The 57,671-nt window shown below is 66.9% G+C and carries 37 protein-coding genes (1 of these 37 cut by a window edge); 24 read left to right on the top strand and 13 right to left on the bottom strand.

From position 1 onward, the window contains the following. The first annotated feature begins 162 nt into the window (after window positions 1–162). The gene (locus tag QHF83_RS13300; RefSeq protein WP_282418180.1) at window positions 163–711 is read left to right on the top strand and encodes a hypothetical protein; all 549 of its coding nucleotides are present in this window, start codon (window positions 163–165) and stop codon (window positions 709–711) included. A gap of 19 nt (window positions 712–730) precedes the next feature. Here the strand turns inward: QHF83_RS13300 and QHF83_RS13295 are convergent, their stop codons facing one another. From QHF83_RS13295 to QHF83_RS13275, 5 genes are all read right to left on the bottom strand, one after another. Then, a complete protein-coding gene (locus QHF83_RS13295; protein WP_282418179.1) occupies window positions 731–3,487 on the bottom strand; it encodes a M16 family metallopeptidase in 2,757 nt (918 codons plus the stop codon). 94 nt (window positions 3,488–3,581) lie between these two features. Then, window positions 3,582–4,421 (bottom strand): CBS domain-containing protein, encoded by an 840-nt coding sequence (locus QHF83_RS13290; protein WP_282418178.1) that lies wholly within the window; start codon window positions 4,419–4,421, stop codon window positions 3,582–3,584. Window positions 4,422–4,423: 2 nt separating this feature from the next. Beyond that, complete coding sequence (locus QHF83_RS13285) at window positions 4,424–6,793, bottom strand: nitric-oxide reductase large subunit (RefSeq protein WP_348980442.1); 2,370 nt, start codon at window positions 6,791–6,793, stop codon at window positions 4,424–4,426. Window positions 6,794–7,072: 279 nt separating this feature from the next. Then, window positions 7,073–7,453 (bottom strand): response regulator, encoded by a 381-nt coding sequence (locus tag QHF83_RS13280; protein ID WP_282418176.1) that lies wholly within the window; start codon window positions 7,451–7,453, stop codon window positions 7,073–7,075. After that, a complete protein-coding gene (locus QHF83_RS13275) occupies window positions 7,450–12,963 on the bottom strand; it encodes an AAA family ATPase (protein WP_282418175.1) in 5,514 nt (1,837 codons plus the stop codon). The genes QHF83_RS13280 and QHF83_RS13275 overlap by 4 nt, the downstream gene beginning before the upstream one ends. A gap of 452 nt (window positions 12,964–13,415) precedes the next feature. Here QHF83_RS13275 and QHF83_RS13270 point away from each other — a divergent pair, with 452 nt between their 5' ends. Both QHF83_RS13270 and QHF83_RS13265 read left to right on the top strand, forming a co-directional pair. Further along, window positions 13,416–13,997, top strand: coding sequence for a hypothetical protein (locus QHF83_RS13270; RefSeq protein WP_282418174.1), 582 nt, complete (start codon window positions 13,416–13,418; stop codon window positions 13,995–13,997). A gap of 409 nt (window positions 13,998–14,406) precedes the next feature. After that, on the top strand, window positions 14,407–14,736 hold the full coding sequence (locus QHF83_RS13265; protein WP_282418173.1) for a hypothetical protein: 330 nt from the start codon (window positions 14,407–14,409) through the stop codon (window positions 14,734–14,736). Here the strand turns inward: QHF83_RS13265 and QHF83_RS13260 are convergent. Then, a complete protein-coding gene (locus QHF83_RS13260; protein ID WP_282418172.1) occupies window positions 14,733–16,241 on the bottom strand; it encodes a PLP-dependent aminotransferase family protein in 1,509 nt (502 codons plus the stop codon). The genes QHF83_RS13265 and QHF83_RS13260 overlap by 4 nt on opposite strands. Before the next feature lie 89 nt (window positions 16,242–16,330). Here QHF83_RS13260 and QHF83_RS13255 point away from each other — a divergent pair, with 89 nt between their 5' ends. Continuing rightward, window positions 16,331–16,780 carry a carboxymuconolactone decarboxylase family protein gene (locus QHF83_RS13255; protein WP_282418171.1) on the top strand — a complete coding sequence of 150 codons (450 nt, stop codon included), beginning with the start codon at window positions 16,331–16,333 and terminating at the stop codon, window positions 16,778–16,780. Beyond that, window positions 16,777–17,580: an isocitrate lyase/phosphoenolpyruvate mutase family protein gene (locus QHF83_RS13250; RefSeq protein ID WP_282418170.1), complete on the top strand. Its 804-nt coding sequence runs from the start codon at window positions 16,777–16,779 to the stop codon at window positions 17,578–17,580. The genes QHF83_RS13255 and QHF83_RS13250 overlap by 4 nt, the downstream gene beginning before the upstream one ends. Window positions 17,581–18,005: 425 nt before the next feature. On the opposite strand, the gene htpX is transcribed toward QHF83_RS13250, so the two are convergent. Then, a complete protein-coding gene (gene htpX, locus QHF83_RS13245) occupies window positions 18,006–18,950 on the bottom strand; it encodes a protease HtpX (RefSeq protein ID WP_348980443.1) in 945 nt (314 codons plus the stop codon). Window positions 18,951–19,080: 130 nt separating this feature from the next. After that, on the bottom strand, window positions 19,081–19,686 hold the full coding sequence (locus QHF83_RS13240) for a serine hydrolase (protein WP_282418168.1): 606 nt from the start codon (window positions 19,684–19,686) through the stop codon (window positions 19,081–19,083). A gap of 424 nt (window positions 19,687–20,110) precedes the next feature. Here QHF83_RS13240 and QHF83_RS13235 point away from each other — a divergent pair, with 424 nt between their 5' ends. After that, entirely contained in the window at window positions 20,111–20,485 is a 375-nt protein-coding gene (locus QHF83_RS13235; RefSeq protein WP_282418167.1) for a hypothetical protein, read from the top strand. Window positions 20,486–20,548: 63 nt separating this feature from the next. Here QHF83_RS13235 and QHF83_RS13230 read toward each other — a convergent pair whose 3' ends face one another. Continuing rightward, complete coding sequence (locus tag QHF83_RS13230) at window positions 20,549–21,094, bottom strand: hypothetical protein (protein WP_282418166.1); 546 nt, start codon at window positions 21,092–21,094, stop codon at window positions 20,549–20,551. Window positions 21,095–21,222: 128 nt separating this feature from the next. Here QHF83_RS13230 and tssI (QHF83_RS13225) point away from each other — a divergent pair, with 128 nt between their 5' ends. From tssI (QHF83_RS13225) to QHF83_RS13190, 8 genes are read left to right on the top strand one after another with little or no spacing between them, the layout of a single operon-like run. Then, on the top strand, window positions 21,223–23,430 hold the full coding sequence (gene tssI / locus QHF83_RS13225; protein WP_282418165.1) for a type VI secretion system tip protein TssI/VgrG: 2,208 nt from the start codon (window positions 21,223–21,225) through the stop codon (window positions 23,428–23,430). A gap of 6 nt (window positions 23,431–23,436) precedes the next feature. Next, window positions 23,437–25,671 carry a type VI secretion system tip protein TssI/VgrG gene (gene tssI / locus QHF83_RS13220; protein WP_282418164.1) on the top strand — a complete coding sequence of 745 codons (2,235 nt, stop codon included), beginning with the start codon at window positions 23,437–23,439 and terminating at the stop codon, window positions 25,669–25,671. 3 nt (window positions 25,672–25,674) lie between these two features. Beyond that, window positions 25,675–28,374 carry a type VI secretion system tip protein TssI/VgrG gene (gene tssI / locus QHF83_RS13215; RefSeq protein WP_282418163.1) on the top strand — a complete coding sequence of 900 codons (2,700 nt, stop codon included), beginning with the start codon at window positions 25,675–25,677 and terminating at the stop codon, window positions 28,372–28,374. A gap of 6 nt (window positions 28,375–28,380) precedes the next feature. Further along, window positions 28,381–29,409 (top strand): DUF2169 domain-containing protein, encoded by a 1,029-nt coding sequence (locus QHF83_RS13210; protein ID WP_282418162.1) that lies wholly within the window; start codon window positions 28,381–28,383, stop codon window positions 29,407–29,409. Continuing rightward, window positions 29,406–30,449 (top strand): hypothetical protein, encoded by a 1,044-nt coding sequence (locus QHF83_RS13205; RefSeq protein ID WP_282418161.1) that lies wholly within the window; start codon window positions 29,406–29,408, stop codon window positions 30,447–30,449. Before QHF83_RS13210 ends, QHF83_RS13205 begins: the two co-directional genes overlap by 4 nt. Then, window positions 30,446–30,820, top strand: coding sequence for a PAAR-like domain-containing protein (locus QHF83_RS13200; RefSeq protein WP_282418160.1), 375 nt, complete (start codon window positions 30,446–30,448; stop codon window positions 30,818–30,820). Before QHF83_RS13205 ends, QHF83_RS13200 begins: the two co-directional genes overlap by 4 nt. Before the next feature lie 3 nt (window positions 30,821–30,823). After that, window positions 30,824–34,840, top strand: a complete 4,017-nt coding sequence (locus tag QHF83_RS13195) for an RHS repeat-associated core domain-containing protein (protein ID WP_282418159.1) — start codon at window positions 30,824–30,826, stop codon at window positions 34,838–34,840. Between the two features lie 4 nt (window positions 34,841–34,844). Further along, window positions 34,845–37,031, top strand: coding sequence for a hypothetical protein (locus tag QHF83_RS13190; RefSeq protein ID WP_282418158.1), 2,187 nt, complete (start codon window positions 34,845–34,847; stop codon window positions 37,029–37,031). Between the two features lie 39 nt (window positions 37,032–37,070). On the opposite strand, the gene QHF83_RS13185 is transcribed toward QHF83_RS13190, so the two are convergent. Next, a complete protein-coding gene (locus QHF83_RS13185) occupies window positions 37,071–39,071 on the bottom strand; it encodes a hypothetical protein (RefSeq protein WP_282418157.1) in 2,001 nt (666 codons plus the stop codon). 50 nt (window positions 39,072–39,121) lie between these two features. Here QHF83_RS13185 and QHF83_RS13180 point away from each other — a divergent pair, with 50 nt between their 5' ends. The 10 genes from QHF83_RS13180 (at window position 39,122) to QHF83_RS13135 (ending at window position 52,634) form a co-directional block, all read left to right on the top strand. After that, the gene (locus QHF83_RS13180; protein WP_282418156.1) at window positions 39,122–39,547 is read left to right on the top strand and encodes a hypothetical protein; all 426 of its coding nucleotides are present in this window, start codon (window positions 39,122–39,124) and stop codon (window positions 39,545–39,547) included. A 51-nt stretch (window positions 39,548–39,598) separates the two neighbouring features. Then, window positions 39,599–40,678 (top strand): hypothetical protein, encoded by a 1,080-nt coding sequence (locus tag QHF83_RS13175; RefSeq protein ID WP_282418155.1) that lies wholly within the window; start codon window positions 39,599–39,601, stop codon window positions 40,676–40,678. A gap of 279 nt (window positions 40,679–40,957) precedes the next feature. Beyond that, window positions 40,958–41,416 (top strand): hypothetical protein, encoded by a 459-nt coding sequence (locus tag QHF83_RS13170; RefSeq protein WP_282418154.1) that lies wholly within the window; start codon window positions 40,958–40,960, stop codon window positions 41,414–41,416. Beyond that, window positions 41,410–44,235, top strand: a complete 2,826-nt coding sequence (locus QHF83_RS13165; RefSeq protein WP_282418153.1) for an AAA domain-containing protein — start codon at window positions 41,410–41,412, stop codon at window positions 44,233–44,235. Before QHF83_RS13170 ends, QHF83_RS13165 begins: the two co-directional genes overlap by 7 nt. Beyond that, entirely contained in the window at window positions 44,232–45,641 is a 1,410-nt protein-coding gene (locus tag QHF83_RS13160) for a hypothetical protein (protein WP_282418152.1), read from the top strand. Before QHF83_RS13165 ends, QHF83_RS13160 begins: the two co-directional genes overlap by 4 nt. Beyond that, window positions 45,638–47,212 carry a phospholipase D-like domain-containing protein gene (locus tag QHF83_RS13155; protein ID WP_282418151.1) on the top strand — a complete coding sequence of 525 codons (1,575 nt, stop codon included), beginning with the start codon at window positions 45,638–45,640 and terminating at the stop codon, window positions 47,210–47,212. Before QHF83_RS13160 ends, QHF83_RS13155 begins: the two co-directional genes overlap by 4 nt. 11 nt (window positions 47,213–47,223) lie before the next feature. Further along, window positions 47,224–48,930 carry a sigma 54-interacting transcriptional regulator gene (locus tag QHF83_RS13150; RefSeq protein ID WP_282418150.1) on the top strand — a complete coding sequence of 569 codons (1,707 nt, stop codon included), beginning with the start codon at window positions 47,224–47,226 and terminating at the stop codon, window positions 48,928–48,930. Window positions 48,931–48,938: 8 nt separating this feature from the next. Continuing rightward, window positions 48,939–49,136 (top strand): hypothetical protein, encoded by a 198-nt coding sequence (locus tag QHF83_RS13145; RefSeq protein ID WP_282418149.1) that lies wholly within the window; start codon window positions 48,939–48,941, stop codon window positions 49,134–49,136. Between the two features lie 31 nt (window positions 49,137–49,167). Further along, window positions 49,168–50,847: a serine/threonine-protein kinase gene (locus tag QHF83_RS13140; protein WP_282418148.1), complete on the top strand. Its 1,680-nt coding sequence runs from the start codon at window positions 49,168–49,170 to the stop codon at window positions 50,845–50,847. Beyond that, on the top strand, window positions 50,844–52,634 hold the full coding sequence (locus QHF83_RS13135) for a PEGA domain-containing protein (protein WP_282418147.1): 1,791 nt from the start codon (window positions 50,844–50,846) through the stop codon (window positions 52,632–52,634). The genes QHF83_RS13140 and QHF83_RS13135 overlap by 4 nt, the downstream gene beginning before the upstream one ends. 1 nt (window position 52,635) lies before the next feature. On the opposite strand, the gene QHF83_RS13130 is transcribed toward QHF83_RS13135, so the two are convergent. The 3 genes in view from QHF83_RS13130 to QHF83_RS13120 are tightly spaced (at most 15 nt apart) and all read right to left on the bottom strand, a layout consistent with a single transcriptional unit that may run on beyond the window. Next, the gene (locus QHF83_RS13130; RefSeq protein ID WP_282418146.1) at window positions 52,636–54,468 is read right to left on the bottom strand and encodes an OmpA family protein; all 1,833 of its coding nucleotides are present in this window, start codon (window positions 54,466–54,468) and stop codon (window positions 52,636–52,638) included. Then, window positions 54,465–56,264, bottom strand: coding sequence for an OmpA family protein (locus tag QHF83_RS13125; RefSeq protein ID WP_282418145.1), 1,800 nt, complete (start codon window positions 56,262–56,264; stop codon window positions 54,465–54,467). The genes QHF83_RS13130 and QHF83_RS13125 overlap by 4 nt, the downstream gene beginning before the upstream one ends. 15 nt (window positions 56,265–56,279) lie before the next feature. Next, on the bottom strand, window positions 56,280–57,671 hold the end of the coding sequence (locus tag QHF83_RS13120) for a thrombospondin type 3 repeat-containing protein (RefSeq protein WP_282418144.1). The gene runs 1,434 nt beyond the window's last position; the window shows 1,392 of its 2,826 coding nt (coding positions 1,435–2,826); its start codon lies off the right edge, out of view — the gene reads right to left on this strand; it ends in the stop codon at window positions 56,280–56,282.

Here is a 57,671-nt window from a genome sequence, read left to right as displayed (position 1 = left end):
GGCTTCTTGACGGTCCTCCGGCACGTCTCCGCTATCATTCCTCCAGAGCGTGATCAACTGCCTTGCCGATGGCAGCCCGCAAGCCGGCAGTGGTGCTGGACGATTACAGATGGCGCTTGCCGGAGCGTCGGGGTAGGAAGGCCGCCCAGAGGAGCACGGGATATGAGTCGTGATAGGACGGACGAAGTCGTCGCGCATCTCCGCCGCAATGGCGGGCGCGCCGAGCTTTGGTTTGGCGAATTTCGGGATCCGAAGCCGCTCGACGCCTCGGCTCTGGCGTCGCTCACATTGCCCGACGGACGTCCGCTGCCCCCGAGCCTCTCGACCTGGCTCGCCTTCGACGCGACCTGGTTCCGCGTGTCGCCAGATTCGCCGCCGCGGCTCGACGCGAAGCCCTTGCGCGACATCCTCATGGACTGGGCGATCGCGAGCGCGCGCGCGATGCCCGAGGGCTACGAAGACCCCTATCCCATGACCAACGAGCAGGCGGTCGAGGCGTGGATCGAGCTCCTACCGAACCCGGCGATGGCGGACGCGCTCGCCATCGAGCTCCCCGCGGGGGACCAGGATCACATCCTGCTCTTCCACCGCGCCGACCGCGACGGCGAGTATCCGATCCTCGGCTGCCACAAGCGTTTCGAATTCTGGTTCAAATACGACAGCTTCGGCGACTTTCTGGCGCACTACTTCGGCCTCACGGACCCTGCGTGACGGGCGCGAAGGCGCACGCTTACGGAAAAGCCCCCGCAGCGGCGGCGCGTGTCGGGGCTTCGTCGCCCACGAGCGAGAGGGTCGGGCTCCCTGCGGCACAGCGCCGGAAGCCTTCCTTGACGTCGTCAGGCGTGACCGACGCGAGCGCGCTTCCATATTGGTCGACCACGCCGAGCGAAATCCCCGTGTGCCGCGCGTCGAGCACGGCCTCCACAATCTCGCTGTTCGTCACATGTGAAAGCACGCGCTGCCGGGCCAGCTTGAGGCGCGCCGCGTCGAGCTCTCCCGGGGCGAGCTTGCCCTCTTCGAGCTCGCGCAGGACGTCGCGTAGCACCACGAGCGCCTCGCCGAGCCGCCCTTGATCCGCATCCGCGCGAATCGACAGGTGCGCGACGCCGCCCCAGAGCGTGGCCGCGAAGCCATTCGCCACGTATGTCATGCCCAGGCGGCGCCGCAAGACCGCGTGCAGCCGCGCCTCGACGAGCTGGGCCATGAGCTCGTAACGCGCCGGCGAGCGGCCTTGCAACGGCGGCAAGAGGCAACCGAAATGGAGCGTGGCACGGGTGGCGCCGGGCCGGTTCGTCACGAAGATCTGTGGCTGTTTTGCGCGCGCCTCGCCAATCTTTGGCAATGCGGGCAGCTTTTGCGCCGGGGCCTCGTCCTCCCAGTCCCCGAAGACCTCCTCGATGGCCTTCTCCACCTCCGAGGGAACGACGTCGCCCACCACGGCCAGCACCGCGTTGCGCGGCGCGTGGTGCTGCTTCAGCCACGCCTCGGCCCCTTCGCTCTCCACGCGCCGGAGATCGGCCGGGAGGATGCTACGCCCGAACGGATGAGGCCCGTACAGGCCCTGCCAGAAGAGGAGATCGCCGCGCTTGGCGGGATTGGCGCGGTCATGCTCGAGGTCCGTGGCTATCGCGCGTGCCTTCAAAAGGAAATCCGAGGGCGGCATCTGCATGGAGCGCACGGACTGCGCGAGGGCCTCCAGCATGCTGGCCGTGTTGCCCGTGGCCGCGTCGAGCACGTATTCGACTCTCTCCACGTTGAGGCGGCGGCCCAACGACCCGCCGAACGCGGTCCACGGCTCCGAGGTGGCTTGGCCGATTTGCATGGCGACGTGCCCCTCCGCGGGCGACGCGGACGTCCGCGCGCTGCCGCGCAGGAGCAGCCCCGCGGTGACCACGGGTTTGGAAGAACGAACCCCGATGATCACCTCCAAACCGTTTGGCAAGACATACTGTCGGTAGCCTGCGAACCCCGGCGGACGCGCGATACGGCGGATTTGCTCCGCGTCCACTCGCACGGGCAGCCGCTCGTCGTCGCGCCCCACCGCGTCGTTGTGCGAGGCGGGCGCGGGCCCCGGCGCGCCGCCTTTGGCGGGCACCACGTAGACGGCGCGCGCGCGTTTGCGCCCCAGGTATTTCGCGCCGAGCCCGGCGATCTGCCACGGCTCGGCGCCCGCGAGATCGTTGATGGAGCGCAGGTACCACGAGGTGGTGCCCGTGAAATGCGTGCTCCGCGCCATCTCGAGGGCGTGCTCGGAAGGGTGCTCCATGTCGAGCAGCGCGCCGAGGATCGCCTTTTTTTGCTCATTGACGAAGGCGTGCTCCCAGTACGCTGCCTGCACCGTTTGGGGTAGGGGGGCCATCATCTGATCCACCTCGCCGAGAATGCGCCCGAGGCTCGCGGCCGGGTCCGACGCGTCGCGAAGCGGGACCGAGACCAGCAACATCGACGCGTCGCGGCCCTCGAGGAGGAGCGTGCCGATGTTCCCGAATTCGTGCGCTTCCCTGAAGGTGCGGTGCAGGTACTCGTCGAGCGCGCGTTTGAGCAGCTGGAGCTGTTGCCGCCCGGCGAAGAGGGCACTCGGTAGCGACCAGCCGACCCAGAGCTCGGGCATGGAGACCGGGGCGTCGATCCGCGAGAGCGCGGCGGGGCGCGGCGGCGGCGCGGGCGGCACGGCGGGCTTCGTGGCCTTCGCGCGCGAGGGTGCCCCCGAAGCCGGCGCGGCCGTGAGCTCGCGGGGCAATATCGTATTCACGGCCTGCTCGACCTCCTTCAAAGCGACGTCGCCGACGATGACCATCGTGGTGTCATGGGGGCGGTAATGCTCGCGCACGAAGCCTTTGACGTCGTCGAGGGTCAGGGAGGCGAGGCTCTCCAGGGTGCCGATCGGGGGGCGTGCATAGGGGTGATCCGCCGGGAAGAGGGCGACCTGCATGGCGCCGAGGATGCGGCCGGCGGGGCCTAGCTCGCTGCGGTCACGCAGCTCGGCGCGCACGATATCGAGCTCGACCTCGATATCGTCGGGCAAGAGCCCCTCTGTCGGCGCGAGCATTCTCGCCCCGGCGAGCCGGAGGAGATCGGGCAACGCATCCGCAGGCCCCATCTCGTAATAGGCGGTGGCATCCAAATTGGTCATCCCGTTCCGGTGCGCCGCGCCGGCCTGCTCGAGCAGCCCTTCGAGCGTCGTTTTGCCGTGGGGTCTGGCGCGGTAGACGAGGTGCTCGACGAAATGTGCGAGACCCTCCTTGCCCTTCGGATCGCTGCTCGCGCCTGCGCCGATGAAGGTGAATACCCCAACGAACGGCGCGCGTGTGTCCCGCTCGACGAGGACCCGCAGACCCGAGGGCAGCATGATCTCCACGCCGTCCATCGGAACGGGCGGGATGTAGAGGTTCACGTGTTCCGGGACGACGGAGGGCCGCTGCTCCACGCAAGCCGGAAGAAGTGCCAGCGCTGCCGAGACGAACCCGGTGCGGAGGAGGTTGTTCATCGGAGGGACAGACGATACGATGCCGCCGCTCCTCGAAGCAGGGCGATCGAAAGATCGCCTGGAACATCGAACGGTTGTCAAACCGATCGATGTTCTACGTCTTCCGGCCGACGAGCACCGCGAGGACGTCGACGTAGGTGACGATTCCGACGATTCGTTCGGACGCATCAAGGACGCAAATCGCCGTCTGTCGCTCGTCGAGGATCTTGTCGGCGATCTCGAGCACCGAAGCGTCGAGAGCGACGGTCACGACGCCGGTCCGCATGACGGCGTCGACGGTTTTTTCTTCCAGATCGCTCGCGCCGTCTCGGCTCAGCATCGTCGCCGCATCGCCCACCGAGGCGCGTAACTCTCGACTGCTGAACATTCCGACGGCGCGCCCGGCCGCATTGACGACGGGCAGATACCGCAGCTCCGATCGAACGAGGATCTGGATTGCTTCGCGGAGCGCCAGGTCCGTGCGTATCGTCATCACGCGGCGATGCATGATGTCGCGCGCGAGCGGAATGCCGCTCGGGCCCGCCGTGCCCTTGTGCGCCAGGCGCCCGCGCTCGGCGAGGATGTCCATGCTCGTCAGAATGCCGACGAGATGTTCGCCCTCGTCGAGGACGGGCAGACAATCGATCCGGCGCGCCACCATGCGGGCGCTCGCCTCTTCCACGCTCGCCTCGGGGCGCGTCGTCTCGACCGGGGAGGTCATCACGTCGCGCACGACGATGTCGAGCAGGGGCCCGTCCTTCAATCCGAGAATGTCGCGATCGCTCAGGATGCCGACGAGCGTCGCGCCGCGCATCACGGGCAGGTGCCGAACGCTCCCCTGGTACATGAGCTGCGCCGCCACGGCCATGCTTTCGGTATCCTGGACCGTCAGCAGCGCGCGCGTCATCAGCTCTTGCACGGGTTTGCCTTCGAATCGCCTTGCTCGTGATTGCATCGTCAATTCCCTCCCGCGAGCGGCGGCAGGGTAGCGGGCGCGCCGGACGGCTGTTCGGGGTTTTCCGGGGGGGGCGGCAAGCTCGGGGTGGCCGTGGTCTCTTGCGGTGACAGCGACCAGCCCGTCCGGAGGCCGAGCAAGAAGTACCCGAGGGCGAGGATCCCCGCGGCGAAGATCGTGTCCCCGAGGACGCGCGACCAGCGGAAGGCGTCCATCAGGGGCGTCTGGAGAAACTCGGCCGATCGCGCGTACCACATGCCCTTCTCCACGCTGGCGATCGATTGCATGATGCCGACGGGCAAGAGGCTCACGAAGGCCATCGCGGCGAGCCCGATGTTGATGGCCCAGAAAGCGAAGGAGAGGGCGCCCGTCCTCCATGCGAATCGCGCCGAGACGCCCCGCAGGCAGAAGAGCATGAGCCCGAATCCCAGCATGCCGTACACCCCGAACATCGCGGTATGTCCGTGCACGGGCGTCGTGTTCAGGCCCTGCATGTAATACAGCGCGATCGGCGGGTTGATCAGGAAGCCGAAGAGGCCCGCGCCGACGAGGTTCCAGAACGCCACGGCCACGAAGAAGTAGATGGGCCATTTGTAGCTCGTGACCCAGGGACGGAGCCCGATCAGGCGGAGATTGCCGTACGCCTCGAATCCAATGAGCGAGAGCGGCACGACCTCGAGCGCGCTGAACACGGCGCCGAGCGCGAGGACGGGCATGGGCGTGCCCGTGAAATAGAGGTGGTGGAAGGTCCCGATCACGCCGCCGCTCAGGAAGATGATGGTCGAGAACAGCACCGCGCGGCTCGCGGAGCCCGGCCGGAGCAGGCCGAGGCGGACGAGGAGGAAGGCGATGATGACGGTCGCGAAGACCTCGAAGAAGCCCTCGACCCAGAGGTGCACCACCCACCAGCGCCAGTATTCGACCATCGAGAGGTGGCTGTGGCGCCCCCACATGAGCCCCGCGGCATAAAACATCGCGATGCCGAGGGACGAGAGCAAGAACAACCCGACCAAAGTCCGCTGTTCGTCACGCCGCGCGAGCGCCGGACGCAGGGCGCGGACCATGAGCACGAGCCAGAGGACGAGCCCCACGAAGAGGAAGATCTGCCAGAACCGGCCGATGTCCGTGTATTCGAGGCCCTGGTGCCCGAACCAGAAGCTCGCGTCGAGCCCCATGCGCTGCCGGGTCGAATACCAGGTCCCGAAGAGCGAGCCGACGACGATGATGATGAGGCAGGTGAAGAGGAAATTCACGCCTGCGCGCTGGAAACGCGGCTCCACACCGCCCACGGCCGGGGCCACGAAGAGCCCGGTCGCGAGCCAGGTCGTGGCGATCCAGAAGATGGCGAGCTGGACGTGCCACGTCCGCGTGACGGAGTAAGGCAGAATCTCGGCGAGCGGGATGCCATAAAAGCCGGAGCCCTCCACGCCGTAATGCGCGCTCACCGCGCCGAGCCCGACCTGCGCCATGCACAACGCGGCGGCGACCCAGAAGAACTTGACCGTGGCCCGCATGGAAGGCGTCGGCTCGAGCTGGAGGAGGGGATCTTTGCGGGGGAGAAGCGACGGCGGCGCCTCCTCCTCGTGCCCCTTCGCGGCAAAGTACCAGGACAAACCGCCGATACCCGCGAGGAGCAGGACGAAGCTCACGATCGACCAGACCACGATTGGCGCGGTCACGCGGTTGCCCACGAGCTCGTCCGGCGGCCAGTTGTTCGTGTACGAGACGGGCTCGCCGACGCGCTCGGTCACGCAGGACCAGGAGGCCCAGAAAAAGAAGGCGTTCATCATGCGCCGGCGCTCGGGATCGGGCACGCTGCGGGGCGGGATCGCGTAGGCCTCGCGCAGAGAGCCGAGCGTCGGGTCGTCGCCGAACAGGCCATCGTAATGGCTTGCCGTGGACCGAATGGCGGCGGCGCGGCGGGACGAGACGCGTAGATCGCCGGTCGCGGCGTCATACGTGTTCTTTCGTATCTCGGCCTGCACGAGCGCCTCGGTGGCGGCCCGCTTCGGGACGTCGAGCGCTTCGAAGCTTTGGCCATACTCCGCGAGGGCGATGGCCTCGGCCAGGGAGGTGCCCTCGCGATGAAGCCAATCCGCGGACCAATCGGGCGCCACGTAACCCCCGTGCCCCCAGATCGAGCCCACTTCCTGGCCCCCCATCGACTGCCAGACGCTCTTGCCGTCCTGGATGTCGTCCAGCGTGAAGAGCACGACGCCATCCTCGGTGATGACGCGTTGTGGCAATGGGGGCGCCTTTTGATGAATCTGCCAGCCGAAGAATCCCAGGACCGCGAACGACGCCAAGATGACGACCGTGAGCGAGATCCACAACCCTCGGAGAGTGCCTTTCGTGCTTCTTCCTGTTCCCATGCTCGCTTGCTGCCCTCTCCCCTCCCGACCCGGATGGAATCGCGCAGCCTGCCGAGCAAGGACCGTGCTCACGCGCCAGGATCTCGGTGCCGCTCCCGCAAGCCATGCGTCAGCACGCCGGTGCGTCGGGGTCCCACCCCATCGAGGCGGCGCAGCGCCCGAGCGCGCGGCGCACCGTTTGCGCGTGCGCGGCAGGGTTTGCGCCATGCGGCGCCTCGCCGGATCGCGCTGGGCAGGGCGCTGCCTACGGCCGTGGAACGTGGGGCTCGTGCCCCGCGGCTATCGCCACTGCGTCATGATTTCCACCAGTCGATCGAGACTGTACGGCTTCTGCAGCACGGGCCGGCCGCGATCGGACTCGCGCAGCCCTGCTTTCCCGTATCCGGTCATGAAGACGAACGGGAGACCCCGCTCGGCGAGGATATCGGCCACGGCATAGACCTTCTCGCCGGCGATGTTGACGTCCAGGCCCGCCCCATCGATCCTCGCCTCGCGGGCCAACCGAACCGCGTCCTTCATGTTCAAGGCCGGGCCGATCACCTCGCAGCCGAGGTCGGTCAGGGCGTCTTCGAGGAACGAGGCGATCATGGCTTCATCCTCGACGATGAGGATACGTAGTCCCTGCAGCACACCCGCGTTCTTGGGATCCGGGTTCGTCATACGGCCACGCGCTCCAGGGGCAGGTCCATCACGCAACGCACGCCCTCGGGCAGGAATTCGAGGTGCACTTCGCTGGCAAGCTGGCGCCCGAGATCACGTTCGATCAGGCGCGAACCGAATCCCTTGCGGCGTGGCTCCTGCACCGGCGGCCCGTGCATCTCCTGCCATTCCAGGTGGATCCGCCCTTCGGCCGCGCAGGTGTTCACGTTCCACGTGACCTGCACGTGGCCGGACGGCAGTGACAACGCTCCGTACTTGGCCGCGTTGGTCGACAGCTCGTGGAAGACCATGCCGAGCGTCACCGCCGCCTCCGGGCGGAGGCGCACGTCCTCACCGGCCAGGCTGAAGCGGCCGGCGTCGCCATGGGCGTGCGGCGCAAGCTCGGCGCATACGATGTCGTGGAGGCTGGCGCCCTGCCAGGAGGTCTCGTTCAAGAGGTTGTGCGTCTGGGAAAGGGCCAGGAGCCGGGCCACGAAGGCTTCCGTGAAGGCCTTGGGCGAGTCTGCCATGCGCAGCGTCTGCCCGGCGATCGCTTGCACGATCACCAGCGTGTTCTTCACCCGATGGTTCAGCTCGTTCAGCAAGATCTTCTGGCGCTCTTCCGCCTGCTTGCGCTCGGTCAAGTCGAGGAAAAACGCGACACCCTCGCTGTCCGACCCCTCGAATCGTGCACCGCCGAGCAGCACCGGGACGCGGCTGCCGTCCTTCCGGAAAAACTCTTTTTCGAAAGGCTTGAACTGGCCCGTCAAGCGTATCTCCTCCAGCGCCCGCTCGGTGGCCGCTTGAGATTCCGGCGGCGTCATCGTCGTCCAGTGGAGTTTTCCGGAGACCAGATCCTCCCGGCTATAGCCGACGAAGCGCAGAAATGCATCGTTCGCGTCCGTGATCCCGCCACCCAGATCCCAGAACGCGATCCCGATGATATTGGCGTCCACCAGGCGCCGGATCCGCGCTTCCCTTTCCCGCAGCGCCTGCTCCGCCCGCTTGCGTTCGCTGTTTTCTTGCTGAAGCTGGGTATAGAGGCGGGCATTTTCCAGGGAAATGGCCGACTGGGAGGCCAAGAGCTCCAGCATGGCGATCCGATCGGCGGTGAAGACACGCGGGGTCAGGTTGTTCTCCAGATAAAGCACGCCCACCAGCGTGCCTTGCTTCACGAGGGCGAGGCAGAGCACGGAGCGGGGGCGCCGCTCGCGCACATAGGCGTCCTCCGAGAACAGGTTGGGCGCGGCCGCGTCGTCGAGGATCACGGTCTCCCGCGTGCGAATCACGTAATGCAGAATGGCCGTGGGGAGGTCGTCCTGGGTGACGGGCGCCTGGCGCAGGGTGACCTCGACCCGGTCGCGCACGGTGACGACCTCGGCTTCGATGTCGCATTCGGCGCCACGAGGGCGGATCAAGAGGCCCCGCTCGGCCCCCGCGTGCTCGACCGCGATCGATAGCAGCGTTTCGAGGAGCCGGTCGAGGACGAGCTCGCCGGAGACGGCCTGCGAGGCCTTGAGCACGGTGGCGAAGTCGAGCTCCGAGCACGAGGCGTCGAACCAGGCGGGAGGCCCCGACGCGCTCCGGTCCTGCTGGCACGGGTTGCGTGTCTCGCCCTGGTTCGGCTGCTCGGCCTGCAGAGCCGCGCCCCAGCGCTCGGAGGATTGGCGAGCGGTCGGTCGGCGCGTCGCCTCGCGCTGGACGAGGTGCGGGAAGTCTCTCTCCAGGCGCTCCGTGACCCGAAAGGCGCCCCAGCGAGCGTACAAGCGATGCGCCTCGGTCATGTAGGCGCACGCCAGGAATTCCCGGCCGATGTCGAGGTAATGGCGGGCGCAGAGCTCGCTGGCCAGCGCCGCATCGTGGTGGAATCGCCCCTCCCGCGCGGCGGCGATCCCGTTATCGTACAGGGCGCCCGCGCCTTCGCGCCTCTCGACCCGGGCGAGCTCTGCTTGCAGAATCAGGTTGCGGTGGCGGAAGCTCGCCGGGCCGAACCGCGCATAGGACTCCACCTTGCGCGCGCATTCCACGAGCCTCGCGAGGTAAGCCTCCCTGAGCGCTGGGGCGGCGGTCTCGGCGGCACGCGAGAAGGAAAGCCCGCCATAAAAATAATAGCAGGGAAACACCTGCCATGCCGTCAGCATTCCCAGGCTCCTCGGGTCGGTCGAGCTCCAGATCTCCGCCACCTCCTCGTACGCGCCCTGGAAGATGCCGGCGAGGACGTTGAAGACCTTCAAGAAGTAGAGGGACGCCTGGTTGTTGATCCTGCGTGCCTCCTCCGCGACGGCGTCGATGTCCACCCAGCCCCCCGCGTGCGTCCGCTCGCCCTCGGCCGGCGTGGCGAGCTCCTCGGCGACCTGCGCGACCATCCCGACCAACCACGTGATCGTATTGAATTTGTCGAGCTTGCAGAGCGGCAGGTACAGCTTCGCCTCCTCGATGACCTCGCGCAGGTGCGCCCCGCGGAGCAGACTGTTCTGGGTCACGTTGCACGTGTTGTAGAAAGCCCAGATGTATTGCCCCGTCTCGATGCCGGCGTGGATGCCCTTGCGCAGGGAAGCCTTCGAGTCCTCGTAGGTGTCCTTCCAGTGCTGGACCCACGCTCCCCACATGTTGCACAGCATGGACTCGGACTTCTTGTCCGGATGGATCTCGTTGAGGCGGACCGCCGCCCGCCCGAACTCGTACCCCTTGTCGATATCGAGCCTGGCGCACAGGAGCGTCCCGAAATTCACGTACGCGTAGATCGAATTCCTCGAGACGCCATGCTCGATCGTATTCTGCAGGATCCGCATCACCGTGATGCCGAAATTGTTCGTGCCGAGCTGATAGGTGGGCGAGAACATCTCCTGCAGGACATCCTGCAGGACGGCGATCTCGGGATCGTTCAAAGTGGGAAGGTCGACGAGAGATGCAATGGGGCGATCGCCGATCATGGCGATCGTCCGATCGAACTCGGCGGCGAGCATGCCGTCATCGGGGTACGGCGGCAAGTGGATGTCGAATGCCCGCAGGGCCGCGAGCCCCTCTTCCAGGGCAGCGGGCAGATCGTTCTTGAGGATCTGCACGTTCATTTTCATGCGCCGCACCTCTGTCCTGTGGCGGCGTCCCCTCGCATGATCGAAGCAGCCCGCGAGGGTCGCGAGCGCGTCGTCGTGCCGCCCGCAGAGCGACTCCATCCAACCCTTTTTCGTGTGATAGACGAATGCCAGCTCGTAATCGGAAGTCCACGCGTCCTCGGGCAACATCGCCATGCCGTGCTCCAGGTACTTCAACGCCGCGGTGAAGGCCGCCGACTCCTCTGCCCGCCCGGCAGCCTCGAGGTTCAGCCGGGCCGATTGCATGCGCTCTTGCGGGGCGTCGATCAGGTCGCCCGCGCTGTTCAAGTGATTGACGATGTCGAACACATTGCACCCCGCGTCGGAATCCACCTTGCCGAGCAGGAGCTTTGCGATCCGGTAGTGAAACGCCGGTCGATCTCTCACCGGGATCAGCGAGTATGCTGCCTCCTGGATCTTGTCGTGCGCGAAGCGGTACCGCTCGTCGGCGCTCACGATCAAACCTTCACCGAGGGCTCGGTCGAGGCTCCCGTACGTCTCCTCGGGAGGGCGCTCGCTGACGGTGTTCAGGACGTCCAGCTCGAACATGTTGCCGATCGCCGAGGCCAGCCGCAGCACTTCCTGCGTCGCTTGCGACAGGCGCCGAATGGTCTCCGCCATGAGGCTGAGGACGTTGTCGGTGTACTCCAGCCTCGCGATTTGCGGCAGGTCCCAGCCCCAGCCCGCCTTGGGATCGAAGACGAGCACCTTCGTCTCGTAAAGGTGCCTCATGAACTGCTTCACGAAGAACGGGTTGCCTCCGGTCTTCTTCAGAACCGCGTTCGCGAGCGCGCCTCCGTCGGTGGTCTGCAGGCTGTCCTTGATGAGCTCGATCAGGTGGCCCAGCCGGAGGGGTTCGAGGACGATGTTCACCACCTCGAGACCGCTCTCGTGAAGCTCCTCCAGCGCGACGATGAAGGGATGCGTCGGGCTCACTTCGTTGTCGCGATAAGCACCGCAAAAGAAGAGCGATTCCATGCGATCGTTCGCGAGAATGGTCGTGATCAGGCTGAGGCTGGCCGAATCCACCCATTGCAGGTCGTCGATGAACATGGCCAGCGGGTGGGCGTGCCTGGCGAATACCGACACGAAGTTCTGGAAATACAGGTTGAATCGATTCTGGGCCTCGACCGGGCCGAGCGCGGGGACGGGCGGCTGCTCGCCGATGATGTGCTTCAAGAACGGGAGGACGTCGCAGATGACCTGACCGTTGCTCCCGAGGGCGTCCAGGATGGCGTCGCGCCACTTCGTGATTCTCTCCTCGCTCTCGGAGAGGAGCTGCTTGATGAGCGAGTCGAACGCCTGAACGATGGCGCGGTAGGGCGTGTCGCGGTTGTGCTGGTCGTATTTCCCGCTGATGTAATAGCCCTTCTCGCGCGCCAGCGGCTTCAGGATCTCCTGGACGAGAGACGATTTGCCGATGCCCGAATAACCCGAGACGAGGACGATCGCGCGTTTGCCCTGGAGCACGGCGTCGAACGACTCGATGAGCTCTCGGATGTCCCCTTCGCGGCCGTAGAGCTTTTGATGGATCTGGAAGAGATCTCTCCTGTCGTGCTGGCCGGGGCTGAGCGACCCGATGCGGCCGCTCTCTTCCCATTGCCACCGGCACTCTTCCAGATCGGCCTTCAGCCCCTCGGCGCTGTGGTAGCGGTCCTCCGCGTTCTTGCTGAGGAGCTTCATCGTGATGGCAGAGAGCGCGTCGGGCACCTCCGGGTTGATTTCCGAAGGGGGAACCGGCCTCACGGCGATGTGAGCGTGCATCAGCTCGAGCGGGTCCATCGCCTCGAACGGCTTTCGCCCGGCGAGCATCTCGTAGAATACGACCCCGAGCGAATACATGTCGGTGCGGTAGTCCACGCTGCGGTTCATGCGGCCGGTCTGCTCGGGCGATGTGTAGGGGAGCACCTCCGAGAGGACGCGGGAGCTGTAGATCTCCTCTTTCTCACGCGTCACGATCGAATCGACACCGAATCCGGTGAGCTTCACCTGACCGCCCTCGCCGAGCAGGATGTTCGGAGGCCTCACGTCGCCGTGAATGAGACCGCGCCGGTGGATGTCGGCCAGGGCTTCGGCCATCGAGACGGCGGCGGCAAGGAACGCGTGGACGTCGAGCTTGCCGGGGGGCTTCGCGGACAGCGCGGTGCCCGGGAAATACTCGGTGATGAGCATCAGCCCATCCGCGTGCTCCTCGACATCGTGTACCTTGACGACCCTCTCCGAATCGATGCGCTTGATGATGCCGTAGGTGTGCTTGAACCGCGTGATGTCGGCCATCCGCGTGTAATCGGTGTGCAGCACCTTCATCGCCACCTCGACCCCGTCGACCTCGCGGTAGGCTCGATACGTGGCGGAGCCCGCGCTCTCGCCGGTCTTCGCGGTGACGTGATACCCTTTGAGCTGAACCGTTCCTGGTTCCGTCGGAAGGCGTGTCATGGGTATGTCCTCCGCATGCCTGGCGTCGAGCAGGCGCCACCACCCTCGGGGGGCGGATCGGACAGGCGCTGGAAAGCTCCGCCACGGCTCTCGGAGGCAACCATCCGAGCAGAAACTGCGCGTCGACAAGGGAGGGGAACGGCGAGGCTCGCGAACGACCCGAGCCGCGAGGCGCTCGAGGTCGTCGCGGCGAGGGACTGGGGCAGGACCGGACCGGCCATCCGCGGCGCGAGCGCTCTTGGCCGCAGGTGCGACAGTCGGGGCAGATCGGCCGCGACTTCGGATCTCCGAAGTTCCCCCATATAACATGCCTACGAGCGTCCCTCCGCCCTGTCAACGTGATCCAGCGGGTGAGGAAAATCGAGCGATTGCGCCACTCCTGCCGGACGAGTTCGTGAAGGAGGGTCGAAACCCCGACGTCGCAGGCTGCAAACAATGGTATAAGCGAGCGGATGACACGCCTGGCCATGCTTGCTTTCGCGCTCGCCTTCGGGGCGGGTATCTCCTCTGCACGAGCCGCGGAGCCGCCTCCGGCCCCCGGGGCGTCGCCTGCTGCGCACGCCGCGCCGCCCCCGACACAAGTCCGGCGCTGGTATGGGTGGCAAACCCTGATTGGCATCGGCGCGGCCGACGCCGTGGCCTTCCCCTTGTCGTCGGTCAAGCTCGTGCTCTTCGGGCCCATCACCTTGGGCTTGCGGGCCTTCGTGCCGCCCATCGTGCACTGGTCGCACGGTCACATCGGCAAGGGCTTCGGCAGCCTCGCGCTGAACCTCTGCCTCCCCTTCGCCACGGCTGGGATTGGCGCTGGGCTGGGGTTGCAATGGGGCCGTGACGATATTCCGGGCGTCTCGATGATCCTCGGCGGCTTCATTGGCGTCCTCGCCGCTCCTGCGATCGATATGGCCGTGCTCTCCACGGAGGTGGTCGAGGCGCCTTCTGCCAAGGCCTCGCGCCCCTTCTTCCCCCGCGTGATGGCCGTCGTGCCCATGGCCTCCGCGGATCGCGTCGGCCTCACCCTGATCGGCGAGCTTTGAAATCAGCGCCCGGCCCCGGAGACGCCGGCAGCCCGCGTCGGAGACACAAACTCCTGGTCTCTGGACGGGCCTGAAACTACAAGCGCTTCGTGTCCTTCGACCTCGTCGTGTGGCCTGGTTCGCCGGCTGCTCCATCCCGGTTTTTCGAAGCACTCGAGCACCAGGATCCGAGCGGGATGCCGCCCCTCCCGCGGGAGCACCTCGTCACCGCGCTGCGCGACGCGTTCGGGGACGACCTTCGGACCCTGCCCGCGCACAGCGGCGGCGTCGTGGTCCAGGGACGGGGCTGGGAGTGCTGCGTGGACGGCGCGTGGATGGCGATCGCGTGTCATGAGTCGCTCGCCGAGGATGCGGCGGCGATCGGGCCCTTCGTGAGAGCCGCGCACGCGGCGGGCTGTAAGACAAACTCTTGGCGTCCATCTTCGGCGAGCCCGTGGTGTCGCTCGCCGTCGTCGTCCCCACCCGCATCGTCCGCACGGCGCCGGAGTTGCTCCGTGCGGCGCTCCACGCGCTTCACGGCGTCATCCTCGCGCGCGCGAACGGCGCCCCCGTCCACTTCGCCGACCCGGCGAGGTCGCGCAACGCGCCGGTCGGCGAAAACCTCGCGTGGGTCGAGGCGCTCCTCGGGCTCGCGCCCAGCGAGCCGATACGCGAGATCGCGGCGAGCGACGTGCCGGCGGCCCTCATGGAGGACGACGAGGATGATGACGAGGACGACGAGGACGAGCTCGACAGCTAGCTGCAGCCTCGTTCTCGATCGCGCAAGAGCGGCGCGAGAGCCGCGCCCATGGCGACGACAGCCGCTCGAAGCCTCACAGGCTTGAACGCGGCGAAACCGAGCAGGAGCCCGCCGCGCTGGAGCGGGCGTATCGCGACCGCCGAGAGCGGCGTGGCGACCACCGCATGGGCGGCGAGCGCCTGGGCAGCGGCGCGGTCGTCCACGCCGGGAGGCAGCCACACGCAGAGATCGAGGCCGGCGTTCGAGCCAATCACCTCGACGGCGCCCCCGAGCTCGGACGCGATGGCCTCGAGCAGCGCCGAGCGCCGTTCGGCATAGAGCTCGCGCATTCGCCGGAGGTGGGAAACGAAGTGTCCCTCGCCCATGAACTCGGCGAGCGCCACTTGCGCGAGCGGCGGCGTGAAACGATCGAGCACGCTCTTCGCCGTGACGAACCGGTCGAGCAACGCGTCCGGCACGATCACATAGGCGAGCCGCATCGCGGGGGACATCGTTTTGCTGAAGCTCCCCGCGTGAATGACGACGCCCGCGCCATCGAGCCCTTGAAGCGCCGCGAGTGGACGGCCCTCGTAACGGAACTCGCTGTCGTAGTCGTCCTCGAAGATCCACGCGCCGTGCGTCGTGGCCCAATCGAGCAGCGCGAGGCGGCGCTCGATGGAAAGCGTGACGCCGAGCGGCGCCTGGTGCGCCGGCGTGACGTAAGCGAAGCGCGCATCCGGCGCACGCTCGATACCGGCGGCGACGTCGAGCCCGCCCCCGTCGATGGGCAGCGGGACGATCTCCGCACCCAGGCCTTCGAGGAGGGGGCGCACGCCCGCGTAGCCCGGATCTTCCATCCAGGCGCGATCACCTGGATCGAGGACGAGCCGCGCGGTGATGTCGAGCGCCTGCTGCACGCTGGGCAGGACGATCACCTGCTCGGCCGAGCACGAGACGCCCCGCGCGACGCGCAGGTGCTCCGCGATGGCCTCGCGCAGCGCGCGCACGCCACGGATGTCGATGTCGGCGAGGCGCGTGCCCACCGAGCGCCGCGCGGCGCGGGCCACCATCCGGCTCCACGCCTCGTGGGGGAAGGCGTCGAGGGCCGGGAGGTGCGTGCGGAAGGGCCGCAGCGCGCCGGAACCGCTGGCGAACGGGTTTGTCGATCCGTCGAGCCCTGCACCCCAGCGCGACAGGTGCGGCGCGCGCGGCCGAGCGCGTCGCTTCGTGCCCCGGGGTTTGACCTGGAGCCACGCGTCGGGCAGATCGCGCGTGACGAAGGTGCCGGAGCCCCGACGGCCGACGATGTAGCCCTCCGCCGCGAGCTGATCGAACGCCGCGACGACCGTGCCGCGCGCGACCCCGAGCTGCTCTGCGAAATCACGCGTCGAGGGCAAGCGCGCGCCCGGCCGGAGGCGTCCTTCGAGGATCGCGCCGCGAAGCGCGTCGTAGGCTGCGCGGTGCAGGGGGACGCCGTGCTCGTGAAGGGGGATCGGCAGCTCGGGGACACGCGTGCGGCGGCTCATGGCGGGCGAAGTGGTCCAGTGCGTTGCGGGCAAAGTGGAGCTTACACGTGGACCGCTGCGACGCTATCCCCTTGCACAAGGAGGAACTCATGACGCAACGCCTCGACTACAAAACCGTCGCCCCTCAGGCCTTTCGCACGCTCATCGGCCTCGAAGAGCACGTGCGAAAATCGGGCCTCGAGCGCAGCCTCGTCGAGCTCGTCTATCTGCGGGTCTCTCAGATCAACGGCTGCGCATTCTGCATCGATATACACACCAAGGATCTGCGCGCCGCCGGGGAGGCGGAGCAGCGGCTTTATCTCCTCTCCGCGTACCGAGAGGCACCATTTTACTCCGATCGCGAGCGCGCCGCGCTCGCGTGGGCCGAGGCCGTGACCGAGCTCGGCCGCGATGGTGTGCCGGATGCGGTCTTCGAGGAGGCGCGCCGGCACTTCAAGGACGAGGAGCTCGCAGAGCTGACCTTGGCCGTGGCCGCCATCAATGTCTGGAATCGCCTGGCCATCGCCTTCCGGATGACCGTGGGCACGAGGTCCCGATGACGCTCCGCGAGAGTGCCGAGCGATTCCGCGCGCTGCACGCGGAAGGCCATCTCCTCGTTCTGGTGAACGTCTGGGACGCGGCCTCGGCGCGCGTCGTGGAGGCCGCGGGCGCCGAGGCGATCGCGACGAGCAGCGCCTCGCTTGCCTGGGCACACGGCTACCCGGACGGCGAACGCCTGCCGCTCGACGCGCTGGTCGCGGCCGTGCGCGAGATTGTCGCGGTCGTGTCGGTGCCGGTGACGGTCGATCTCGAGCGTGGTTATTCCGATGATCCCGCCGCTGTCGTCGAGGCGGTGGCGCGGATCGCGGATGCGGGTGCCGTCGGCGTGAACCTCGAAGATCGGGTTGGGCCGCCCGACGTCCTCGCGAACAAGATCCGCGCGTGCAAGCGCGAGGCAAAGATCGCGGACGTGTTCATCAACGCGCGCATCGACGTGTTCATGGGCCACGGGCCGCCGCCCGAGAGCGCGCAGGGCGAGGCGCTCGCGCGCGGGCGCACCTACGCGGACGCGGGAGCGGACGGCCTGTTCGTTCCGAAGGTCACGGCGCCTTCGGCGATCGAAGCCCTGGCGCGCTCCACGTCGCTGCCGCTCAACGTCTTGGCCGTGCCGGGACTGCCGAGCGTGCGCGATCTCAGGGCGTACGGAGTCCGGCGTCTCAGCGCCGGACCCTGGCTGGGCCTCGCGGCGCTCGGCGCGGCACGCCGGGCCTGCGTCGACCTCTTCGAGCACGGCTCGTACGAGAAGCTCTTCGACGCCGCCCTCTCCTTCCCGGCGCTGAACGAGCTGTTCGCGAGGTGACCTTGGGAAGGTCGAGGGACCTGCGCGAACGGTTTCAAGCTCGATCCGGAGGTCGAGGGACCTGCGCGAACGGTTTCAAGCTCGATCCGGAGGTCGAGGGACCTGCGCGAACGGTTTCAAGCTCGACCCGGAGGTCCCGGGACCTGCTTGAACCGAGCGCAACATCGATCCGGGAGGTCGAGGGACCTGCTTGAACCGAACGCAACATCGATCCGGGAGGTCCCGGGACCTGCTTGAACCGAGCGCAACGTCGATCCGGGAGGTCCCGGGACCTGCTTGAACCGTTTCAAGCTCGATCCGGGAGGTCCCGGGACCTGCTTGAACCGAGCGCAACGTCGATCCGGAGGTCCCGGGACCTGCTTGAACGGGTCGAAGACCGATGACGGAGGTCGAGGGACCTGCCCGCGCGGAGCCGCTTTGCCCGTTCACACGACGCGGGATCGCCGGGCGTAGGGCTTCTGGTGCTCGCCGCGGGCGCTTCCTTCCGCGGAGAGGAGCCTCTCGATGCGGTCCTCGAGGGGCGGGTGGCTCGAGAAGAGGGCCATCATGCGGCCGCCGCGGATGCCGAAGGCCTGCATGCTGGCGGGCAAGTGGCTCGGCTCGCCTTGCTGCATGCGGAGCCTGTCCAGGGCGCGGGCCATGGGCTGCTTGCCGACGAGCTCGGCGCCGCCGTCATCCGCGCGGAACTCGCGACGCCGGCTGAACCAGGCGACGATCAAGCTCGCGAAGATGCCGAACACGATCTGCAGGACCAGGCTGCTCACGAAGTAGGCGATGCCCGGGCCTCGCTCCTCGCCGTCGTCGGAGCGGCTCAAGAACCGGTCGATGAGGAAGCCCACGACGCGGCTCAGGAAGATGACGAACGTGTTCAGCACACCCTGCAAGAGGGTGAGCGTGACCATGTCTCCGTTGGCGACGTGCGCGATCTCGTGACCGAGCACGGCCTCGACCTCGTCGCGCCGCATGCCTCGCAAGAGGCCCGTGGAGACGGCCACGAGGGCCTTGTCACGCCGCGCGCCCGTCGCGAAGGCGTTCATCTCCGGGCTGTCGTACATGGCGACCTCGGGCATCCCGATGCCTGCGTCGCGCGCGAGCCTCTCCACGGTCTGCACGAGCCAGGCTTCCTCGGCGGTCCGAGGGACGTCGATGACGTGCGCGCCGGTGCTCCACTTGGCCATGGTCTTCGACAGGAGGAGCGAGATCAGCGCGCCGCCGAAGCCGATCACCGCGGCCGTGACGAGGAGCCCTGGCAGGTTGATCCGCACCCCTTGCTGCACGAGGAAGCGCTCGAGGCCGAAGACGTGGGCAAGGATGGCGAGCATGGCCACGACGGCCAGGTTCGTCAATACGAACAGGGCGATCCGGCTGATGAATTTTCCTTTCATTCGCTGTCTCCACACTTCGAAAGTCACGAACACCGTAAACCTGTGACGCCTCCGTCCGGATGCAAGAGGCAAACCGGCGAAGTGCGCTGAAGCTTCCGGGAACCTTCGAGGTTTTTCATCGCCCCCGGCGTTCGGCCCGCGCGCCTGCGAGCAGCGCTCGGTAAAGCTCGTAGAAGCGCGCCTCGTCGAGCGGCTCGGTGTGGTTCCACGTCGCGACGATACAATGGCGGCGCCCGCCTCGTTCCGCCCACGTGGAGAGGTTCAGGATGCCCGGCTCCGAGCCGCCCTTGTAGGCGATCACGTCCCATTCCTTCGGCGAAGCGAGGCCGGGGTTGAGCCGCGCGACGGGCAGGTCCTTCGTCTTTTCGAGCAGCGCGCACAGGTCGCGCGCCGTGAACCTCCATTCGACATCGAGGGCTCGCGGCCCATCGTGCGTGTAGGCCTCGAGCGATGGCAGGGGGGTCTTCCGGAGCTCGTCGAGCATGGCGCGCCGGCCGGCCGGATCGGCCGCGCGGAAGCGCTCGAGCAGCGCGGCGTTTTGCGGTGTCTCGAGCACGAAGAACTCGCGCGTCGTCAGGAGCGGCGTGTTACCCGGCGCGTGTCTCTCGATCGCGGCGCGGCCGAGCAGGTGGATGAGCGCGTCGGTCGCGGTGTTGTCGCTCTGTGCGATCATCAGCGCGGCGAGCGTGTGCACCGTGAGAGTCCTCGGGGGTCTTCGCATCCGTTTCGGCGTTCACAGGCGTCTCGTGGTTCGCAGCCGCGACGCGCGGCGTGGGCGGCGACGCGACCTGCGCGTTCGGCTCGGGGCAGGTGACGGGCGGCGCCGCGCTCGCGCAGCCGGCGAGCGCGACGGAGACGAGCCAGACGCACCTTCGAAGCACCATGATCCAACCCCGTTTCTCATGTATCGCGCGGAGCCTCCAGCATCCCAGGCGCTCTTCGGGTTGCAAGGGAACATCACGCGTGTTCGCCGGTCAGCCATTGAGGCGGCCTTGGCCGTCGGCCCCCGGCTGCGGCTGGACGTCGCGTCGAGCAGGCCAGGGAGCGGAACGCACGCGACGGGCGGCGCGGCATTCCGTTCGCATGCAATTCAGAGCGAGTTGTGCGTGTTTTGACCAGCACGACACGAGCGGAGGGACGAAGACATGACGAAGCAAAAACGCTGGCCCTTGTTCACGTCGTTCGCGCTTGCTCTGATCGCCGCGCCGGCCGCAGCCACCGCGCAGAGCCAGGAGCAGAGGATGGACCCGTCGCCCGTGGAGACGGGGGGCAAGTCGCTCGAGGACTTCCTCGACGAAGGCAAGGAGTGGGAAGTCACGTTCGAGTCGGTCTCCCCTGCGGCGCGTGATACCATCCGGCAATGGGCGCAGGGCGGCAAGCTCGACAAGGTCGAGATGTACACCCTGCCTGGCGGTCGGGTTTTTTTCGAGGCGCACATCAGCAAGAATGGGCAGGACCTCGAGGTCCTCGTAACGCCTGATGGGCAGACCGTCGCAGCGGGTGAGGACGTCGGCGATTGATCCGAGCCCTGCTCGCGCCTTGCTCAATCACGCAAGCAATGCGGTTTGCGCACGCGTCGCACGTCAGTTGAGCCGCAAGATCCGTCCTACGAGCCGAAATAGCCCCCGCGACGCGGCGCTGATGCGGCTTCCCACGAGCTCGACGTCCCCGTCCTCGCGTAGCCGCAGGGCCGCGCGCCCGGCGCGCAGCACGAGCTCCTCGGCCGCGTCGATCGAGACCTTGTTTGCCGCAATGTGCATTTCGCGGGGAATTCGCGTCTGCAGCACGCCGACGATGACGGGCCTGTCCTCGTCGCCAATCTCCACGAGCACGCCGTCGCGGTTTCGCAGCGCGAGGAGGAGCAATTCTTCCTCGACCTCGGGCGCGAGCTCGGCCTCGACCGGATCCGTGTTTCCTCGCCACGTGATGATCGCGCGACGCCCCTCGAGCGAGACGAGGCGGGCCGAGCACAACGACGGCAGCCGGCTGCGCGTGTTCTGCGCAGGCGATGGGGCGCCGACCGGGAGGTCGGGCAAAAGCTCCTCGAGCGAGATCCGCGGGCCTGCCGGCGCCGCCTCTGCTTCCTCCACGAACTGCGCGGCCTCTTCTGTCTCCCTGCGACCGGCCATCGGTGCCTCCGCCGCTGCGTTGCGGTTCGCGTCAGCGTAAGACAGCACGGGGCTCCGTGGAAGAGTTGTTGCTGGCGCGCCTCACTTCTGGTTAGCTGCCCTGCAGCACTTCGAACCGGGAGACCAGCATGCGGGAGGGCGCCCTCGGTCAGATCATCCTCGCAGGAGAACATCTGCCCAGCGATGTGCAGGTCCAGTCCTACGACGCGCACGAGGCCATCTCGTTGCCCTACGTCGTCGACGTGGCGTTTTCGACCCGGGATCCGGCCTTTCGCGTGGACGCGTGTTTGCAGCGCCGGGTCCTCCTCCAGGTCGTCGATGGGCGCGGCGGGATCCGCTACTACGACGGCCTCCCCGATCGCGCCGGGCTCCTCGCCTATCGCAGCGGCGACTTCGTCTTCCATCTCCGGCTGCGTCCGGCCCTGGCCGCTCTCGAGCACCGCGAGGGATCGCGCATCTTCCAGGACAAGAGCCCGGTCGACGTCGTCAAGGCCGTCCTGAGCGAGGCCGGCGTCGACGAGGACGTGGAATGGCGGCTGCGGCAGACCTACGCGCCGCGCGAGTTCCTCTGTCAATACCACGAAAGGGAGATTGACTTCGTCCATCGCCTTCTGGAGGAGGAGGGCATCTTCTACTTCTTCTCGCACGGCGCCGAGGGGCACAAGCTCGTCTTCGCGGACGCTCCGGAGGCGTTCGTGGGGGAGGACGGGGCGGAGCCGGTGCTGCTCTCGCGCCGCAAGGGCCTCGGCGCGGGCGCCCAGCCGCTCGTCGCGCTTCACCGCAAGAAGACGCTGCGACCGACGGAGATCGAGCTGCGCGACTACGACTTCGAGAAGCCGGACGTGTTCCCCACGGCGGCGGTCCCGGCGCCGGGGCCGATTCCGCTCCGGCATTTCGAGTATCCGGGCGGGTTCGTCGCGGGCGCCGAGGGATCACGCAAGGCGAACCGAAGGCTGAGCGCGCTCCGGGGCGACACCGACGTTTGCCAAGGGAAAAGTCGCGCGGCGGGGCTCGTGTGTGGCGCGCCGATGATGGTCGAGGGGGCGCGCGAGCCGTTCCTCAACGGCGCGTTCGTCGTGACCGAGCTCCGCGCGCGCGGGCGGCAGGGCGGGGATGCCTCGGAGAACGAGTTCACCGCGATCCCCAAGGGCGCGCCGTTCGCCGCGCCGAAGCGCACGAAGAAGCCCCGGATCCGCGGCGTGCAGACGGCGGTCGTGACCGGCCCGTCGAACGAGGCGCAAGGCGTGCACGTCGACAAATACGGCCGCGTGAAGGTGCGTTTCCTCTGGGATCGCTCGGGCAAACAGGACGATACGTCGAGCGTGTGGCTGCGTGTATCGCAGCTCGGCCTCGGCGGATCGATGGTCCTGCCCCGCGTGGGCTGGGAGGTCTCGGTCGGGTTCGTCGACGGGGATCCGGATCGTCCGCTCGTGCTCGGACGCGCCTACAATGCGGAGAATACGCCGCCGTATGCGCTGCCCGGCGCCGCGGCCGATAGCTCGCTCAAGAGCATGTCCACGCCGGGAGGCGCCGGTCACAACGAGATCAAGATGGGTGATACGGCGGGCGGCCAGGGGATGTCGATCGCCGCGAAGAAGGATCTCAACGTCACGACGGGCAACGACAAGAACGAGACCGTCGGCGTGGACGAGACGCACAGCGTCGGAAGCAATTACGCGGTCTCGGTGGGCGCGAACGAAGCGACCTCGGTGGGCGCGAATCAGTCGATCGACGTGGGCAACGCGCTCCAGATCAAGGTGAAAGGGGATCAGACCACGTCGGTCGGCGGCAATGACCAGTTCCACGCGAAGGCCGATTTCGTGGAGAAGGTCGACGGGACACGCGATTACACGGTGGGCGGGAACCAGATCACCATCTCGTGCGGCGTGCGCCAGCAGATCACGGGCGCGTTCACGCGCGAGGTCGGTTCCATCCAGGCGAACGTCTCGCTCGCCTCGATCGACGACAACATGCTCTCGACCTACGACGAGAAGGCGAGCCTCGCCATCGTGCATCTCGTCGCCGGCACGAGCGTCGAAAGTGTCGCGACGAGCAAGGACCACACGAACCTGGCCGGCGAGCTGCACATGGTCGGGGCCATCTCCACCGAGGCCAAGGGGGTGAAGAACTTCATCGGCGGGGTCCACCTGCGCAACGTGGCGGGCGATTACATCGTGCAAGCGCCGACGATCGTCCTCGGCGGCGGCGTGGGCAAATTCAACGGCGGCGGGAGCTCGATCAAGCTGAACGGCGGGCCCGTCACGCTGAAGGGCTCCCAGATTTCGATCAAGGCCGTGGGCATCGTGAAGCAGGCGGCGAGCCTGAAGATCGGGTGAGGAGCCATGGCAAACCCTGTCGAGCTCGAGCATTCCCTGACGATCGACGGCGCTCCGTTCGACTTGCTCGCGCTGTCGGCGCGCGAGGCGCTCGACGAGATTGGCATCTTGCGGTGCGAGATCACGGATCACGCGGGCGGGCCGGATCCGGCGACGCTCGTGGGAAAACCGCTCCTGCTCACGTTGTCACGCCGCGGGGGCGACGAGGAGCGAACGTTCGCCGGGTACGTCGTCGAGGCCGAGAGCACGACGACGCGGGGCACCGAGGAAGCGGGGACGCGCCTCGTCGCGCGCCACCGCCTCTTCCGCCTCACCCAGCGCGCCGATTGCCGCACGTTCCAGGACATGTCGGCCCCGGACATCGTGAAAGAGGTGCTCACGGGCGCGGGGCTTTCGGCGAAGGAGCAGCGCTGGAAGCTCGGCGGCAGTTATCCGAAGCGAGTCTACACGGCGCAATACCGCGAGACGGATCACGATTTCATGCGGCGGATCCTCTCCGAGGAGGGCATCGCCTTTTTCGTGGATTCGAGCAGCGGGACCGACGTGGTGGTCTTTTTCGACGGCGATCCCGAGGCCGTCGAGGGCAAACCCGAGATCGTCTTCCGCCCGGCGGAGGGGCTCGCCGCGACCGACGACGCGATCACCACGCTCTCGCATGAAAAATCGACCGCGCCCGGGCGGGTCCACCTGCGCGACTACGATTTCGAGCGGCCGAGGCTGAAGCTCGACGGCAAGGCGGAAGGCGATGACGACACCGAGAAGGCGCTGGAGGTGTATGCCTATCCCGGCCGGTTCACCGAGCCTTCCGTCGGAGACCGTTATGCGAAGGTGCTCCTCGAATCGCTGCGCGCGCGACGGGAGGTGGTCACCGGCACGACGAACGCGCTGCGCGTGCTCCCGGGGCGGACGTTCGAGCTCTCCGAGCATCCCTACGAGCCGCTCAACCAGGAGTACCTCGTCGTCGAGCTCGATATCGAGCTGGAGGCTCGCCGAGGGACGAACCGGCGCGGGGAAGGGCAGGGCGAGCGGTTCACGTTTCGCGCGATCCCCACCAAAAAAACGAGGTACAGACCCCCGCGGGTGTCGCGCGCGGCGTCGGTCGCCGGAGCGCAGGTGGCCGTCACGACGGGGCCGCCCGGCAAGGAAATTCACCCGGACAAACACGGGCGCGTGAAGGTCCTGTTCCCCTGGGATCGGCGGGGCAAGGCGGATGACTCGTCGAGCCTTTGGATCCGCACGACCCAGGTCCCCCTCGGCGGGGGCATGCTGACGCCGCGCGTGGGCTGGGAGGTTTGCGTCGCGTGCGTCGACGGTGATCCGGACCAGCCGTTCATCGGCGGGCGCCTGTACAATACGATCACGCCGCCTCCTTATGCTTTGCCGGCGAACAAGACGCGGATGGCGCTGCAGACCGCGACGACGCCGGGCGGCGGATCCTCCAATGAGATCCGCATGGATGACCGCGCCGGCAACGAAGAGATGTTCATGAATGCGTCCCGCGACGGGTCGGTCTCCGCGGGCAACAACGCGACCGAGAGCGTCGGGAACAACGAGACGCGTTCCATCGGCTCGAACCATTCACTGGCGGTCACCGACAGCATGTCCGCTCATATCGGGGCAAACCAGGACCTGTCCGTGGGCGGCAATCAGACGGTCCACGTTTCGACCTACATGGTCGACGAGGTCGGCAGCCACGCGCTCACCGTCGGCGGAAACCGCGACTTGAAGGCGGGTGGGGATCACAAGCGTACGGTCGCCGGCGCCTCGACGTCATCCATTGGCGGCATGCAGGTCGACCTCGTGGCCGGCTCCGTCGATGAGGAGACCATGGCCACGATGCAGGACAAGGTCGGCGCGGTGCTGGTCGAGATGACGGCCTCGGATCGTACGGTCACCGTGAAGGGGAGCAGGACGGAGACCGCGGGTTTGGCCAAAGTGGTCCTCGCAAGCGGCGGACGCGCGGTGGAGGTGGGAGCGGGGCTGAGCCAGAAGGTGATTGGCGCCATCGTCAACAAGGTGTCCGGGGACCGCGAAGACCAGAGCAAAGGCGATTTCCTGGAGGTCGCCGGGGGCGCGCAGATCATCAAGGCGACGAACGTGACCTTCGAGGCCAAGAACGTGCTCAGCGTGGTCATGGGCGCCTCGACCTTGACCCTCACGCCGGCCTCGGTATCGATTGCGGGAACGAAGATCACGCTCGACGGCGATTGCGACGAGCTTGGCCTCATCAAGGACAATTGAGCCATGGCCACGCGTACGTTGACCACGTTTTTCCAGGCCCAGCCCCTCGAGACATCCGACGTCGTGGGCTTTCGCGTCGAGCACCGCCTCGGCATCGTGACCGAGGCGGAAATCGAGGTCCGCCATGGCGAATACGTGGACCCGGACGAGCTACTCGGGCGCCCGGCGTATCTCGCTTTTGGCCGAGGAGGCCCGGAGCACGAGGTCTCGGGCGTCGTGATGGACGTGGAGATGGAGGGCACGCCGGAGGACGACGACGAGCGGAGCATGCTCTACCGCATCCGCGTCATCTCGTGGATGGGGCTCCTCGCGCGCGAGGTCGATTGCCGCATCTTCCAGGACAAGGACGTGAAGGAGATCGTCGGCGAGGTCCTGCGGGCGGTGGGGGTCGAGGACAAACACCAGGCATGGCGCCTCGCGTCCCAGTATCCAAAACGTACGTATTGCGTGCAATACAACGAGAGTTCGCTCGCGTTCGTCTCGCGGCTCCTCGAGGAGGAGGGCATTTTCTTTCACGCCGAGGCGGGGGAAGACGGCGAGACGCTCGTCTTCTCGGACGACAGCACGGCGAGTGATCCGATCGAGGGCGACGAGGCGGTGCCCTATCGGTTCGGTGCCGGGCTCACGGGGATCGAGGACGCGATCGGCGTGATCACGCGCCGGTATCGGACCGCGACGGGCAAGGTCGTCCTGCGCGATTACGATTTCGAGAAGCCCAAAGCGGACCTCACGGCGACCGCGGCGGCGGACGCGGGCGCGGACCTCGAGGTCTACGATTACCCGGGGCTCTACAAGGACAAAGGCGAGGGCGAGCGCCTGGCCCGGGTGCGGCTCGAGGCGCTGCAATGCGAGCGCGCCGTGGTCGAGCTCGAATCGGGTTGTCCGCGGCTCACGGCCGGGCGATGGCTCTCGCTCGTCGACGCGCCGGACGACCTCGACGGTGCGTATTTCATCACCGGCGTGGTGCACACGTTGCGTGAAGGTGTGTACCTCGCCCGTGCGACGACCATCCCGAAGCACGTGAAGTACCGCAGCCCGAGGCGCACGCCCGCGCCGATCATCGAAGGTCCGCAGACGGCCGTGGTCGTGGCTCCGGAGGGAGCGCCCGCGGAGGAGATCCATACGGACGAGCACGGCCGATGCAAGGTGAAGTTTCACTGGGATCGGTACGGGAAAAATGACGACACGGCGTCGTGCTGGATTCGTGTCACGCAGCCGCAGACCAGCGGCGCGATCATCCTGCCGCGCGTCGGCTGGGAGGTCATCGTCGAGTTTCAGGAGGGAAACCCCGATCGGCCCCTCGTGACGGGCCGCGTTTTCAATGGGAAGTGGATGCCTCCGTATGCCCTTCCCGAGGGGAAATCGCGCACGGCGCTGCGGACGAGCTCGTCGCCGGGGGGCGGCGGTACGAACGAGATTCGCCTGGAGGACAAGGCCGGGAGCGAGGAGATCAGCATCCGGTCGCAGAAGAACACGACGATCGCGACGGCGAACGACAAGAAACGATCCACGGCCGTCAACGAGACGAAAAACGTCAAGGTCGACGCCAAGCTCACGGTCGGCGCCGAGCAGAAGATTCAGGTGACCAACGGATATCTGAACACGGTCGACGGCGCGCAGACGGCGAGCGTCGGGGGGAACCGGACCGTCGAGGTCAATGCCGTGTACGGGCTCACGGTGAAGGGGGACAGCGCGACCTCCGTGGGCGGCAATCAAATGGAAATGGATGGCAATCCCATCCAGGCGCTCCTCGCGCTCGCCGTGAAAGCAGCGACGGAGGCGGCGAAGGCGGAGGCAGAGCGCGCGCTACAACAGTTGGATCAAGCCGTCGCGGCGAAGGTGAATCAGGTCATGGGGCCGGTCCAGGCGCTCCAGGGCAAGGTCGAGAGCCTGGGCGGCGCGATGGAGGCCGTGAGCCGCGGGAACCTCGGCGCCACGGCGAGCGTCCTCGGGGCGGCCGCCGGTTTGCCCTCGCCGTCTACATTTGGAGCTTCGCTCGGCGACGCAATGGCGGCCGTCGCGCCGGCTGCGTCGGGGAACGCGTCGAGTGCGCTCGGGCTCGACACCCTCGTGAATGGCGCGATCGACGCAGGCGCCGAGCGCCTGGGCGAGGCGCTCGGGCTCGATGGCGGCGGCGGAGGCGGCGCTTCGGGGGCGAACATGGCGGGGCCGGATGGAGCTGTGGCGGGCAATTCGGGCTCCGACAGCGCGACCGGGCCGGGGCATTCGATCAACATTTGTTCGTCGACCCATGATGAGACGGTCGGGGGCCTCAAAGCGACGATCGCCGCGGCGGGCATTCATACGACGGTGAATGGCGCGCGTACGCAGGACGTGGGCGCCGCACGCGTCGAGCTCGTCGCGGGCACGCGCGCGGAGACGTGCCTGGCCGACAAGACCGAAAAAGCGCTCGGCCTCGCGGTCATCAGCGGCGCGCCGGAATCGGAGACCGTCGGCGGGAGCCGGACGACGATGGTGGGCGGCGCCGTGGTGGACAAGATCGGCGGCTCGCATACCGTCGTGGCCACGAGCAAGGGGATGTTCGTCGGAGCATTCCACAAGGTGGATGCCTCGGAGTCCATCGTGTTCAAGTGCGGCGCCAGCGAGGTGGTGATCGACGGCGGAGGGATCACCATCAAGTCGCCGCTCGTCACGATCACGGCGCCGAACGTGAAGGAAAAGGGCAACGTGTCGCAGCTATGAGGGGGCATGGACGCGCCGCGATTGAATAACAAGAGCGAGTTTCTGGTCTCGCCCCTCCTTCTGATCGGCAAGGACGGCGAGCGCCTCGTCGTCATCGTGAAAGCCACGTTCGTGCGCGTGCCCGGGGAGGGAGAGCTCGAGCTCGCCGAGCGCTCGCAGCAACGCGCCCTCCGCGGCGCGGACGTGCCCTGGGGCGATCCGGAGAAGAGCAGCATCAAGTATCCATCCGATCTGTGCATTGCAAAGCCTGGCACCGATGTGATCGTGGTGGCCGCAGCGCACGCGCCCGAGGGAAAGGAGGTCCCTTCCTTCGATGCCGGCGTGCGCGTGGGGCCGCTCGAGAAGACCGTCCGTGTCTTCGGCCTCCGGGTCTGGGAGGCGAAGGGGAGCGGGCTCTCGTCGCCGCGCCCCACGACGGGGATCGAGCTTCGATACGATTACGCATGGGGCGGGCTCGATACGAGCGACCCGCTTCGCCCGGTGGAGGAGCTGCGCAACCCGGTGGGCCTCGGCGTCGCGCGTGATCCGGCGACCTTGACGCACAAGACCGCGCCCTTCATCGAGGATCCGCTCCAGCCGATTCGTTCGGCGAGCACGCGCCCGCCCCCGGCGGGGCTTGGCGCCATCGGCCGCCACTGGGAGCCGCGGCGGCGCCATCTCGGGACCTACGACGATGCTTGGCGCAAGCAGCGCGCGCCCCTCTTGCCGCTCGATCATGACGATCGCTCGAATCTCTGTGCGTCGCCAGGGCTCACGGCGGTGCCGCCGCTGCGCGGGGGAGAGGACGTGGCCCTGCTCAATCTGACGCCCGGCGGGGGGACCACGAGCTTTCGATTGCCGAGGATCCGGGTCGAGGTGACCCTGAAAGCAAAGGATCGTGCGCCCGAGACGCTGGTGCCGTACGTCGATACGGTCCTCATCGATACACTCGAATCGACGGGGGTGGCCGTGGAGCTCGTGTGGCGTGCCGCGTTTCGGCCGCCGCGGCGCATGAAAGACGCGGAGATCATCGTGGTCGAGAAGGAGGCCGCGTGAGCGCCGTCGGAGTCGTGAAGGTCGGGGCGCGGACGCCGATCGGGCTCGATTCCCGGCAAACGGGTTTTCTGCTCCGCGCCGGGTTTCCTGCCATGGCAGAGGCGCCCCTCGCGGATTCGGCGGGAGAGGCAATCACGATGGGGTTCGTCCCAACGATCGATCCGCGCATCGTGGGGCCCGAGCGGCTCGTGCTCCTCGCGAGGCCGGCCTTCGAGGAGGCAGCCTTGCCGCTCGGCGATACGAAGACGCTGGTGTATTTCACGTTGGATGAGGGATACGACGAGGCGAGGGCGGCGGCGTGGGAGCTTTCAACCCTGGTGCGACGCGCGCTGCCGGCCGCAACGGTGGAGGTCGTTCCTCGGGGCGAGGCGGCGCTCGGCGCGCTCTTGCCGGCGGCGCTGCGCGCGCTCGAATCGAGGGAGACGGACGCCGTGGTGCTGGGCGGCGTGCACAGCGATTACGATGTCGCAACGATCCGCGCTCTCGAAGAGAGTGGTCGGCTGTTCTCTCCGGACAACCTCGACGCCCGTATTCCAGGGGAGGCGGCGGCGTTTTTCGTGTTGATGCGTGATCCGGACGCGCGCCGCCGGGGGCTCTCGCCCCTCGCTCGGGTGCTCGGCGTGGGGAGCGGGCGGGAGCGCGCGCGGCCCGATAACGACGCGCCGGCCTACGAGGCGTTCGGATTGACAGCCGCCGTGCAGCAAGCGGCTGTGCCACTCGTCAGGACCGGAGCGAAGGCCGGGTGGATGCTGACGGATATGACGGGCGAGATGCGGCGGCTCGACGAGTGGCAAGCCGCGTTCGTCAGGGCGCAGGACGCGCTGGAATCACCCTATTTCATCGATTCGCCGGCGCAGCGCATCGGGTATCTGGGGGCAGCGGCGATCCCGCTGTTCGTCGTGGTGGCGGCGACGGCCTGGGAGCATGGCTATGCGCCCTCGCCGGTGGTCATGGCGATCGCGGGGAGCGACGGCGGAGAGCGGGCGGCAGTGGTGCTGGCGAGCGCGAAGCGCGAGGTGAGGCAGGAGGCACGGGCATGAGCGTCACGGCATGCATGATGGATTGCGTCACGTCGAAATCGGGGCACCAGATGGTGCCGCTCGCCGTGAGCGTGTGCACGACCCCAGCCGCGCCGAGCCCGATCCCGGTGCCTTATCCGGTGACGGCGCAGTCGATGGCCGGCATCAAAGGTGCGCCCGTGCGGACGAAGATCGAGGGGGGAAAGATCCTGACGGTGGGGGCGTGTTTCAAGATGTGCATCGGCAACCAGCCCGGGACATTGAAAGAGGTGGTCAGCGTCAATACGGGCGGGCCGTGCTTCATCGTGATGGGAGCGCCCATCGTGTTCGTGGAGCTCGGAATGCAGGGAATCACGGGGAGCCCGGGGTTCATGAACAAGGGGGGAGGTTGAGCCATGCCGACGTCACCGGTGCCGGACGCGGCGGCCCCGCCGGGGATGTGCCCTGGCGTGGTGGTCAAGGGCGGGGGAATGGGGAGCGGGGGCGGGGATGGAGATGGGAGCGGGGGTGGGAGTGGGAATGGGGGGGATGGGAGTGGGAATGGGGATGGGGCCGGCGGGGATGGGAAGAGCGCCGCGGGGTGCGGCGGGAGCGGCGGAGATGGTGGAGGATGCCCGAATCATCATGGTTCGAGCGGCAGTGGCAAGTTGTCGAAGGGGGATCCCGTCGATGTCGTGACCGGTGAGATGTTCACGGTCCCCGCCGTCGATCTGTCCCTACCTGGGCCGTTGCCGCTCGTCATCGAGCGTACGTATCGGTCCTCCGCGATCGACCGTGATGCTGGATTGGGCTTCGGGTGGAGCCATTCTCTGTCGTGGGAAATCGAGGTAGGTCGTCGCAACATTGCTGTGTGGACCGATCGCGGCAATAAGGTGGAGTTCGACGCTCCCGGTGCCGGCGACGGCGTGCTCGGTCCGTCCGGCTGGGTCCTCGTCAGCGTGGGCGATGGGTTCGTCATCGACCTCCCGGATGGCAGGTCCCTGATCTTCAAGGAGCGCGCAGGGAATCGTCTTCGGCTGTCCTCGATCCTGGATGGCTGGGGTAACGAGATCGCCCTCGAATACGAGCGAGGAAAGCTCGTCCGCGTCATCGATAGCACGGGCCGTGTCGTGCGGGTACGGCCGACGGCCGATGGTCACATCGCTGCCTGGGAAGTGAAGAATGCGGTAGAGCAAGGTGTCTGGGTGCCCTTTGCGACATTCACATACGGCGCTGAGGGCGACCTCGAGCGCGCATCCGATGCGGAGGGGTTCGCCACGACGTATGTCTATGATCCAGACCACCGGATGCAGAGCCACACAGGGCCCACCGGTCTCACGTTCCATTTCCGGTACGACCGCCGAGGGCGCTGCGTCGAGACGTGGGGGAATTACCCTGAGCGTCATGACCCGAGTCTCTCGGACGCGGCGCCGAAGCTGCTCGCAGACGGTGAGACGAAGGCCAAGGGCCTCTACCACTGCGTGTTCGTGTATGGCGCGGGCGGCTACAGCGAGGTCGTCGATTCGCTCACGGTCCACCGCTACTTCGGTAATGAATTCGGGAAGATCGACAAGGCCGTCGTGGGCAGGGGCGTCTTCGAGCGCACGTATGACGAGGCAGGCAACCTCGTCGCGTTCATCGATCCGCTGGGCGCCGTCACGACCTGGAAGCGGGACGGCCGGGGTCGTGTGCTTCGTGTGACCGATCCGCTGGGCAGGGTGACCATCATCGAGCGTGGTCCCAGCGGTCACATCCACAGATGGATCGATCCCGCAGGTGGAGAGACCTTGGTCGTCCGAACGCACGACAAGGTGGCGTGGACCGATCCCATTGGCGCGACCTTCGAGGTGAAGAACGACGCCCGGGGGCTCACGACCGAAACCGTGGGCCCGAACGGTGGCCGCACATCCTATCGATATGACGCCCGGGGGAACATGGTCGAGATGATCGACGCGCTCGGCCATCGCTCGCTATGGTCGTACGACGAGTGGGGGCGGTGCCGCAGCTACCGTGATCCCATCGGCGCGACGACGCACTACGTATACAACACGCGCGGCGACCTGATCGCCGTGCAAGAGCCGGATGGCAGCATCCTGCGCTACGAGTACGACGGGCTTCGGCAGCGTGTCACCGCGGTGGACGGGGCCGGCCGGGTGACACGCTTCGTCTATGGGGGATATCGCAAGCTTTGTGAAATCTACGAGCCTGACGGCGCCGTCACGCGCTTTCGCTACGATCGCGAGGGGCGCCTCGTCGAGGTCATCAATGCGAAGGGCGAGAGACACTCGATCGAGCTCGATGTGATGGGGATGGTCGTGCGGGAGCGGACCTTCGACGGCCGTATCCTCCGTTATGCCTATGACGAGGTGGGGCAGCTCGTTCGGGCCGAGAATGGCCTCGGGCAGGTGACCGAGTACGAGCACGATCTCGCTGGTCAGCTCGTCGAGGTGAAATACCACGACGGCAGCATCGAGACGTTCGAATACGACCTCCTGGGAAAGGTCGTACGAGCGACGGGAGAGGCGGGCGAATTCGAATTGAATCGCAACGCGCTCGGATGGGTGGTGAACGAGAAACAGATCGTGGAAGGAGAGGCCATCGATGTCCTGGTGGAGCGCGATCGGGTCGGCAACGTCGTCCGGCGGGCGACATCGCGCGCACACGAGCAAGAATGGTCTCGGGACCTCCACGGCAATCCGCTACGCGTGGTCCTCGACGGCGCTCACGAGGTCCACGCGCAGTACGACGCACTCGGCCGCGAGGTCGCGCGCCTCCTTCCGGGGGGCGGGAGGATCGACTCGGCGTACGACGTCATGAATCGGATGATCGAACGGCACGTGACCACTGCGTCCAAGCCGGCGCTCGCTGGACCCGGGGAGCCGGAGTGGATGGGACCGGGTCGCGTTCCGACGACGGTGCGTCAGGTGTATCGATACGCGCCCACGTCGGAGCCGCTCGAGCTGAACGATCTCACGCAAGGCACGACACGCTTCCTGTACGATGAGAATGCGCGCCTCGTAGCATTGGCCGGCGCGCGTGGGGTCGAGCGTTTTGCGTACGATAAAAATGGGAACGTCCACGAACGCGACGGCGGCGGTCGTCGTTATGGCGTCGGCGACCGGCTGGAGCAGAAGGACGGGACGACGTACGTATGGGACGATGACGGGCGCCTCGTCGAGAAGCGAGCGCGCGTGGAGGACGGCGAGGAGCGGCGTACCAAGCTCACCTGGAACGCGCGCGGGATGCTCGCGGAGGTTCGCCAACCGGACGGAAAGGTGATTCGTTTCGCGTACGATCCCTTTGCGCGACGGGTGGGGAAGCGCGTCTTTCAGCGGAGGTCCGACGGGGAACTTCAGCTGCGAGCGGCGACGCGGTTCGTATGGAGCGATCACGACATGGTCCAGGAGATCACCGAGCACGCGGCGCAGGGCAACGACCCGGTCGTCGAGGTGCGCACCTATTGCGTCGACGATCGTGGCTTCCCCTGGGCTCATCGAGACGCCCGTTCCACGGGTGAGGAGCGGGCATCGAGCAACTGGTTTCACTACCTCAACGACAACATCGGCACGCCGCAGAAGCTCATTCAGCCGGACGGCACGGTGGCGTGCGAGATTCGCAGGAGCGCGTGGGGCAAGCCGGAGATCGCTCCCGACTCCGCGACGTCGACGCCCCTCGGCTTCCTCGGCCAGTACTACGACGAGGAGACCGGGCTGTCGTACAACCTCCACCGCTACTACGATCCCGAGACCGGTCGCTACATCAGCCGTGATCCGGTGGGGCTCATCGGGGGCTTCAATGCCTTTGCCTACGCCGACAACAAGCCGACCCGGATGGTCGACCCCAGCGGGCTCGCCACGGCGGAGATCACGCACAGGCCGGAAGGCGGAGAGAACAAGACCGGGACCTCGAAGGAGAAGAAGCTCGATCCTGCCGTCCAGGAGGCCGTCGACAACGCAAAGGCCAAGATGGGTGGAGATTGGAAGGGCAAAGCCGGCAAGTGCGCCGAGATAGACGCCCTCAGCCAGCAGGCGGCCGCCATTCGAGAAAAGCTCGGCCCCACCGCCACGAACGCGGAGGTGCGCGAGGCGCTCCGCGAGGAGTACCGGAAGGGCGCGAGGATCGAAGCCTTCGATGAGAAGGGAAAATCGATTCCTCCCTGCCCATACTGCGCCCAGGTGATGCGGGAGCTCGGAATTCACCCCGAGAACATCAACGCCAATCCGACCGGAAAGTCTCAAGGAGACGCCGAGGGCGGTGTCCGGTACAAGGGCGACAAGTGGGACGGGAAGGAGATCTATGGCAAGGGATCTCCCAAGACGCAGCCGTCGACGACGTCCGGCAAGTCCTACAAGGCTCCCGAGAATGGTGCTGGGGCACCACCGGCCAAGACCCAGCACTTCGACGAAAATGGCAACTACCTGGGATACTGGTGATCTCGTGGCCGCTTCGAACCCCGACCGCCGCCCGCCCGTGTTCTTGCCCCTCCTCGACGCGCTCGACTTCTGGCACCGCGCCGACGAGGCGTTCCTCGCCGAACGCTCGTGCGTCGAGCGCGGCCTTGCAATGACCAAGCAGCTACAGGCCCGCTGCGTCGTCTACCGGCTCTCCGAGATCGAGCTCCTGATCGAGCACCCATTGCGCGCAATGCTCGTCGAGGAGGGAATCTGGTCCCCTCATGAGGCACTCGACCGCCTCGACCTCGTTGACTTCGCGGCGCGTCACAATGCGCTCTGCGCGCTGGCTCCGGTCCTTCCCCCGGAGTGTCTCCGCCGGGCGCTCGACATGGCGAGCCGACCCGGCTTCGGGGACGATGAGCGCTGGGAAATCGATCGTGAGCTGGTCGAGGTGCTGAATGAGCGCATGTCGCGCGCCAAGGAGCATGAGCCTCGTGCTGCGCAGGAGGCCAGCCTCGCGCCGCGTGGCGTAACGCCATCCCCGGCTGCGGAGCCGGGCAAGCCGACGCTGGCGCGCATCCTCCTGGCCTGTCGCGCGAAAGGGCGAGATGAATGGCTCGAATCCTCGTTCCCGAGAGCGCTCGAGTACGTGGTGAACGACCTCGAGCCACAGCACGCCGCTGAGTTCGCCCAGGACCGCACGAACCCCCTCTTCGCGGATCTACGGCGGGCCCTCCTCGCGAGCGGACGCGAGCTCTGGTCGCGGCCGTGGTTTCGACAGGTATTCGATGCCGAGGAGCGGCGCGGACATCTTCGGCATGTGCTCGAGCGCCGTGAGCGCCGCGGAGTACTTTGCTTCGATGCATTGCTCGAGATCGCGACACGCCTCCGCCCGACGCATCGAGCGACGGTGCTGCGTTCGGCCATTGCACACCGGGAGGCGCGCGGGGACGAGCGGGCGCCCGTCGACCTCGCGCGCGTGGTGGGGTTGGTCGAGGGGGAGGAGCGCGCCGCTCTCCTCGCCAGGATCGAGGCGTGGCTCGATGAGGCCGAAACGGAGGAGCGGCTCTCCACCCTCACCACGCTGATGAGCGCAGCGACGCCTGCGGAAGCCGTTGATTGGGTCCGTCGTGGCCTCGGCTGGATCGCCACCGAGGGCACGGAGCAATGGTCCGACGTCGAGACCTTTTTCGAAGCCATCGCCGCGAGCACGTGGGCAGCGCTCGTCCGGACAGAGTGGGAGCCTGCGCTGCAAGCAGGGGGGCGTAACTGGGACTCCTACGACGTGCGCTTGGTGGCGGTCTCCCACCTCCCCGAAGAAGCGAGGCGTCTCCTCGAAGAAAGAGGGCTCCCTGCGCTGCTCGAGAAAGATGCGTACACACGCCTCGTGACGGGCAAGATGATCGTCCACGCGCTTTCGTGGGCGGGTCGGGCCCAGCTCATCGCGTCGCTCCTTTCGCTCGATGCGGTCACGTGGCGGGAAGCCGCCTCCGCCGTTGGTCCTATCGCGCGTCACCTCGACGATGCCGCTCTCGAGCGCCTCTGCCGCACGCTGGGCGAACCCAACCCAGAGGGGAATTGGCGCGTGGAAGCGGGCCTCGCGGAGGCGTGGGCGGCGCGGGGAATGCACGATCGGGCCGCGGTGATCCTCGAGCGGATCACGGATGACGAGGACCGCGCGGAGGCGAGGATGGCGGTAGCCATCGCGGCGGGGGACGCGCGCGCTGTGCTGTCGTCGCTCGATCGCTCTCTATCCCGCCCGGTCTACCGGGACGTGATGGATGCCGCCCTTCGGTGGGCGTCCGAGCGAAGAGACTCCACCTGGGCCGAGGCTCTGGCTGCGTGTGTGGATGAGCCCCTGTCCGCCTCGGATCGGCTCCATGCATGGGCCGCGCTCTGGCCGCTTCTCTCCGCACACGCGCGCTCCCATCTGGCGCCGAAGGTCGAGCGGGCCGTCGACGACGTGCTCGCCGACGACGACCGACAGGACGATGCGCTTTGCGCAATCGCGGAGGTGCTCTCCGAGCTACGTCTCATTGGAATCTGGAAGACTCGCGCCACCGCCTCGTCCTACCGACATGCCCTGGCGCTCTTCGAGGACCGGTTCTGCGAGTTCATGCTCCCGGACAACCACCGCCATTCCTGCGTTCTTCACTTCGTGCAGGCCCTCGGCGGCGAACGCGCCTTGCTCGAGCATGCGAGCAATCTGGCGAGCATCTCTCCAGCCTAGCGAGCACCGCTCGAGCCTGCTCGAGACCTCGAGCCTCTGCTACCTCCCATATCCACGCACGACCCCCTCCCACCCCGATAACCCCCTCACCTGCTCCGCCACGAAATCGTGCGGATCGAAACGCACCCACCGCCCCGTCCGCGCCGCCAGCTCCCGCGATAGCCTCCGCCGATCCTCCGCCGAAAGCGCTAGCTTGTCGAGCTCGTACAGCGACACCGATGGCGAATACGTTTGTCCTCGCCGATACCTGAGCTTCCGATCGAACCGCCCTCCATGCTCGGCCCAGTAGGCCCGCCATCTCTCCGGATCCGTGGATGGCGCCTCCACCGTATCCTTCGATCCCGCTGGCGGCCTGTCCCGCGGATCGCTCACCAGCTCCGAAAGCGCCACACGCCCCCGCGCCGGCTCCGGGTTTGGATTGACAACCTCTGCCTCCTCGAGCGCCTCCGGCGCAAGCTCGAGCTCCTCGATCAAGTTTGCACCGAGCATCCGATCGAGCGCCTCCGCTGCGGCGAATCGCACGTCCTCGTCCTCGTCCGTGAGCCGCTCGATGAGCGCTGGAACCGCTCCCACGAGCCCTGCCCACCCCACCGCCTCGAGGGCGGATGGTGTCGGCGATTGCCGCATCCTTTCGAGCAAACATGACGCGTCGCCCTCTCGCGCCACGAGCGCGAGCCGCACGAGCGCGCGCTCCCCGAGCGTCCCTTCCGCCGCCGCGCGTGCCGCCGCTGCCGCGCGCGGATGCGCCGCGATCGCCATCGCGTCGAGCGCCGCTGCCTGCACACCCATGTTCTCGTGAGCGAGCGCCCGCGCGAGTGCTCGCTCGAGGCCCGTATGCCGGGCCGCGGCGATACACGGCAAGGCCAGCGCAAATACCCGCGGCTCTTCCTCCTCGCAAAGCGTGTCCAGCTCATCGGCCGTGAGCCAGCCGCGATAGCCGAGGACCTCGACCGCGATGGCCCGGCATCCTCGCTCGGGCGAGGCATAGAGCGCTCGCAGGACATTCGGCACGAAGGGGTTTGGCGCGAGCTTCATCGCCGCCGCGAAGGCCTCGGCCACGACCGGATCCCCCGGGCCGAAGCGGAAAAGCACCCGCTCCGCGCATGCGAGCGCGTCGCGGCCTTCGAGGCATCCGCCGATCATCGCGGCCGCGAAGATCCGCATCGGATCGGCGGTCGGCGCATCCATCGCCCAGGGCTCGAGGTGCGCGATCGCTTTTGGTCCGAGCGCGGCCACCGCGTCGATCGCGGCGATCATGCGCAGCTCGAGGCTCTGGCATGCGCGCCAATCATCGCCACGGAGCGGCGCTCGCTGCACGCCGAGCATCCCGATCTCCTCGAAGCTCGTGCGCGCCCAGCGACGAATGAAATCTTCCTCGGTGATGGGCGCCTCCGGCACGAAGGCGAATCCGGGCGGCGCGTCTTCATCGACCGGGGCGGGTGCCTTGGGCTTCGCCGGCAGCTTGGATGGCCCGAGCCGCGCCTTCGCCTTCTCTTGCGCGAAGCGACGCATCGCTTCGGCCGCGACCTTGAGATCCTCGAATGTCCTTGGCTCCGGCAACTCGAGCTCCGGGACATCGGGCTCGGGCGCGGGCACCTCGGGCGCGCGGAGCGAGGGCGCAAGCGACGCTCGCGCAACGCAGTGGAGAGGGGGAACGTCGATCCCCGCGACGAGCGGGGCTGCGCTCCGGCCTGCGATCGGCACGCGAGGGAAGCGCTCTTCCGCAGCGACGAGCTCCCCGCACGCGTCTCGCAGCGAGGCGACCTGCCGGGGCAAACCCGCCCGCGCCAGCAGAATGGCCGCCTCCCAGACCCTGCCATGCGCCACGCTGACGGCCGTGATCCTGTCGGCGCGTCCGTCGAATGCGTCATACATCGCGGAGAGGCCGCTCTCGAGCTTGCGCGCCGCGGGCGCGAGGTGAGCCGAAGGCTCGCTCTCCGCCTCGATGAAATGGGCGACCGCGTGGGTAAGGCTGTGCGCGCGCTCCAGATGTTTCACCCAGGGCGCCTGCACGTCGAGGACGGCGAGGTTGTCGGCCATGCCTGCTCGTTTTACCCGCTTTTTTTCCCGCGCACGAGTAGGATCCTTGCATGGACCTCGACCTCCAAGCGTATGCGACGTTGATGGCCGAGCTCGCCGCGGCTGTGGACACGCGTGACGAGGTGCTCGCGCGGCGTGGCCTCTCGGAGGAGCGCTGGGAAGCGATCGACGCCCATTGGCAGGAGCGCCTCTCCGAGGCCTTGGCCGAGGAGGAGGAGGGCGTCCCCGCCTTGCTTGCAGCGTACACCGCCGCCTACGAGGCCGCCCAGCGCGCGCTCGCGCCTCCGATCCCGCTCGAACAATTCGCCAGGATCACACGTCTTTTGCAGGCCACGGGCGACATTCAGGCCGCACTCGCCAAGGTGGGTGTCACGCTCGCGGACTACGTCCGGAGTAGCGAGCACTGGAGCCGGCGGATGACCGAGGATCCGGCCGAGGAGCGTCGCTTCCAAGCAGCCCTGCGCGGCGATGCGTGAGCCCCGCGATCCCTCCTGACTTCGCAGCGCGTACCCGGTATCATGATCCCGATGAGCAGCGCGTCCCTGACCATCGAGCGCTACGCGGAAATCCGCGCCGAGATGGAGGCCGGCAGGCTACGTGACGAGGTGCTTGCGCGCGCCGGCGTCAGCATGGACGCCTGGACAGCCGAGCAGCGCAACTGGCTGCAGAAAATGAGCGCAGAACTCGAGCGCGGGCGGTTCGAATTGACGAACCGCTACACGCAAGCGTTCCTCGATCGTCAAAGCGCCCTCGCAGGAGCCGAGAAGCACCGGACCGAAGCGCCTGCCGCGAGCCCCGGCGTCCCTCCCACCCTGCCGCGCGTGCCTGACCCGGTTTCCACGCCCCCCGAGGAAAAACCCCTCCTCGCCGTGGCATCCGTGGATCTCTCCCGTATTGCCTGGATCGCTCGTTTGCCGGCGGACACCGACCTCGAGGCGACGCTGCCACCCATCGTGCAGGACCTCCCTCCGAAGGTGCTCCCTTTCCAGCCAGGCGCCGCGCCACTCGAACGAACGGCCGCGCCGTCGTTCCCGACGACGAACGCACGGCCCGTCCGGGATCGGCTCGCGGAGACAATGTACGATGACAGCGCGGAGGAGGTGGGTGCGACCACGCTCGCTCCAGGTTTGATTCCGGCGCGGCCTGCGCTGCCATTCGAGCAGCATCGGGACGACGACGAGGACCATCTTCATGAAAAGGCGACGTTCGCCCGCGCCGCTGCATCGCCCCCGGAGCGTCGAACCGATCTCGAAGGCGCGGACCTGGCCGGGATGACGATGCTCGGAGCGCCCCTCGTCCCTCGCGGTCCCATGCTTCCCTTCGCGTCGACGCAGGACGCAAACGGAGCCGCGGACGAGGATGACGCACGCCTCCCCACGCTCGCTCCCGTGGCGGGAGCCCATTCGCTCACGCTCGAGGCGCACGCATCCTTGTGCGCGGAGCTCGCCCGCTTTCCCAGAGACGCCGAGCAGATTTTCGCGCGATACGGGCTCGCTTCGCTCGAAAAACGGACGGCCGTCGACGAGGCGTGGAAAGAGCGCCTGCGCCAGGAGCCGAGGCTATATCAGGAGTGGCAACAGCTCTATCGGAAGTTTTTCGCGCGCTGAGCGCGCTCAGCGTTCTATCAGCAGGTTTGCATTCCTGCGCGTCGCCTCGGCGGTGGCGTCGACGCGCATCAAGCGCCTGATCCTCGATCAGCACCACGCACCCTCGGGGTGTTCGCGATCATCGCGTCCCCGGCCCTCGCAAGCCGCGGCGGGCAAGAACGCGCCCGAGCAGGCACGGTCTTGCCCGGAGTTCGTGCCTTGGGACCTCGATTTATAGCGATTTCCGCAGGTCTGTCCCATGGGCACGTCTCATGCACCGAGACCGCGCGGAGGTTCGCCATGGACACCATCGCTTCTTCGACCATCGCGACCGCGCGGCATCACTTTTGGCTCCGCTGTGCCGAGCGCGGCCTTCGCGCCGACTTGCGCGACTTCATCCTGACCTACGCGGTCGAGTTTCGAGCCCGCGGCGCGACACACCTCGTCGTCCTCGAGCGTCGTCTGCCCATCGAACTGCAAGGCACCGACCTCGCTCGTCGTGCCCGCGGCTGGATCCTCCTCCTCTCCGACGATGGGACGCCCCTCACGTGTTATCGCCGCTTTGACGCCACTCGCAAGCTGCGCCGAAAGCCCAAGCTGCGCCTGACTCGGGAGCAGCGGCTCGCTCGCTGGGTCCGTTCGGGCCGCGCTCGTGGCAAGATGACGAACCTCTCGGGGGAACGCACGCCGCTCATGGTTGATGAGCCCTGCGACCCGTCGTTCGTGTTCAGCTCCGGGGGAGGGACGCCGGCATGTTGACCCACCGAATCATCCGATACGCCGCGTCGCAGGGGCTCGCGCTCCCCGCGCTCCAGGGGCCTTTCCGCGTCGGCCTCGCAGGCACGTTGCGGATCGACGTCGAGATTCCGCTCGCCCTCACCGATCGAGCTCGCAGCGTCCTCGCCGAAGTCGGGGTCTCGGCCGACGCGCTCCTCAATGCGGGGGATGTCGTCGCCGCCGTGCAGCTCCGGGATCATCGCGGGCAGGCTCCGCTCGATCCGCTGGTCACGCAGGGGACCGGCGCCGTCCCCGAGGGGTATGCGCTCCTCCTCGAAGCTTCCGGCTTTCTCTTCATTCTGAAGCCGGCGCAGGGATGTTTTCTCGTGGTCCATGCCGCCCAGGCGCAACGGGCAACGTCCACGCACGGGCTTTTGCTCATCGCCCGATATCGCGTCGCGACCGTGCCGTCGTTCGATCCCGCGGCCGTCCTGCGCCAGGTCGCGGTCCAGCTCCGGCTGCGTCGCGTCATGCCGGATCTCAGCCGCGAGCACGAGGCCGATCGAACCTTCCTCCTGCGCTATCGGCGGTATCTCGAAGCGCTACGCGACCACGGCCAGCAAGTACGACCCGAGGCGCGCTACCAGCTCGTCTCGCGTGTTCCCTTGCGTCTCGTCGTGGAGGGCGAGCGGTGGCCCGCCGCGTTCGGTCGGCCGCGTACGCGCATCGAGATACCCACGCACGCGGGCAAACTCCGCTACGTCGAGGTCGCCGGGCTCGACGACGAGCAGGCCGTCCTGAGTACGGAGGAGGGGGATCCCGAGGAGGAGGTCCTCGACCAGGGTACGGCCCGGATCGCCGACTCCATGGCCCCCATCCGACGCATGCTGGAGGCGCTCGCGGCGCTCGCGGAGGGCCAGCACGATGCTTACCTGCGCTTGCTCGACGTGCTTCGCCGTCCCGATGCGCTCCCCGATCTGCGGCCGAGCGGCGCGAGCTTTCCGCGTCTCGGCGCACCGAACGCCGAGAACATGCGGCAGCACGAGGCCGTCGCGATGGCGCTCGACTGCACGGACCTCTGCCTCGTGCACGGCCCGCCGGGCACGGGAAAGACCACGGTAATCTGCGAGATCGTGCGGCAGCTCGTGGCGAAGGGGCAGCGGATCCTGCTCGTAGCGCCGACGAACGTCGCCCTCGACAACGTCCTCGAGCGCATCGGCAAAGAGCGGGGCATCGTCGCGATCCGCCTCGGTGATCCGGAGAAGGTGAGCGACGATCGCTTGCTCGAGTTCGTCGTCCATCGACGCGAGGCCTCGCTGCGGGCGCAGCTCGCGCGCGAGCTCGATCAGTCGCTCGCGGGCGCCGATCCGCGCGACGCGGTGGTGACGGTGCAGCAGGCGTTTCGAGACGAGATCGCCGGGGCGAACGGGCTCGGCGATCTGCTCTTGCTCAACGCGAACCTGGTCTGCGCCACGCCGATCGGGATCGCGATGACCCGCGCGTTCCGCGATCCGGAGCCGGTGTTCGACGTGATGATCATGGACGAGGCGGGCAAAGCGACGCTGACGGAGCTGCTCGTCCCGGCGACCCGCGCGAAGCGGTGGGTGCTCGTGGGCGACCACCTCCAGCTCGCGCCCTACGTCGACATCGACGAGCTCACGGCCGTCGCGCGCATGCGCGCCGAACGAGCCGATGGCGAAGGGCGGAGTGAACTCGCCCTCGAACCTGGCCGCATGAAGTACGTCGCAGGCATGTTGCGGCGCCAGTTCGAGGAGCGGATGCATCCGGACGAGGCACGGAAGCAAAAGGTATTTCGTGACCTGCTCGAAGGAGTGTTCGACGAGAGCGATGAAGTCCTCGACGGGCTCTCTCGCGGGCCGGCGAACGCCGATCGTTTCCGGGATATGGCAAGGCAATATGCCGAAGGAGGTGTTCTGCCGGACGAGCTCGTCGACATGTCGCTCCAAGAGCCTGGCCTGTTCGCCTCTCGCGCGCGCCTTCTCGCGGAGCTGCTCGAGATGCAGGACGTGGCGATGACGAGCGCATTCGAGTTTCTGCAACGTTTGCCGCGCTCGCGAAGCGTACGATTGAACTGGCAGCACCGGATGTTCCCGGAGCTTGCCGCGTTCTCGGGGCGCTGCGTGTACACGGATGAGGATGGTTATCACTCCGGCGCGGATACGCGGCGCCTCGTCATGCCGATCCCCAGCCTGGAAAAGCCGTCGATCTGGATCGACACGGCGTTTTGCCCTCCCGCGGATCGCTACGAGTATCCCCGCAACACCGATTGGGTCGGGGGGAACTACAGCAATCCACTCGAGGTCGACATCGCCGTCGAGGCGGTCGAGCATTGCATTGCCTGGGCCGAGCGCAGCTTCCGTGAAGACCACCGCGGACAAACACGGGCTCTCGAGATTGGCGTGGTCTCCTTTTACTTCGAGCAGGCCCGGCAGCTTCGGGACGCCCTCGCTCGCCTGCTCGCGCGCCCGCCGAACGAGCCGGGCCGACCACGCTGGCGCGGTCAGGCGCTGCGGCGCACGGCCAGCGGCGCCCCCATCGAACTGCACGTGAGCGTGGTCGACAGGTTCCAGGGCCAGGAAAAAGACATCATGGTGATCTCGGGGACGCGGAGCAATCCCAAGGGCATTCGCGGCCACGTGAACAACTTCAACCGCATGAACGTCGCGGCGACCCGCGGACGCTACAAGCGGATCTTCATCGGCGACACCTCGACGCTGGTTCATCGGCGCAATGGGATGCGGCCCGATGGCGATCTCCTCGTCGAGCTCTTCAAAAGCTCGGAGCACAAGCAGGGCTGGGGCCAGCGTATCGCGGGCAAGGGGAGAGGAGGGGCGCGATGACGGACGGGACGCTGGAGCCGAGGGCTCTCCTCCGCGACATCGACGCGGAGAGCAAGTCGATCGCGGTCTTCACGCGGCGCTTGCAGAGCTACGACGTCGATGCTTCGCTTGATTTCATCGTGGAAGAGCGCTTGTCACCCGTGGATCGGGCGGTCCTCGCGCTCTTCCAGGCCATGGGCCGAGCCACCGCGGATGACATCCGCACCTACCTCGGCCTCGGCTGGGAGGTGTCTCCGTCGGTCGTCCAGGCGCTGGCGGCAAAATCGTTGATCGCGCCCCCTGCCCAGGATGCAGGCTGGTATCCGCCGGCAGGCTTCGTGCAGCAGCAGTGGGTGTACGATCCGGGCCTCGGGACCTATCGCCTCGAGCAGGTTCCTCCGCCCATTGCTGCGCGGCGCTTGCATGCGCCCGACAGGGCCGCGTGGCCCGCATTTGTCCTCACGCAGGCGGGGGCCGCCGCGCTCGCCGCGGGCGTCCGCCGATTCGTGCGCTCTCGCTCGACGCGCCTGTGGTTCGCCGCCGAGCCGCTCTGTTTCCTGGGTACGTCTGCGGAAGGAGCGGGCTACGCGGCGGCGAAACGCGGCAAACCCATGGAAGCCGTCTCCGTCCCGGCGCCCCTCCGCTCCATCGACGATGCGCTCGCGCTATCGCCGAACGAGCGTGCACAAGCGATGGGATTGCGTGAGGAGGACCTTCCCCCCGCTGGCCTCGAAGGGCTCTCTCGCTGCACGCCCGGGGCGAGCTGGGAGGTGCGAGAAGCCCCCGCCATGCGCGACGTTTGCCTGGTGATCGCGGGCCTCCCTGACAGCGCTGCGGGCGGCAGTATCGCGTGGCAGGCATTCCTGCGAACGCGCCGCGCATACCGGGATACCGTCACCACGAAGCGCGCGGCGCACCTCGAAACGCGGATCGCAGAGCTGCTCGGCGATTGGGCATCGGCGGGTACGGCCGCGCTCGTGAGCCAAGCCGGGCTCGAGCCCGCGCCGGCCACCTCGCTCGACGGCATTCCCGTGCGCGCCGAGGGTGCGCTCTTGTCGAAGTTGCTCGGGCGCTCGGATCGTCCGGAGACCACGTGGGCTGCGCTTCCCGTCGTGGAGAGCGACGGCTGGAGGTCGTGGATCCGCGTGCGGGCGCTCCCTGCCTCGAGCCAGGCGGCGCGCGAGGCGCTCCTCGCCTTCCTCGGCCGGCGCCGCAAGGCGCTGGGTCACTCCTTCGAGGCGGCGGTCGACGCGACGTGGAGCGAGCTCGTCACCTTCTGGGGCATGCCGCACCTGGTTCGTCCGGACGACGGTTGGGTAAAAAGACGGCTTTGGGAGCAGACCGAAATGCGGGGTGTGCTCTGCGCCGAGCGGCTCCCACGCGACCTCGTCACGCCTTATGCGGCGCACGCTGGAGGTGGGCGATGAGCCGCGCGCCCATCCACGCAGCCGTGGGCGCTCAGCGCCTCGAGGGCATGTATTTTCTTCCCGGGCGCATCGAGCTTCCTGCCTGGGTCGGGGGGAGCGCTCCCGTCGCCTGCGGCAGCTCGTCCCGCGCCGCATACTTGTTCACCGATGAAGTGGCCCGCGATTACCAGATCCGGGACGCGCTGCTTCACCTCATTCGCGGAGCCAGCCGGAAGGTCTTTTTCTGTAGCTTCCTGTTCGGGGACGCCCAGATCGTCGACGCCCTCATCGAGGCGGCAGAGCGCCTGCAGGGGGGCGTGTACGTGCTCACGGCGCTCGGGAAGAGCCTGCAGATCGATACCGGGGAGCTCGACGAAGAGTTCTCTGGTATGCCGGCGCAGCGGCGGGTCGAGCAGCAAGAGCGTCACCTCCAGAACCTGGATCGCATGGCGCGGGCCGGGGTCTGGCTGCGCAGCGCCCGGGATTGTCATGCCAAGCTCTGCGTCGTCGACGACGAGGTCGCAGTCGTGACGAGCGCCAATGCCAGGAGAAACGCATACGAGGACAACCCGGAGAACGGCGTCCTCGTGCGTGAGCCCGCCGTCGCGCGTGAGCTCGGACGCCTCTTTGCGCACGCATGGCTCCACCTGACGCATGACGAGTCCCCACCGGGCGCGGCGCTCGATCTGAAAGGAAGGGGTGGCCAGGAGAGACGCCCGCCCGCATTCCCGGCCCTCTCGGGCTCCGGCGATCTCGTGCCGGTCGGGACCGTGCAGGGCATCGAGGCCTCCATCCGGGAGGCCACGCTCGATCTGATCGAGAATGCCCGCCGCGAGCTCGTCATCGCCTCTTACAGCGCCGTGTCCTTGCGCGACCACGTCGTCGGCCGTGCATTGCGAAGGGCCCTCGAGCGCGGCGTGAAGGCCCTCGTCGTCCTCCGCCCGCGCAATTTGCACCGGGATCAGGTCGATACGTGCGGGTTCCTCTTCGCGGGCGTTCCAGACGAACGGCTCGTCGTCCTCGGGCACGACCACACACATGCGAAGGCCATCGTCGCCGATGGCCAGCGAGCGCTCGTCTGGACCGGCAATCTGGACGGCAAAGCAGGCTATGACTCCGGGATCGAGGTCGGCGTTTTGATGAAGGACCCGGTGAGCGTGTCCGCGGCCCGGAGCCACGTGATCGAGATCGCTCGGAGAGCAACCCACAGGAGCATCATTCGGCCGACACTTCACGAAATTGCGGCGGTCGAGCGGTCCCTGGCCGGAGCATGGACATTGTCCCTGCCCTCGGGCGCGCGCCCCGGCGCGACGGCGCTGGCTGCGATGTTCGAGCGCGAGGCCGTCTTCTGGACGGAGATCGCCCATGGGAAACTCGCGATTCGCCTCGGTGACGCGGCGGAGGTGATCGTCCGTGTCGACGAGCCACAACGCAAACTCATCTCCGAGCGCCTGATGTCGCCGCCTCTCCCCGAGCGGCGCGTATCGGGCATCATGGGCCGCTCGGAGATCACCCTCGTCGAGGAGAGCGCTGCTCCTCGGACGCAGGAGAGCGCGCCTCGCCAGCGCAGGAACCAGGGAGGCCGACGGTGAGCCGTGACCCGTTGATTCTCGTTTCTTGGGTCGCTTTCGCGAGTGATCCCTATCAACGCGACCGCAATGGCAGGTACGCGACGGGCGAGGGCGGCAAGTTCCTCCCCGGGGCTGCGCTCGAGCTCTTGACGAGCCAGCACTCGCCCTACCGTGACCGGATCAAGAAGGCTTACTTCCTCGTCCGGAGCGGCCCCGCGGAGGAGCGAACGTCGCGAGAGGTCGACCCGCGTGAGCTGGACGTCTACGCGACGCTCGAAAGCGCACTGAAGGAGCACGTTCCGCGCCTCGGCGTGCACAAGCTCGTCTGGGATACCATCGAGCCGCCGACAGCCCATCGGCCGCTCCTGAAGTTCACGGCCGACAGCCTGCGCCAGATACGCCGCGAAAACCCCGAGGCGGCGCTGCTCGTGAACGCAGGTACGGGGACGGCCCAGATGCACACGACGATGTTGGCGGCGCTCGGGGCACGCTGCGCCGGGGACAACGTCGAGGCCGTCCAGATCATCTTGCGCGACAGGCGCCGCGACCCCACGAAGATCCTCGAGAATGTCCCCTGGGACCTGCTCGATCAATTGAACGTCGACGAGTCGCGCTCGGAGGTCGACACGGGTCGCCCCACCTGGGACCTCGAATCGGCGCGCTCGCCTGCGCTGAAGCAAATGCTCGCTCAGATCGAGGAGGCAGCGCTGGTGCCGTTCCCCGTGCTGGTCCATGGAAGCCGGGGAAGTGGAAAGACCCATGTCGCCGAGCGCCTGCGAGCACGGTATCTCGCGCATCGAAGGCGCGTGGGAAAGGGAAGCTGGGAGCTACGGGTCAATTGCGCTGCACTTCAGAAGGAGCTCCTGCTGAGCGAGCTCTTCGGGCACAAGAAGGGCGCGTTCACCGGCGCCGACCGGGACAAGAAAGGCCTGCTGGAGCAAGCCGAGGGGGATTGCGTTTTTCTGGACGAAGTGCACCACCTGGACCGGGATGCCCAGGCCAAGCTCCTCGTCGCCCTGGAGCGTGGTGGGCAATTCCGACCGGTGGGGAGCGATGGTCCGAAGTATTCGAACTTTCGCCTCGTATGTGCGACGAACCGCCCGCTCGCCGAGGTACGAAGCAGCCTCCTGCCCGACTTCTGGGATCGCATCGCGGACTTTCAGATCCAGGTCCCCGATTTACGCGCGTGCCGCGAGGATCTCGAAGGCATGTGGCTCTGTGCTTTGCGGGATGCCTGTCGCGACGTGGCGAAGGTGAAGGAATCGGCCACGGATCGCGCGGAGAGCCGCGCAGCCGCGCTTTTCGGGCGTTTTCGAGATGAGCAGAACCAGGGCGTCGTAACCACGCTCGAGCGGCAAGAGCTACCCGGAAACTGGCGCGATTTGCAGCGGGTCGCGCGGCGGCTCGTGGCGCGGTCACTGGGGACGGGGACGGCGCCGAAGGTCGACTCCGCGATGATCGCGGGGTTGCTGGCCGAAGAAGAGCCCAGAGGAGATGAAACCACCCCGCTCCAGGCCCTGCATCGGTCGATCGGGAGCCTTGCGGACTGGGTGCGCAAGGGGCACGGGATCGACCTCGACAAACTGCAAGAGGAGCTCGAGCGTCGCTTGCTCGTGGCAGCCTTCGACGCGCGCGGAGGTGGCCAGGGCTCGGCGGAGCTCGTGGGGTTGATCAAGCGTACATTCAATGCTCGCTTGCAGAAGCTAAAGGCGGCAAATCCGAGACGTGGTCCGGGATGAGATGCGTCATGCCTGAATGGTTGCTCGTGGTGTGGTTCGAGGCAAAAACGGGGTCGACCGAGCACGAGACCCCGACAGGCGAGATGCAGACGTTCGCGTACCCCAAGGCGACTGTCGAGGCGCTCGGAGGCTCCGTCCTCTGTTGGGGCCTGCCGATGGAGAGGGCGGCGTTCGTGCCCACCGCCCGCATCTGGTTGCCTTCTTGATGACAGTTCTAGTATAGTCCGCCGAGCTACCATGATCGGCACCACTCTCGACGGCAAGTACCTGATCAAGCGCCAGCTTGGCGCTGGGGCGATGGGAGCTGTCTACGAAGCCGAGCATACCGGAACCGGCCGTAGAGTCGCGGTCAAGGTGATCACGAACGCTCTCGCGCAGAACCCTGACCTCATCAGCCGTTTCCAGCGCGAAGCACGCGCGGCCGGCGCCATCGACACGAAACACATCACACAGGTCCTGGATACTGGCATCGATCGCGAGACCAGGCTTCCGTTCATGGTGATGGAGTTCCTGACTGGCATGGACGTCCAGGATCTCCTCAGGAAGAAGGTCGGCGGCCCTATCTCACCGGATCTTTCGCTGCGTATCGCGGCGCAAGTTTGCCTTGGTCTGCAGAAGGCTCACGACGGCGGGGTCGTCCACCGTGACATCAAGCCGGCCAACCTTTTTCTTGCCCACAGCGATGGCGAGATCATTGTCAAGGTGCTCGACTTCGGCATCGCCAAGGTGCACATGGAGCAGGCGCAGGAGACGGAGAGCGCCGGGCTGACTCGCACCGGGAGCATGATGGGGTCTCCGCTCTACATGTCGCCGGAGCAGGCACGCGGATCGAAGAACATCGACCACCGCGCCGACCTCTGGTCCCTTGGCATTGCGTTGTACCAGTGCCTCTGTGGTCGCACACCGAACCAGCACGTCACCGCGCTCGGCGAGCTGATCATCGCGATTTGTTCCACCCCTCCGACGCCCGTGCAGCAGTACGCGCCCTGGGTGCCCCCCGAGGTTGCCGCGATCGTACATCGCTGCATTCGGCAGAATCCGGATGAGAGGTTCCAGAGCGCCAAGGAGATGCTCGCAGCGATTCGACCGCTGTTGCCATACGGGTGGGGCATCACGGAGGACATGTTCGTCCCGGTGGACCAGGCTGCGCGCGCGCAACGTGCGGTCATGTATTCCGTTCCAACGGCTGTCCCGTATACCGGCACGGCGCCCGGCGGATCCGCCTCGCACCCAGGGCTCGGGTCGGGCGTCGCCCAGGGCGGGACTTCACATCCGGGGGCTGGATCGAATCCAAATATCGGTGGGTCTGCGTCCCATCCGGGACAGGGATCCGATATCCAGGGAATGACAGCGCATCCGGGGTACGGATCCAACCCCAATGCGTCTTCGCAGGGGGGCTCCACGGGCATCCTGGTACAGTCCCAGGCGGCAGCGCCGAAGCACCCATCGAGCCTGCCGCTCGTCATGGGAGGTCTTTTCATCACCGTCGTTGGTTTGGGCGCGGCGGGCTTCTGGGTGATGCGGAACAGCACACCCGCGCCGGCCCCTCCTCCGGCGCCCACCGTCGTGGCGCCGACAGTCACGACGGTTACCGCGGCGCCCGTGCCACCTCCTGCGCCTCCTGTCGAGCAGGACCAGAGCAATCGCCGGGTCAAGGTGGCCATTGTTCCTCCCGACACGCAGGTCGAAGTCGAGGGCAAGCCGGTGACCCTCAAAAACGGGATGCTAGAGCTGGAGGGCAAGCTCGGAGACGTGTTCAAGGTGCGCGTGAAAAAGGGGGGCATCAGCAAGGAAGAAGAGGTCATCATTACCAAGGATGGCCCGAGCCTGCCGATGATCACGCCCTTCTACACGGCGGCGACGGTCAAGAGCTCGACGCCAGCTTTGCCCAAGGGCGCGACGGATAAGTTCGAATGAAACGGACGTTTGGAGTCGCGGTTCTTCTGGGTGCATCGCTCGTTCATGCACTTCCCGTCCTCGCGCAGAGCCAGCCCCCGGCAGCGCCGTCGAGCGTACTCGACGAAGTTCCCGAGCCCACGAAGGAAGACAAGGAAGAAGCGTACCGGCAGTTCAAGCGCGGCGTCGAGCTCATGGGCGAGAAGGCATATGCCCCGGCGCTGGCCGCGTTTCAGCGCTCGCGTGAGCTTTATGCGGGGAAGAGCGCGACGAAGAACATCGCAGCGTGCATGCGAGAGATGCAGCGCTACGACGAGGCCGTCGACGCGTATGAACAGTTATTGCGGTTCCCCAATCTGACTGCGTCGGACAAGCTCGAAGCTCAGCAATACATCGCGGAAATGCGTGCGCGGGTGGGTACGATCGAGATCGAGGGCGCCGAGCTCGGCGCTGTCATCACGATTGACGGGCAAGTCAAGGGTGAATTTCCGCCACCCAATCCGCTCCGTACCGCAGCCGGCAGCCATGTTGTACGTGTGTACAAGGAGGACTTCGAGCCGTTCGAAGATCGCGTCGAGGTCAACGGTGGCGAGACTCGACGCTTGACGGCGAAGCTTCGGCCGCTGAAGGACTCGGGACGGATACGTGTCGTCGAGCTATCAGGCCGTGCCCTGGACGTCTACGTAGACGGCGCCAGGAGCGGAAAGACGCCATGGGAAGCGCGAGTCGGTGTCGGTCGACACGTCGTGCAGCTCGGCGGTGCCGGCACGCTCGGGACGCAACCTGCAGCCGTTGTCATCAAGCCCCAGGAAACGCAGCTCCTCTCCCTGCGAGCCGAGAATCTGGACGCCGCGATTCGCGTCGAGCCCACGCCGCCGGATGCCAGGGTCGCGATCGACGGCGTCGAAGTCGGCGCTGGTGTCTGGTTCGGTCGGCTCAAATCAGGCAACCATCTTGTCGAGATCTACCAAGAGGGGTACGTCAAGTATAGCAAGGAATGGTCGCTCGAGCCTGGTACACGTCCTCTCGTCAACCCCGTGCTGAAGCGGGATACCGGTGCCCAGCGTTGGGCGAAATGGGCGTTCGAATTCGACTCCGGTCTCGTCGCTGCAACGCCCTCTCTGGGGGGTGATGTCCTGGAGACGAGCTGCGGCGACGGATGCAGCCCTTCGGCGGGCCTGGGTACGCTTTCGCGGCTCATGGTGAGTTATGAATGGGGGTTCGGGCTGGGTGTGGGGCCCGAGGTGGGTTATTTGGCCTCGTGGCAATCGGTCGAGGGACGAAAGGTGGTCATCCTACCCAAGGGATTCGATTCGCAAGTTGGCGTAGGGAAGGACACTCTGCGCCTCACGGGAGTCACCCTGGGCGTGTCGGGCTCGTATCGCTTCGGCAGTGAACGTGTGCCTGTGGGTATCCGGGTCGGCGGCGGTGTTCTCATTGGACAAATTCGTGACGACCGAGATGCCCGTGACTTCACGAGCACACAGGCGGGCATCGGAAATGTATCGAATGTTTCCATGACACCGGAGCTCGTCAAAGCATACTTCGCGTATTTCCGACCAGAATTCTATGCCGGGCTTCGACTCGGCAAACATTTCGAGATCGGTGCCGACATGAGCTTGCTCATGTTGTTTTCGCTCGGCCAGCCGAGATTCGACGATACGCAGCCGGTCACTGTGAGCCTCTCTGTCGAAGACAATGGCGTCGCGCGAACGAGTCGGAGCTACGCTACCTTTCCCAACGAGGCGCTCACGGGGCAGGTCATCTTCTCGGTCGTACCGGGGTTGCGCGCCAGGTACGATTTCTGAGCTATCTGGCCCGCGCGATCACCGTGAATGCGATGCGTCGATTCGCACGCCGTCCAGCCGCGACACGGTTATCGGCAATGGGCTTCTTGTGTCCGTACCCCTTGGCCACGAGCTTGTCAGCGGAGACGCCGAGCTCCACCAGCGTGCGCACGACGGTGTCTGCCTCTTCCTGAGAGGTTGCGAGCTTCTTTTTGACGTCGCCGGCGTCATCGGTGTGCCCCTGCACCTCGAGCCTCTGGATCTCGGGGTGATCGCGGAGAAGCCCTTTGATCTCCTCCAGCACGGGAATGCTCTCGGGCGTCACCGCCAGCCCCTTCACCCGTAACGAGGGGGCGAACTCGATACGTCTCGAGAGCGCTACCTCATCACCCTTGAGCTGAACGAACAGAGGACAGCCCTTCTCCGGCGCATCGGCGGCGCCGCGATCGGCCGGGCAGAGATCCTCCGGAAACTCGAGGCCGTCGCCATCCATGTCTTTGGGGCACCCGCGTTGCACCGGGTCGGACACGGCGACGCCTTTCTGGTCGGGGCAGGCGTCCAGCGTATCGAAGACACCGTCGTCGTCGCGATCGGCGGGACAACCGCGCTTCTTGGTCTCGGCAAGCCCCTTGATTTCGGGGCACACATCCTCGCGATCCGGAACGCCGTCCTCGTCACGATCCGCGGGGCAACCATTCTTCCGCTCGCTCGTGTTCTGCTCCCCCGCCACGAGCGGGCACGCATCTTCCAGATCGAGCACGCCGTCCCGATCGCGGTCCGGAGGCGGGCAGCCGTCCCTGCTGGGATCACCGGACAAGATGCCTTTCTCATCAGGGCACGCATCCGCGTCATCGCGTAGACCGTCGCCGTCCCGATCTTTCGGGGGCGGGCTCGCTGTGGTCACGGGGGAACGGGATCCAGCAGGCGCTGCCCATCCGACGAGAAAGATACCCCTGAATGCGGGCGTGCCCAGGCCAGAAAGCAAGCCCGGCCCGGCGGCGGCCGCGAAGGTCATCCCGCGGAACACGCGGAGACGCGCCTCGCCGAGCAATTCGAGGCCGAGGCTCGGCGCAGCCGTGATGTCGGTGAACCGAGCGTCGATGAGTCGCGTCTCTCCGAGCGCGCGTGTGCCGTGGATCTCGGCCCCGACCGAGAGGCGTTCGTCCACGAGCAGCACCGCGGCGCCTGCGCCGAAACGGAGAGCGTGCGGGCTGTCCGACATACGGAGCATGGCGCCAACCGTCGCGCTCCAGACGAGCGGAAGCCGCAATTTCACGCGTCCCCCCGCGAGCGCGTGTACATCTGCCCGCCAGTCTCCTTCGCCGACGAACGTATCGTCGGGCGCGGTGGGTGCAAACGCATTCACACCGAGTCCGAGCTGGAACGGGGCACGGTCATCCTTGCCCAGCACCCGGACGCGCGCGCCGACGCGGAGGTCGCCGAGAACGGGGGCGCGCGGCGCGGGCGCATCCAGCCCCGGCACATTCGGTGCCTCGCCGGACTGCACGAGCGCCAGAGGCATGTGTACCGAGACGAGCACGCGATCCCAGAGAGAGAGGGAGAGGTCCGCCCGGACGAACCCCTGGCCCGCGACGATCGGGACCTGCCGATCCGTGATGGTCAAGGGGCGGCTGGCATAATCGAAGAGGGCGGCCCCTCGCGGGACGAGATGACCACCGATCCGGGGCGACGGGACGGCAAGAAAAGCGTCACCGGTGGGCGTAGGCTCGAACAGATTCAGCGCGAGCTGTCCGCTCTTCGTTTGCGCCTCGGCGGGTTGCGTGGCGGCAAATGCGAGCCCGAACGAGAGCAGCGCGGGAGCGAATTTGCGCGAGAGCGGGCTGTGCATCGTCATCGCTTCTTCAGGATCCTGAATACGACACGTCGATTCTGCTCGCGACCATCGAAGATACGGTTGTCACCGACGGGATTGTCGTGCCCGTAGCCGCGGGTGACGAGCTTCTGGGGAGGCACGCCGACCCTGATCAGCCAATCCCGCACGGCCTGCGCGCGCTCTTCGCTGAGGTGCCTGTTGAAACGAGGATCCCCCGAGTCGTCCGTGTGGCCCTGGATTTCGATTTGCTCGATCTCGGGGTGCCTTTCGAGCTCGTCCCGGATCACGCGGAGCTGCTCATCGCTGATTTTGGTCGTGGTCGTGCTTCGCCACTTGCCGTACGTCTGGAAACGAATCTCGAAGTCGATCACGATCTCGTCGCCCTTGATCTCGAGAATGGGGCATCCGTTCTTCGCGGGGTCCTCTTTGGGCGTTCCATACGTATTGGGGCACGCATCGCTCGGCCATTTCACCCCGTCGCCGTCGAGATCCTCGGGACATCCGCGCTGGTTGGGATCGTCTACGCGAATGCCTTTTTGGTCCGGGCACGCGTCGAGCATGTCGACGAGCCCATCGTCGTCACGGTCGGGCAGACAGCCATTCTTCGACGGATCTTGGTTCGCCTTGCCTGCCTCTTTCGGGCAGGCATCCTTCGCGTCGGAGACCCCGTCGCCATCGGCATCGGGCGGGCAGCCGTGGCGCGTGAGCTCTTCATTGGGTTGTCCCGGCTCCGTAGGGCAGCCGTCTTGCTCGTCGATGATTCCGTCTCCGTCGCGGTCCTCGATCGGACAGCCGTCCTTGCTTGGATCGCCCCCCAGCACGCCGGGCTTGTCCGGGCAGGCGTCAGCAGTGTCGCGGAGCCCGTCGCCATCGCGATCCCCAATCGAAGGCACGGGTTTGGCCGAATCACTCTTGGGGGCCCATCCAGCCATGGCGACGACGCGGAAGGCTGGCGTACCAATGCCTTCCCCGAAGCCGGGGCCGCCCGCGACCCCGAACATGAGGCCAGCAAGAGGCCACACGCGGGCGCCGACGAGGAGCTCGGCGCCGAGGCGCGGAGGCTGTACGAGTGTAGACAGAGGCCCCGCTGCAAGGCGCGTGTCACCGAGGGAGATGAATGTGTTGAGCTCGGGGCCAACCTGGAGGCGCTCTTTCCAGAGCAATGCGGCGATGCCCGCACCTGCGGTGAACGTGTTTGGCTGTGAGCTCCGGAAGGTGATGCCCGTGGATGCATTCCAGAGCAAGCGCCCCAGGAAGCGGCCACCGAGCGCAGCGTGGAGATTTCCGTGGATGGTGCCGTCGCTGAGGAATGCCCCATCGGACATGGTGGGAACATAGAGATAGCCACCCAGGCCGAGCTGGAGCACTGCATTGCTCTCACCAAAGACACGCACCCTCGCACCGAGTCGGATGTCTCCCAGAGCCGCGGACGAAGGGGGGGAGAGGAGGACACCAGGGGTATCGGGACTTTCTCCGCGCTGAACGATCGCGACAGGGATCTGAGCCGATACGAGGAAGCGATCCCAGAGGGCAAAGGACACGTCGCCGCGGAGGAATCCCTGCCCCGCGACGAGCGCGGTTTCGCGGTCATTCAGGAAGACGCGGAGGGGGCGATCCGCGTAATCGAAGAGGAGGAACCCTCGGACGACGAGGTGGCCCCGGGACGCGGGGGAGGGGAGGCCGAAGAAGGTATCGCCCGCGGGCGCCGGCTCGAAGCGCCCGAGGCCGATGTTGCCCGCCGGGGTTTGCGCGGGGGCGTCGCCCGTCGCCGCCGATGCGGCGAGGAAGGTGGCGAGGAGCAGGGACGAGCGCCGCATGTGCATCGACCGGAGTCAGGCGGCCTTTCGGCGCCGTCGGGAAGCCACCGTGATGGCGCAGGTCACGAAGAGGAAGACGCCGAGATCCCCGGCGGGGCCATCGCTCACGTCGCAGGTAAAGCCTCCGCCCTGCGCCGGAATGACGGACGGAGGCGGTGGATCGCAGGGGTCACCTTTGCCATCTTCATCCCAGTCGGCGAAGTCGTCGCTCGGAGTCTCGGGGCAGTTGTCTTCGATGTCGAGCTTCCCGTCGCCGTCCGTGTTCTCGCAAGCGTCGCCCTCGGGGCCGCCGACGGTGTCGAGCTGGTCGGGGTTGATCGCCAGCGGACAATTGTCCTCGACGTCGAGCTTGCCGTCATCGTCGTCGTCGTCATCGCATGCGTCGCCCAGCTTGTCGCCGTCGGTATCCGTCTGGTCGCTGTTGGCTACGAATGCGCAGTTGTCGGATAGGTCGGCGACGTCGTCGTCATCGTCATCGTCGTCGCACGCGTCACCGAGCTTGTCTCCGTCGGTGTCCGTCTGGTCCGTGTTCTGGACGAGCGGGCAGTTGTCGTCCTCGGGATCCTGCATCCCGTTTTGATTGGCGTCCGTGGGGACCATGTCCGCATCGGGATCCTCCTCGCACATATCGCCAATGCCGTCGCCGTCATTGTCAGCCTGGTCGGTGTTGGCGTTGTACTGGCAGTTGTCAATGGGATCGTCGATGTTGTCGTTGTCATCGTCCGGATCGCAGACGTCGCCGAGGCCATCCATCTCGTTATCGAGCTGCATGTCGCTCGCATCGTTGTTCGGGACGAGCGGGCAGTTATCGGGACCGAGCCCGGTCATGGGGTCGAGCTCGTCCGGGATGCCGTCGGCATCGTCGTCCTTGTCGCAGGCATCACCGAGCAGGTCTCCGCCGGGGAGCTGTTCGTCGGTGTTCGTCTGGTCGACGCTTGCAGTCTGGGGGCAGTTGTCGTCCGCGTTCTTGAAGCCATCGCCGTCCGTATCGGCGTCGGAATCACAGGCGTCGTCGATGCCGTCGTTGTCGGAATCGACGAACCAGTTCGGTACACTCGGGCACGAGTCGCCGACATTCGGCACGCCGTCGCCATCGTTGTCATTGGGCGTGCACTGGTTGCTCACGGCGTACGGGCAGAGGTCCAGGTTGTCGGGCGTGCCGTCGCCATCGGAGTCGAGATCGCGGTAGTTGGGCAACCCGTCGCCATCGGTATCGGGGAGGTCCACGCACGACTTCCCTTCGGCCTCGAGGATATCTGACAACCCGTCTCCGTCGCTGTCGACTTCCAGGGCATCGATCTGGGCATCCATGTCGAAGTTGAGCGGGATGACAGGGTTCGCTCCGACCTCGCATGGATCGGGGATGGTGTCGTTATCGGTATCGGGGCTGGTCGCGTCGGTCCCGAG

It is taken from the genome of Polyangium sp. 15x6 (genome assembly GCF_029960785.1).
GTDB lineage: Bacteria > Myxococcota_A > Polyangia > Polyangiales > Polyangiaceae > Polyangium.
The sequence above is the reverse complement of the archived record's forward strand: the minus strand, read 5'-3'. Positions and strand labels throughout refer to the sequence as shown.

Coding starts and splice junctions, on each gene's coding strand:
- QHF83_RS13300 (WP_282418180.1), top strand. CDS start 163: ATGAGTCGTGATAGGACGGACGAAGTCGTCGCGCATCTCCGCCGCAAT.
- QHF83_RS13295 (WP_282418179.1), bottom strand. CDS start 3,487: ATGAACAACCTCCTCCGCACCGGGTTCGTCTCGGCAGCGCTGGCACTT.
- QHF83_RS13290 (WP_282418178.1), bottom strand. CDS start 4,421: ATGCAATCACGAGCAAGGCGATTCGAAGGCAAACCCGTGCAAGAGCTG.
- QHF83_RS13285 (WP_348980442.1), bottom strand. CDS start 6,793: ATGGGAACAGGAAGAAGCACGAAAGGCACTCTCCGAGGGTTGTGGATC.
- QHF83_RS13280 (WP_282418176.1), bottom strand. CDS start 7,453: ATGACGAACCCGGATCCCAAGAACGCGGGTGTGCTGCAGGGACTACGT.
- QHF83_RS13275 (WP_282418175.1), bottom strand. CDS start 12,963: ATGACACGCCTTCCGACGGAACCAGGAACGGTTCAGCTCAAAGGGTAT.
- QHF83_RS13270 (WP_282418174.1), top strand. CDS start 13,416: ATGACACGCCTGGCCATGCTTGCTTTCGCGCTCGCCTTCGGGGCGGGT.
- QHF83_RS13260 (WP_282418172.1), bottom strand. CDS start 16,241: ATGAGCCGCCGCACGCGTGTCCCCGAGCTGCCGATCCCCCTTCACGAG.
- QHF83_RS13255 (WP_282418171.1), top strand. CDS start 16,331: ATGACGCAACGCCTCGACTACAAAACCGTCGCCCCTCAGGCCTTTCGC.
- QHF83_RS13250 (WP_282418170.1), top strand. CDS start 16,777: ATGACGCTCCGCGAGAGTGCCGAGCGATTCCGCGCGCTGCACGCGGAA.
- QHF83_RS13240 (WP_282418168.1), bottom strand. CDS start 19,686: ATGCGAAGACCCCCGAGGACTCTCACGGTGCACACGCTCGCCGCGCTG.
- QHF83_RS13235 (WP_282418167.1), top strand. CDS start 20,111: ATGACGAAGCAAAAACGCTGGCCCTTGTTCACGTCGTTCGCGCTTGCT.
- QHF83_RS13230 (WP_282418166.1), bottom strand. CDS start 21,094: ATGGCCGGTCGCAGGGAGACAGAAGAGGCCGCGCAGTTCGTGGAGGAA.
- tssI (WP_282418165.1), top strand. CDS start 21,223: ATGCGGGAGGGCGCCCTCGGTCAGATCATCCTCGCAGGAGAACATCTG.
- tssI (WP_282418164.1), top strand. CDS start 23,437: ATGGCAAACCCTGTCGAGCTCGAGCATTCCCTGACGATCGACGGCGCT.
- tssI (WP_282418163.1), top strand. CDS start 25,675: ATGGCCACGCGTACGTTGACCACGTTTTTCCAGGCCCAGCCCCTCGAG.
- QHF83_RS13210 (WP_282418162.1), top strand. CDS start 28,381: ATGGACGCGCCGCGATTGAATAACAAGAGCGAGTTTCTGGTCTCGCCC.
- QHF83_RS13200 (WP_282418160.1), top strand. CDS start 30,446: ATGAGCGTCACGGCATGCATGATGGATTGCGTCACGTCGAAATCGGGG.
- QHF83_RS13195 (WP_282418159.1), top strand. CDS start 30,824: ATGCCGACGTCACCGGTGCCGGACGCGGCGGCCCCGCCGGGGATGTGC.
- QHF83_RS13185 (WP_282418157.1), bottom strand. CDS start 39,071: ATGGCCGACAACCTCGCCGTCCTCGACGTGCAGGCGCCCTGGGTGAAA.
- QHF83_RS13180 (WP_282418156.1), top strand. CDS start 39,122: ATGGACCTCGACCTCCAAGCGTATGCGACGTTGATGGCCGAGCTCGCC.
- QHF83_RS13175 (WP_282418155.1), top strand. CDS start 39,599: ATGAGCAGCGCGTCCCTGACCATCGAGCGCTACGCGGAAATCCGCGCC.
- QHF83_RS13170 (WP_282418154.1), top strand. CDS start 40,958: ATGGACACCATCGCTTCTTCGACCATCGCGACCGCGCGGCATCACTTT.
- QHF83_RS13165 (WP_282418153.1), top strand. CDS start 41,410: ATGTTGACCCACCGAATCATCCGATACGCCGCGTCGCAGGGGCTCGCG.
- QHF83_RS13160 (WP_282418152.1), top strand. CDS start 44,232: ATGACGGACGGGACGCTGGAGCCGAGGGCTCTCCTCCGCGACATCGAC.
- QHF83_RS13155 (WP_282418151.1), top strand. CDS start 45,638: ATGAGCCGCGCGCCCATCCACGCAGCCGTGGGCGCTCAGCGCCTCGAG.
- QHF83_RS13145 (WP_282418149.1), top strand. CDS start 48,939: ATGCCTGAATGGTTGCTCGTGGTGTGGTTCGAGGCAAAAACGGGGTCG.
- QHF83_RS13140 (WP_282418148.1), top strand. CDS start 49,168: ATGATCGGCACCACTCTCGACGGCAAGTACCTGATCAAGCGCCAGCTT.
- QHF83_RS13135 (WP_282418147.1), top strand. CDS start 50,844: ATGAAACGGACGTTTGGAGTCGCGGTTCTTCTGGGTGCATCGCTCGTT.
- QHF83_RS13130 (WP_282418146.1), bottom strand. CDS start 54,468: ATGACGATGCACAGCCCGCTCTCGCGCAAATTCGCTCCCGCGCTGCTC.
- QHF83_RS13125 (WP_282418145.1), bottom strand. CDS start 56,264: ATGCGGCGCTCGTCCCTGCTCCTCGCCACCTTCCTCGCCGCATCGGCG.